The sequence below is a fragment of the Achromobacter sp. genome, from assembly GCF_057314935.1.
The window spans coordinates 8,786-63,879 of sequence record NZ_DBHKZA010000022.1; the positions used below are offsets into that span (position 1 = coordinate 8,786).

The window sequence follows — 55,094 nt, forward strand, 5'->3', positions numbered from 1 at the left end:
GGTCTGCCCCAATCGGGGCCGCGCGGAGCCGGCTTCGCCGGTCCGCAGCGGCGCCCCCCTGGGGGGGAAGCGCGCAGCGCTTCGGGGGGGGGATTAATACAAGCCTTGCTGGCGCATCGCGTCGGCCACCTTCACGAAACCAGCGATGTTAGCGCCGTCCAGGTAGTTGACGTATTCGCGCTCGCTATGGCCGTGACGCACGCAGTTCTCGTGGATATCGCGCATGATGGCGTGCAGGCGGGCGTCGACTTCTTCGCGCGTCCAGGCCAGGCGTGCGGAGTTCTGGGCCATTTCCAGGCCCGACACCGCCACGCCACCGGCGTTGCTGGCCTTGCCCGGGGCGTACAGCACGCGGGCGGCGATGAAGGCCTTGGCGGCTTCCAGCGTGGCCGGCATGTTGGCGCCTTCCGCCACGCACAGCACGCCGTTCTTGATCAGCGTTTGCGCATCGGCCAGTTCCAGCTCGTTCTGCGTCGCGCACGGCAGCGCCACGTCGACAGGCACGTGCCACGGGCGCTTGCCGGCTTCGTACTTCAGGCCGAATTGCTGGGCATACGTGTCCAGGCGGCCGCGCAGGTCGTTCTTGATGTGCATCAGGGCGACCAGCTTCTCGTGGGTGAAGCCGGCTTCGTCCACCACGGTGCCGTTGGAGTCCGACACGGTGACGACCTTGGCGCCCAGCGACATGGCCTTTTCGATGGCATATTGCGCCACGTTGCCCGACCCCGAGACCGACACGCGCAGGCCGTCGAAGGACTTGCCGACGCGCTTGAGCATCTCTTCAGCGAAATACACGGTGCCGTAGCCGGTGGCTTCGGGGCGGATCAGGCTGCCGCCGAAGGTCAGGCCCTTGCCCGTGAAGACGCTGGCGGTGGAGTTCGACAGCTTTTTCATCATGCCGGCCATGAAGCCCACTTCACGCGCACCCACGCCGATGTCGCCGGCCGGCACGTCGGTGTCCGGGCCCAGGTGGCGATACAGCTCGATCATCAACGCCTGGCAGAAGCGCATGACTTCGGCGTCGGACTTGCCCTTGGGGTCGAAATCCGAACCGCCCTTGCCGCCGCCCATGGGCAGCGTGGTCAGCGAGTTCTTCAGTGTCTGTTCGAACGCCAGGAACTTGAGGATGGACAGGTTCACCGAGGGGTGAAAACGCATGCCGCCCTTGTACGGGCCGATGGCCGAGCTGTGCTGGATGCGGAAAGCGCGGTTGACCTGGGCGCGGCCCTGGTCATCGGTCCAGCACACACGAAACTGGATCACCCGTTCGGGTTCCACCAGGCGCTCAAGCACGGCGTGCTCGGCGTAGTGGGGGTGCTTTTCGATGAAAGGCCACAGGCTCAGCATCACCTCCTGGACGGCTTGCATGAATTCAGGCTGCTGCGGGTCGCGCGCGGCGACGCCACGCAGGAAGTCGTCCAGACTCTGCACTTTCAACATGATCTCCTCGGGGGTGCTTCGAACAGGTGCGGGTGTGCGCCGTTTTGGGGCGCGAATTATGGGTTCTGGTGCATTGTTCGCACCAGCATGGTGCGGAATTGTAGGGGTAAATTGTTGCCCTGCGCAAAGCCAGAAATGCCGCCATCACCTTGATATTTAAGACCTTTTTGATCGACGTTATTAGGGACGTATTAAATCATGGGGAACAGGGTTTACCGGGATGAAGGCGTGACCCAGGGGCATTAGCCTTGTATTTACAGGGAAAATGAATATGTCCCCATTTAATGGGCTGATTTCCGAAGGCTGCAAATTGGCGCATCCCTCAGGAAATATAGGCCTCGCGGCGGTATCCGGCTGTCCGGAGCCCCGTTCTTTCTCGTTTATACGTCCCCAATTAATTATTTGAGAAAGATCACCTGAATCAGAGTGGAATCAGACCTGGACGGCCGCCAGCGCTGCGCCCAAAGCCATCAAGATGGCGCCCACCACCCGGTCAGCGGTGCGTTGGTGGTCCAGCAGCAGGCGGCGCAGGATCACCGACGACACCGACCACGCCACCACGCTGAACCACACCCAATGTGCGAGGGACATGAACAGTCCGTAGCCGAACTGCTGGGGCAGCGGCGTGCCCGGCGCCACCACCTGCGTGTAGGTGCTGATGACGAACAGGGTGGTCTTGGGATTCAGCGCATTGGTCAGGAAGCCGCTGTAGAGCGCCTGCCAGGCCGAAATCGGGGGGCGCGCGGACAGGTCCCGGCTGACGGGCGTGCGGTTGAAGAAGGTCTTCCAGCCCATGTAGACCAGGTAGCAGGCGCCAGCCAGTTTGATGCCTTGCAGCACCGGCTGCGCGTAGTGGGCCAGCAGGCTCACGCCGAACATCGTGTAGAACACGTGGACCTGTACGCCCAGGGCGATGCCTAGCGCACAGACGAGGCCTGTGCGCCGGCCGAACAGGTAGCTGTATCGCGTCACCATCGCAAAGTCCGGCCCGGGGCTGATGACGGCAAGGACGGTGATAAGGGCAACGGCGATCAGTTCGGTCATGGCAGTGGCGGCGGGAAAGGCGCGCGACAAAGGCTTCGGAAGGGGCGCCCATTGTGTGGCGCTGGCGCGGCAATGAAAAACGATTTTTAATGGCTGATATCCGTCAGAAAAAATCACCTATTGCGATGAAACTTCCCCCTCTAGGTTCCTTGCGTGTCTTCGATGCGGCGGCCCGTCATGAAGCCTTCGGCCGGGCTGCCGAAGAGCTGCACGTCACCCATGGGGCCGTCAGCCGCCAGATCAAGCAGCTGGAGCAGGCGTTGGGGCTGGTCTTGTTCGAGCGCCGGAATCGGGCTGTTTTCCTGACCGATGCCGGCCGCCAGCTGCTGGTGCTGACGCGCAGCCTGTTCGAGCAGTTGGCGGCGGGTTTGGCCCAGCTGCGCCAGCCCGCCGCCGACGCGCCGCTGGTGCTGTCGTGCGAACCGACGATCGCCATGATGTGGCTGATTCCGCGCCTGCCCGACTTCCAGCGGGCGCATCCCGGCATCCAGGTGCATCTGTATGCGGCAGGCGGCCCGGTGGACTTCGCGGCGCAGGGCGTGGACGTGGCGCTGCGGCGCAACGATTTCGAATGGGACGCGGCCCTGCATGCCGAGCGCGTGTGCGAAGAATGGACGGGCCCGGTCTGCCGGCCCGGCGTGGCGGGCCGTTCAGGCGAGCTGGCGTGGAACGGCGCGGCGGCCCTGGGTAGCGCGACCCGGCCGGGCGCATGGCGGCAATGGGCGCAGGCGTCGGGCCACAAGGCTCCAAGCAAGGCCGGGCCGGTGTACGAGCATTTCTATCTGAGCCTGCAAGCGGCCGCGGCAGGCTTGGGCCTGGCCATCGGCTCGGCGCTGATGGTGCGGGACGCATTGCGCGACCATCGGTTGGAGGCGCCTTGCGGATTCATCCGCGACGGTTCGGCGTACTTCCTGCTGTCGCCTCGTCCGTACGGGGACGATCCGCGGGCGGCGGCGTTCCTGGCATGGCTGCGCCTGGAGGCTGCGGCGTCGTTGCCGGACACTGACGGCAACGACGCCGGGCCGGGTCAGAGCGTGGCGTCGTAGTCGATCGTCAGCGGCGCGTGGTCCGAGAAGCGCTCGTCCTTGTAGATGGCCACGTTACGGGCGCGGGCGGCGATGCCGGGAGTGGCGATCTGGTAATCGATGCGCCACCCGACGTTCTTGGCCCAGGCTTGGCCGCGGTTGCTCCACCAGGTGTACTGGTCGGGGCGGTCGTCGATGGTGCGGAACACGTCCACGAAGCCTCGCTTGTCGAACACGTCGGTCAGCCAGGCGCGTTCCTCGGGCAGGAAACCGGAATTCTTCAGGTTGCCCTTCCAGTTCTTCAGGTCGATTTCCTTGTGCGCGATGTTCCAGTCGCCGCAGATGATGAATTCGCGGCCGGTGGTCTTGTGCTCGTGCATCAGGGCGTCGATCCAGGGGCCGAAGCGGTCCAGGAAACGGTACTTGGCTTGTTGCCGTTCGTCGCCGCTGGAACCCGAGGGCAGGTAGGCGCTGATCACCGACAGGTTCTTCCAGTCGGCGCGGATGATGCGGCCTTCGGGGTCGAACTCTTCGCAGTCCAGCCCGACGTTCACGCGTTCGGCGGCGTCGCGCAGGTAGATGCCCACGCCGCTGTAGCCTTTCTTGACCGCGTGGTGGAAGTGGCCGGTATAGCCGGGCGGGTGGCGCAGATCATCGGTCAGGTCCGCGTCGGCGATCTTGATTTCCTGAAGGCAAAGGACGTCTGCGGCATGCTTGTCCATCCAGGGTTGCAGGCCCTTGCGGAAGGCGGACCGGATGCCGTTGAGATTGATGGACGTGATGCGCAGCAAAGCGAGACTCCTGTAGAGCGGCCGCGGGGGGCCGGAACAATGTCAGGAATTTAACCGACTCGGCGGCGGGGCCGGGCAATAGCCCTGACACCGGATAAAATGCCGGGGTTTGCCATCTACCGGATCCCCCTCGTATGCCCGCCGCCACCACTTCCGCCACCTCCCTCGATTTCGTCCGCTTTGCCCTGAACGAAGGCGTGCTGCGCTTTGGCAGCTTCAAGGTCAAATCGGGTCGGATCAGCCCCTATTTCTTCAATGCCGGCCTGTTCAACAGCGGCGGCTCGGTCGGCAAGCTGGCGCAGTTCTACGCGCAGGCGCTGCTGGATTCGGGCGTGGCATTCGACATGCTGTTCGGCCCGGCATACAAGGGGATCCCGTTGGCGACCGCCACGGCCGTGGCGCTGGCCGGCCACCCGGCCATGCAAGGCCGCGGCGACGTGCCGTTCGCCTACAACCGCAAGGAAGCCAAGGACCACGGCGAAGGCGGCACCCTTGTCGGCGCGCCGCTGAAGGGCAAGGTCGTCATCATTGACGACGTGATCACCGCGGGCACGTCAGTGCGCGAATCCGTGGAAATCATCCGCAACGCCGGCGCCGAACCGGCCGCCGTGCTGATCGCGATGGACCGCATGGAACGCGCCGGCCCGGACGATGCGCTGTCGGCGCATTCGGCCGTGCAGGACGTGGCCAAGACCTACGGCATCCCGGTGGTGGCGATCGCGTCGCTGTCGGACATCATGGCGTTGCTGCAAGACGACGCATCGTTCGCCGAAAACCGCGACGCCGTGCAGGCGTACCGGACGAAGTACGGGGTGAAGTAAGGGGTCAGGGGTAGGCGCCTTGTGGCGTCCAGCCCTAACCGTATCGAAGCGTCGGTTCCGCCAGACCGTGATGCCGTCCTAATACCTTGACGCCACATGCGCCGGCGGCGTCTGCCAGCTTTCGATCAAACGTTGCCAGATATCCGCCGTTTCTCAGTGCCAGTTCCAGATAGCTGGCGTCATAGGCGGTCAAGGCGTGCCGGCGGGCCAACAGGTTGATGGGTGGGATCCGGAAGGCCGCGCTGCTCAGATCCGGATATATCGGTAGCCGGTCCAAGAGCTGATCGAACGACGCCAGTTGTTCGTCAGAGGCGATGCGGCTTCGCGCCGCGCGCAGCATGCCATTTGCGATCTCCAAGTACCAAATGGGCGGAACCGCGTTTCTTGAATCGTGGGCGACTTCGAGCAGGTGGTCGGCCAGCCTGCTTTCCCGGGCATCGGCTCGCCCAAGTAGCCAGGCGAGCGTGACGGAAGCGTCCAACACCACGGTGATCGCAGTCATTCTCGCCCCTCGTCAATCCAGGAGCGGACGACGTCGTGGGGTACCGCAGCCGATCGCGGGAACAGCTTCATTTCTTCGATGGCGTCATGGGCGTCCAGCGTTGTCTCGGGAAGCGTCGGGGTCAGTCTTGCGCAGCGCACGCCATCAACGGTAATTATGAAATGTTGCCCCTTGCTGACGGCTAGCAGATGCTCCATGAACTGCTCCCGCAGCAGTTCATCGCTGATCTCGATGTATTTCATAGCTAAATCCTCCGCTCCGAAAAGTCGACCTCCCATTCTTCGCAAAAGAAAAGGCCGCGGCAATGTGCCGCGGCCTTTTATCAGCCTGATTCCCGACGGAACTGTCAGCTGTCGAGCTTCTGCTTGAGCAGGTCGTTCACTTGCTGCGGGTTGGCCTTGCCGCGCGCGGCCTTCATGATCTGGCCCACCAGCGAATTGAACGCCTTTTGCTTGCCGGCCCGGTACTCTTCCACGATGGCCGGGTTGGCGGCCAGCACCTCGTCGATCATGGCGCCGATGGCGCCCGTGTCGCTGATCTGCTTCAAGCCGCGCGCGTCGATGATGGCGTCGGCGTCGCCGCCGTTCTCGCCGGCCCACATGGCGCCGAAGACTTCGCGGGCGATCTTGTTGGAGATCGTGCCGTCGATGATGCGGCCGATCAGGGCGGCCAGCGCCGGCGCCTGCACCGGCGAATCGGCGATGCTCTTTTCGTCCTTGTTCAGGGCGGCGGCGACTTCGCCCATGACCCAGTTGGCGGCCAGCTTGGCCTGGCCCGCCGGCAGCGCGCGCGCCACGGCTTCGAAATAGGCGGCCAGATCGCGGCTGACGGTCAGTTGGGCGGCGTCGTAGGCGGGCAGGCCGAATTCCGATTCGAAGCGGGCGCGCTGGGCGGCCGGCAGTTCAGGCATGGCGGCGCGCACCTCGTCGACCCAGGCGGGCGAAATCACCAGCGTGGGCAGGTCGGGGTCGGGGAAGTAGCGGTAGTCGTGCGCGTCTTCCTTGCTGCGCATGCTGCGCGTTTCGTCGCGGTCGGCATCGTACAGGCGCGTTTCCTGCACGACGGTGCCCCCGTCTTCGATCAGTTCGATCTGGCGGCGCGCTTCATAGACGATGGCGCGTTCCAGGAAGCGGAACGAGTTGACGTTCTTGATCTCGGTGCGGGTGCCGAATTCCTTCTGGCCCACTGGGCGCACCGATACGTTGGCGTCGCAGCGAAACGACCCTTCCTGCATGTTGCCGTCGCAGATGCCCAGCCAGACCACCAGGCTGTGCAAGGCACGGGCGTACGACACGGCCTCGGCGGCCGAGCGCATTTCAGGCTCGGTCACGATTTCCAGCAGCGGCGTGCCGGCGCGGTTCAGGTCGATGCCGCTGGCGGGCGAACCGTTGGCCAGCGTGAAGTCGTCGTGCAGCGATTTGCCGGCGTCTTCTTCCAGGTGGGCGCGCGTCAGGTTGACGGTTTTCTCTTCTTCGCCGACGAAGAACGACAGCGAACCGCCCACGACCACCGGCAGCTCGTATTGGCTGATCTGGTAGCCCTTGGGCAGGTCGGGGTAGAAGTAGTTCTTGCGCGCAAAGACCGAACGCGGCGCGATCGTGGCGCCCACGGCCAGGCCGAAACGGATGGCGCGTTCGGCCGCGCCGCGGTTCATGACCGGCAGGCTGCCCGGCAGGGCCAGGTCCACTTCGTTGGCATGCGTATTGGGCGCGGCGCCGAATTCAGTGCTGCTGCCCGAAAAAATCTTGGAGCCGGTGGAAAGCTGGGTATGCGTTTCCAGGCCGATGACGATTTCCCAGTTCATGTCAGGCGTCCTGCTTTACTGGCGATTGCTTATGCCAGTCGGTGACTTGTTGGTAGCGGTCGGCGATGGCCAACAGGCGGCCTTCGTCGAAGTAGTTGCCGATGATCTGCAGGCCGACCGGTCGGCCCGAGCCGAAGCCGCACGGGATCGACATCGCGGGCAGGCCCGCCAGGCTGACGCCCAGCGTGTAGACGTCGGCCAGCCAGTCGGCGGTCGGGTCGTCGCGGTTGTCGCCGATGTTCTTGGCGACGGTCGGAGTGACCGGGCCCATGATCACGTCGCACTGGCCGGCGTAGGCGCGCTGGAAGTCCTGCGCGATCAGGCGGCGCAGGCGTTGTGCTTGCAGGTAGTAGGCGTCGTAATAGCCGTGCGACAGCACGTAGGTGCCGATCAGGATGCGGCGCTTGACCTCGCTGCCGAAGCCTTCGGCGCGCGAGCGGCTGATCATCTCGGTGAGGTCGCCGTACTGCTCGGTGCGGTGGCCGTAGCGCACGCCGTCGTAGCGGGCCAGGTTGCTGGACGCTTCCGCGGGGGCGATGACGTAGTAGGCGGGAATGGCCAGTTCGGTGCGCGGCAGCGACACCGGCACGCGCACGGCGCCCAGCGCTTCGAATTGGGCCAGCGCGGCTTCCACCGCGGCGGCCACGTCGGCGGCGAGACCGGCGCCGAAATACTCTTGCGGCACGCCGATGCGCAGGCCCTTCAGGGGCTGGCTGCCGGCGGCGTCGAACGCGGCCTGGGCCGAATCGAAGTCGCGGCGCACGCGGCCCGGCTCGTTGACGGCGGCGTCGCACTTTTCCAGGCTGGTGGCGTCGCGCGGATCGAACCCGCTGACGACATCCAGCAGTTCAAGCAGGTCGCGGCTGCTGGCGGCCAGCGGGCCGGCCTGATCCAGGCTGGAGCCGAAGGCCACCATGCCATAGCGCGAGACGGTACCGTAGGTCGGTTTGATGCCGCTCACGCCGCACAGGGCGGCGGGCTGGCGCACCGAGCCGCCGGTGTCGGTGCCGGTGGCGGCGGCCACCAGGCGGGCGGCCACGGCGGCGGCCGAACCGCCCGAGGATCCACCGGGCACGGCGGCGTGGTCCCAGGGGTTCTTCACGGCGCCGTAGGCCGAGTTCTCGTTGCCGGAACCCATGGCGAATTCATCGCAGTTCAGCTTGCCGATGGACACGGCGCCGGCCGCGCCCAGGCGCTCGACGACGGTGGCGTCGAAGGGGCTGACGTAGCCCTCCAGCATCTTGCTGCCGGCGGTGGTGCGCCAGCCGCGGGTCACGAACGCGTCCTTGTGGGCGATGGGAACGCCGGCCAGCGGGCCAGCCGAGCCATCGGCCAGGGCGGCGTCGGCGGCGCGGGCCTGGGCCAGCGTCAATTCAGCGTCAATATGTAAAAAGCAATTCAGGTCGCGGGCCGCGTCGGCGGCCGCCAGGGCGCTTTGCGCCAGTTCGACGGCGCTGACCTGGCGTTGGGCGAGGGCCGCGCGCAAAGCGGCGATCCCCTCGAATTGGGTGTGCAAGGCGGGTTTCGTCATGGCTCAGTCCAGGACTTTAGGGACCAGGAACAAGCCTTCCTGGGCGTCGGGGGCGTTGGCCAGCAGCGCCTCGCGGCGGGCTTCCGAGCTGGCCTCGGTCACGGCGTCTTCACGCAGGCGCAGCACGATGTCCTCATGGGCGGACAGGGGGTGGGCCAGGGGTTCGACGCCTTGGGTGTCGACGGCCTGGAGCCGTTCGATCAGGTGGAGGATGCCGTTCAACTCGGCCTGCGCAACGGTGCGCTGGTCGGGGGTCAGTTCGATTCTGGCCAGCCGGGCAATGCGGGCCACATCTGTGTCATTAAGCGCCATAGGGATTGCAAAATCGATAAGCGAAGGCCGAAGGGCGGGACTGGGCAGTATGTACGCGCCAAACCCGTTACAAAGCTTGAATAGCCTGCATTTATGCGCTATTTCCGGTGAAATTATAAGTTATGATTCACGGTTTAATCGCCGTGATGACAGGCGGACCCGACGTTTTTCGGGCCAAACGCCCCATGGCATGAACCCAATTCCCCCCAGAATTTAGCTGAGCTCCCATGTTCGGATTCCTGCGCAGTTATTTTTCCAGCGATATGGCGATCGACCTCGGTACCGCCAATACGCTGATTTACGTCCGCGGCAAGGGCATCGTGCTCGATGAGCCCTCCGTGGTCGCAATCCGTCATGAAGGCGGGCCTCACGGCAAAAAGATCATCCAGGCCGTCGGCCACGAAGCCAAGCAGATGCTTGGCCGAGTTCCCGGCAATATTGAGGCCATTCGGCCCATGAAGGATGGCGTTATCGCCGACTTCACGGTCACCGAACAGATGCTCAAGCAGTTCATCCGCATGGTGCACCCCCGCAACATGCTGGCGCCCAGTCCGCGCATTATCGTCTGCGTGCCCTGCGGCTCCACCCAGGTTGAACGTCGCGCCATCCGCGAATCGGCGTTGGGCGCAGGCGCGTCCCACGTCTTCCTGATCGAAGAACCCATGGCCGCGGCCATCGGCGCCGGCCTGGCCGTCTCCGATGCCAGCGGCTCCATGGTCGTCGACATCGGCGGCGGCACCACCGAGGTGGCGGTCATCTCGCTGGGCGGCATGGTCTACAAGGGTTCCGTGCGCGTCGGCGGCGACAAGTTCGACGAAGCCATCGTCAACTATATCCGCCGCAACTACGGCATGCTGATCGGCGAACCCACGGCCGAACTGATCAAGAAGGAAATCGGGTCCGCATTCCCGGGTTCCGAAGTCCGCGAAATCGAAGTCAAGGGCCGCAATCTGGCCGAAGGCGTGCCGCGCAGCTTCACGGTCTCGTCCAACGAGATCCTGGAATCGCTGACCGACCCCCTGAACCAGATCGTGTCCGCGGTGAAAATCGCGCTTGAGCAGACCCCGCCCGAACTGGGCGCCGACATCACCGACAAGGGCATCGCCCTGACCGGTGGCGGCGCGCTGCTGCGCGATCTGGATCGCCTGCTCCAGGAAGAGACCGGCCTGCCCGTCGTGGTGGCCGACGATCCCCTGACCTGCGTCGTGCGCGGTTGCGGCGAAGCGCTGGAACACCTTGAGAAACTGGGCGCCATCTTCATCAACGACTAATACCGCCCGCCAGCCCGGAGCCTCGCTTTTTCACGGCTCCGGCCGCTGCGGGAGCTACGGACGCGGGTGCCCGGGCTGAGATTCATGCAACGACAAGGGACCCCCCCCCTATTCAGGCGCGGCCCACCTGCGGAGGTGCGGCTGGTCGTTCTGGTCGTCCTTGCTTTGGCCCTGATCATCATGGATTCGCAATGGCGCATGCTGGAACCGGCGCGCCGTGCGATGTCCGTGGCGCTTTACCCCTTCCAGCGTGCCGTCATGGCGCCGCGCGACCTCGTCCAGCAAGTCAATGAGTGGGTCAACGCGGCCAACCTCATCCGCAGCGAAAACGAAGCCTTGCAGCGCCAGCGCATCGAACTGGCCCAGGTGGCAAGCCACGCGGCGCAACTGGCCGCCGAAAACGCGCAACTGCGCCGCCTGCTGGGCGTGACCGACACCGTGGCGCAATCGGCCGTGGTGGTCGAAGTCATGTACGAACCCACCAACGCGTTCACTCAGCGGCTGGTGTTCAACAAAGGCAGCAAGGCCGGCCTGGCGCCGGGCATGCCCGTCATCGACGAAGGCGGCGTGGTCGGCCAGATCGTGCGCGTGACGCCGATGACGGCCGAAGCCGCCCTGGTGACGGACGAGCAGGTCTCCATCCCCGTCCAGCTGCTGCGCAACGGGCTGCGCCTGATCGCGTTCGGCGGCAATTCGCCGGGCAAGATGGAAGTCCGTTACCTTGCCGCCAATGCCGACATCAAGGAAGGCGATACTATCGTTACCAGCGGCGTCGGCGGTTTGTTCCCTGCCGGCCTGCCCGTGGCCAAAGTGACCTCGGTCGAACGCGATACCGCCTCCGGTTTCGCGCGCGCCGTGTGTGAACCGCTGGCCCACCCCGAACGCTATCGCCACTTCCTGGTCTTGCAGGTGGATGTGGCCCGCGCCGAGTCCAACCGTCAGGAGGTCGATTCCGGTGGATCGGACTAATCAATCCCAGCCCAGGCGTCGCCTGGGCACTCCCAGCAACGTGCATCCCGACCGCCTGTCGGGGCCGGCGCACGGCGTTTTCGTCTGGGCCACGGTCCTGCTGGTATGGCTGGTTTCTCTCCTGCCGTGGCGCTTGTGGCAGGGCGCGCCCGACGTGCTCTTGCTGATCATCGCCTTCTGGTGCGTGCACGAGCCGCGCCGCGTGGGGCTTTTCACCGCGTTCTTCTTCGGCTTGCTGATGGACGTGCACGACGCGGGCCCGCTGGGCGAGCACGCCTTGTCGTACACGCTGGTCGCCTACGGCGCCGTCGTGCTGCATCGGCGCCTGCAACGGTTCGATCTCTGGAGCCAGGCGATGCACATGCTGCCTGTCTTCTTCATCGCCCGGTTCCTGACCCAGATCATCCACGCCTGGCTGGCCGGCAAATGGCCGGGCTGGGACTGGTGCATCAGCGTGGCCATCACGGCTGCCCTGTGGCCGTTGGCGGGCTGGGTCCTGCACTTGCCGCAGCGCGGTGCCGACGACGCCGAATCTTCCTCCGCCTGATGGCGGCGTCGCTTCATGTTTGAATTCAAGAAAACCGGCCAGCAGCAGAAGCAGCGCTTCCGCCTGCGCGCTTGGGTGGGCGGCGTGTTCGCCCTGGCGTGCTTCGGCGTGCTGGTGGGCCGGTTCTGGTATCTGCAGGTCGACCGCTACGAAGGCCTGTCCGAACGCGCCGACCGCAACCGCATCGCGGTCGTTCCCATCCCGCCGCGCCGCGGCGAGATCCTGGACCGCAACGGCGAAATCCTGGCGCGCAACTACCGCACCTACACGCTGGAAGTGGTGCCTGCCCACGCAGGCAACATGAACGAGCTGTTCGAACGCCTGACCGAAGTCGTCTACATCAGCCCCACCGACCAGCGGCGCTTCAAGCGGCGCGCGGCGGAGTCCAGCCGCTACGCCAGCTTGCAGCTGCGCAACAACCTGAACGAGACCGAGGCGGCGTGGTTCGCCGCGCACTCCTTCCAGTTCCCGGGCGTCGAGCTGCGCGCCCGGTGGGTGCGCGAATACCCGCAGGGCCTGTCGGCCGCGCACGTGGTGGGCTACATCGGCCGCATCGCCGAAGGCGATAACGAAGAGCTGGAACGCGCCGGCCAGTTGGGCAATTACCGCGGCACCGACGTCATCGGCAAGAAGGGCATCGAGAAGACCTGGGAAGAGCAGCTGCACGGCCGCACCGGCCTGGAAGAAGTCGAAGTCACTGCCGGCGGGCGTCCGATGCGCACGCTGCGGCGGATCGACCCGGTGCCGGGATCGGACATCATGCTGTCCATCGACCTGGGCTTGCAGAAAGTGGCTGAAGAGGCCTTCGAGGGCCAGCGCGGCGCGCTCGTCGCGATCGACCCCGACACGGGCGAAGTCCTGGCCTTTGTGTCGCAGCCGTCCTTCGACCCCAACCTGTTCGTGGACGGCATCGATGTGGACAACTGGCGGATGCTGAACGAATCGCCGGACCATCCGCTGATCAACCGCCCGCTGTACGGCACCTACCCGATCGGTTCCACGTACAAGCCCTTCGTGGGCCTGGCCGCCCTGGAACTGGGCAAGCGCCGCGCGACCGACCGCATCTCCGACCCCGGCTACTACGAGTTCGGCGGACAGAAATTCCGCAACGCAGGCGGCGCCGCCTATGGCATGACCGACATGCACAAGGCGATCGTGGTGTCGTCGGACACGTATTTCTATTCGCTCGGCCCCGAGATCGGCGTGAACGCGCTGCACGATTTCACCAAGCAATTCGGTTTCGGCCAGATCACCGGCATTGACCTGGAAGGCGAAAAGCGCGGCGTGCTGCCGTCCACCGATTGGAAGCGCTCGGCCTACAAGGACAAGGACCGCCAGCGCTGGTACGCCGGCGAGACCATTTCCGTGGCCGTGGGCCAGGGCTACAACGCCTTCACCTTGCTGCAGCTGGCGCAGGGCACGTCGACGCTGGCCAATAACGGCCTGTATCGCCGTCCGCATCTGGTGCACGCGGTGCGCGACCCGCGCACGGGCGTGGCCAAGCCCACCGAGTCCGCGCCCGATTACCGGATTCCGTTGAAGCAAGCCAACGTGGATGTCATCAAGAACGCGATGGCGGACGTGGTGCGGGCCGGCACGGCGCGGCGCGCCTTCGCCAACGCCCCGTACCAGGCGGCAGGCAAGACCGGCACGGCGCAGGTGTTCAGCCTGCGCGGCGGCCACTACCGCGCCAGCGCCATCGACGAACGCCTGCGCGACCATGCGCTGTTCATGGGGTTCGCGCCGCTGGAGCATCCCCGCATTGCCGTGTCGCTGATCGTCGAGAACGCCGGCTGGGGCGCCAGCGTGGCCGCGCCGGTCGCGCGCAAGGTGTTCGACTACTGGTTGGCCAAAGACCGGCAGGACAAGATCGTGCGGCCGGAACGGTCCGATCCGCTGGCCTCCGTTGAATCCATTACTTCCGACGTGGTGCGCCAACAATGAAGCGCCTGGGCCTTATCCTGCTACGCGTGTTCACGGCGTTCGATTGGCCGCTGCTGGCGATCCTGATGATGTTCGCGGCGTTGGGCCTGACCGTCATGCATTCGGCGGTGGGCGGCACCGACTGGCGCTTCGCGGAGCAGTCGCGCAATTTCATCATCGCGTTTTTCGCGATGTGGACCATGGCGCTGATTCCGCCCAAGTGGCTGATGAAACTGGCCTTGCCGTTCTATGTGGTGGGCGTGGTGCTGCTGCTGGGCGTGGAGTTCTTCGGTGAAACCAGCAAGGGCGCGACCCGCTGGCTGAACCTGGGCGTGACGCGCATCCAGCCTTCCGAGATGATGAAGATCGCCGTGCCGATGATGCTGGCCTGGTATTTCCAGCGCCACGAAGGCGCGGTGCGCATCCGCGACTTCCTGGCGGCTGCCGCGATGCTGGCGGCGCCGTTCGGCCTGATCGTGCTGCAGCCGGACCTGGGCACGGCGCTGCTGGTGTTCGGCGCGGGCTTCTTCGTGATCTATTTCGCGGGCCTGTCGTTCAAGCTGCTGGTGCCGGTGATGCTGGCCGGCATCATCGCGATCGGCACGCTGGTGTATTACGAAGACCAGCTCTGCGAGCCGGATGTGGACTGGGTGGTGCTGCATGACTACCAGAAGCACCGGGTCTGCACGCTCTTGAACCCCAGTTCCGATCCGTTGGGCAAGGGCTTCCATACGATCCAGTCGATGATCGCGGTGGGCTCGGGCGGCGTCTACGGCAAAGGCTACATGAAGGGCACGCAGACGCACCTGGATTTCATCCCCGAACGCACGACCGACTTCATCTTCGCGGTGTACGCCGAGGAATTCGGCCTGTACGGCGGTATCGCGATCCTGGTGCTGTACGGCCTGATGATGGCGCGCGGCCTGACGATCGCATCGCGCGCATCGTCGCAGTTCGGCCGTTTGCTGGCGGGGGCGCTGACGATGATGCTATTCATTTATGTGTTCGTGAACGTGGGGATGGTGACGGGGATCTTGCCTGTCGTCGGCGTGCCGTTGCCGTTCATGAGTTACGGGGGGACGGCGTTGTTTACGATGGGGATCGCGTTCGGGATCATGATGAGTATTAGCCGACATCGGTCGGTTAAGGCTTGATTGCTGGTTTCGGGCGGGCTGGTGGTTCCTTGGTCGTGCTGCGGGTGATGTGGTCTCGGTGCTTCGGATAGTGCTTCCCCTCGCTCGGAATCGTGCTTCGCCTTACCGGGAATTTTGCTTCGTAGGTCGCCCGTCGGCGTGGGCGACATGGCCACTCGCGCCCACGATTGCGGTCCGGAGCCTTCGCTCCGGACTCCCCCTTTGTCATCTTCGTACAGGCCTGCGGCCTTCCCTTCAGATTCCCTCGGGCGCATCGAGGTTGCTCGCGCCCATGTCGCCCACACCGACGGGCTCACGCCGTCTTGGTCTGGTGCGCTGCTGGACCTGTGCTCAGCGTCGAGATGTGCGTGGCCCGCCGATTGCGGCCGCGCGGGCGGCCGTAATCGGCATACGCGCTGTGCGTCGTCGGGGTGGTGATCGCTTGCGCGCTTGCGTGAGGTAGTGTGCTGATGTGTCCGTAATCATGGGGGGGTAGAGATGGGCGGCGCGCGGCAGGCAGCCCGTTGCGCATGTAGACCGTCTCGCGCGCGCCGCCCATCCGGCACGGGTGTTCAAGTGACGATTAGCGGCGGCCCATTTTCTTACCCGCACGCACTCCACCCATCGAACGAAGGCCAGCTTCCTGGCCTACAAGCGTAGAGCGGCCATCTTCCGACGCAAAACACCGCGTAAGCCCCCAAAGGCCGCCCGCGCGGCCGGCCGGGGGCGGGCACCGCAAGATCCTTCTCACCCCAATACCCTGTGCAAGAACCTTAAGCACACTACTCGTCCCAGCGGACGTCAGATTTCGACTATGCGAGCACGGCGCGTCTGGGGCCTGCGATGCGCGGGGAGTCGATAAGCCCGAGGGAATCTGAAGGCAGCGGCCGTAGGCCGCAACGAAGATGACAAGGGGGCAGTCCGGAGCGAAGGCTCCGGACCGCAATCGTTGACCCGCGCATCGCAGGCCCCAGACGTGACGGGCGCCTTAAGAACCCGCACCCGTCACAAAACAAACACGATCAACCCGGCAACGCGTCCGGAACACCCAGATCGGCTGCCAGCTTCTTTAAGCCATCCCAGATCCGGCTATCGAACTCCACCGAATCGGCGTTCACGGCGCGGTTGCGGGCTTCGTATTCGCCTGGATACTGCACAGCCTCGACACCCGGTTGCGGCTTGCACGCGTGCAGGTAGTCGATGAAAGCGCCGACTTCCATCGTTCGCCAGTCCGTGTTGAAGTCCACTTGCGGATCCAGCAGCAGCGCGAACATGTTGTTCGTCGCCACACCGATGCGCGGGTGTTCCGGCTGGATCGTGCCGCCGCCGGACAGGACGCCTGCCAGCAGTTCGGCCACCAGGCCCAGCGCGTAGCCCTTGTGCCCGCCGAACGGAAGCAGGGCGCCGGGCGGGTCGGTGAACAACGCGCCCGGGTCCGTCGTCGGGTTGCCGTCGGCGTCGATCAGTGATCCCGGGGGCGCCTGTTCTCCCTTGGCCGCCAGCACGCGCGCCTTGTTCACGGCGATGGAACTGGTGGCCATGTCGACGATGAAGGGCGGACGGCCGCCCGGCAGCGGGCCGGCGAAGCACAGCGGGTTGGTGGTCAGGCACGCCTGCGCGCCGCCGAACGGCGCGACGGTCGGCGAACGGTTGATCACGTTGGTGAAGGCCAGCAGGATCAGGCCCTTGGCCGCCACCATTTCCCCGAAATGGCCCATGCGGCCCAGGTGATGGCTGTGGCGCAGGGTCACGATGCATTGGCCGTGTTCCTGCGTGCGCTCGATGGCTTTTTCGATGACGACTTTGCCGACGTACTGGCCCAGGCCGTGGTGGCCGTCATAGGCCAGCATGGCGCCGCGGTCGTTGACCAGTTCGGGCCGGCCGTCCGGCTTGGCCAGGCCTTCGGACAGCACGCGCCGGTAGTTCGTCAGGATCGACAGGCCGTGGCTGGTGTAGCCCACCCGGTCGGACTCGACCAGGTGTTCGGCCACGTCGCGGGCGATGTCTTCGGGCACGCCTTGCGCCATCAGCACGCGGCGGCCGTATTCATTGGCTTGGGCAATGGAGAGTTTCATGATGCGTTCTCCTTAGAGCCAGCCGAGCCAGCGCCAGTACGTCGCGCCCATCACCAGCATCAGCAGGTAGCCCACGATGGTGACGATGATGCCGACTTTGGCGAACTGCTTGGCATTGAAGGTTTCCGTGCCCAGGCACACCATGTTCTGCGGCGCGTTGATGGGCAGGATGAAGCCGTAGCTGACGACGAAGCCCAGCAGCATGGTCATGCCCAGGCGGCTGAAGTCGCCCGGCAGCGTGGCCAGCACCGAGATCAGGATGGGCAGCATGGCCGAGGTCAGCGCGGTGGCGCTGGCGAATCCCAAGTGGATGACGATCAGGAATGCGGCAAGGATGGCGAAGATGGCCAGCGGTCCCAGGTGATCCAGCCCGGTGTGCGCCACGACCTGGTTGCCCAGCCATTGGCCCGCTTGCGTCGTCAGCAGGGCGGTGCCCAGGCTGATGCCCACGCCGAACACGATCACGGTGCCCCATGGGATGCGCGATTGCACGTCTTTCCACGTCATCACGCCAAAGCGCGGCAGCATCAGCAGCACCAGGCCGAAGTAGGTGGTCGAGGTGGTGTCGAACTTGTGCAGCTTGCCTTCGGTCGACCAGAACAGCAGCAGCATGACCGACACGGCCATCAGGCGCTTTTGGGCGCCCGTCATCGGGCCCAGCTCAAGCAGCGACTTTTCAACCGCTTCCTTGCCTCCGGCGATGCTGTCGCTTTCCGGGGGCAGCATCTTCAGCACGACGATGATCAGCACGGCCGACATGATCAGCGACCAGGGGGCGCCGGCGATCAGCCAGTCCGACCATGCCACGCGTTCGCCCAGCATCTTTTCCATGAAGCCGACCGTCAGCAGGTTCTGGGCGGCGGCCGTCTGGATGCCGACGTTCCAGATGCTGGTGGCTTGCGCCACGATGATCATGATGCCGGCGGCGATGTTCGAGCGCTTGTCCACGCCGAAGGCCGCGATGACACCCATCATGATGGGCACCACGGCCGCGCTGCGGGCTGTCGCGCTAGGCACGACCAGGCTCAGCACGATCGTCACGGCGATACATCCGATCAGGATGCGGCGCGTGCTGGTGCCGACTTTGGACAGGGTGACCAGCGCGATGCGCCGGTCCAGCCCGGTGAAGGTCATGGCGGCGGCAATGAACAAGGCGCCGGTGACCAGCGCCAGCGCCGAATTCGCAAAGCCGGTGAGCGCCATGCTGATGGCGGCCGACGTGCCGTAGAGCACGTTCGGGTCTTTGATTGTCGGAGCCGTGCCCAACAGGAAGGCCATCAGCGTCGTGATCATGATCGCGCTGGCTTCGTAAGACACGGCTTCGGTAATCCAGACCACCACGGCAAACGCCAGGATCGCCAGCATGCGGTGTCCCGCGACCGGCAGGTCGGCGGGCAGGGGCATCATCAGCACCCCGATCATCACCAGGATGCCGGCGACGAGTCCGATCGGTATTTTTGCTTTCTTTGGGGCTTGCGAGGCAGGGACAGCGGCTGGCGCAGTCATATCCATCTCCGGTTGAGGTCAAACTTCCGACACATTCCCCGCGAGCACGGGTTTATTCAATTCGATGTGTCGGTGCTACAGGATGATCGTGACGGCATTGAGGAAAACCCGTATTGATGTGGGTCAAACCGAAGAAGATTTGCGCTTGTGGAAAACCCATCTGGGGCATTATGCTCGTCCGCCCTCGTTGGTCGCAAGTCTTGGAATGTTGCGTAGATGCACACTAATTGTGCCGGGACAGCCAGGGTGGCCGCGACAGTTCTACGTTAATTCGTTCGTGTTATGGCGCAAATGCGCGGCTCAACCCAGCGTGAGCCGCAACTGCTCATCCAGGTGCAGCGTGGGCGCCACGCGCCAGCCGCTCTGCGCATAGCGCAGCCATCGGCCCAGCACCAGGTGCGTCAGCAGGCTGGCATGCGCGGCCACATTGGCGTCCGGGGCCAGGCCGCCGTCCGTGATGGCGATGCGCAGCGACTGCTTCAGCGACGTTTCGATGCGGTCATTGATATGGTTGATGCGCTCTTGCAGCCGGTTGTCTTCCGTCACCAGCGCGTCGCCGGTCAGCACCCGCGTCATGCCCTTGTTGCGTTCCGAGAAGGTCAGCAGCATGGAGACGGTCTTGTGCGCTTGCGGCACGCCATAGGGTTCGGCGGCGGCAATCTGGTTCACCAGCGTGAAGATGCTGGTTTCGATGAATTCGATCAACCCTTCGAACATTTGCGCCTTGCTGGCGAAGTGCCGGTAGAGTGCGGCTTCGGACACTTCAAGGCGCGCGGCCAGGGCGGCCGTGGTGATGCGGGCCGCATGCGGCTGCTCCAGCATCTCGGCCAGTGTCTGCAGAATCTGGGTCTTGCGCTCGCCGGGTTTGCTCGCCATGGAAGGGACTGCTCTCGCGCAGGCTTGACGGTGAATGGGGGGAGGAGCGCGCCGCTATCCCCGCAGGGGACGTCGGCGTAACAACAAATCACTGACGGAGTTTACCCGCAAGTCGACGTAGGCCGGGCGGTGCGAACGGCCGCGTGAAAAGGGCGTACCGGGGTGATAGACGTGCACCGTGCGCACGCCCGCCTGGCGCGCGCCGCGCAGGTTGGCCAGCGTGTCTTCCACCAGGACCGCGCGGTGCGCCGGCACGCCTTCGCGGGCCAGCACGTAGCGCAGCAGGGCGGGTGACGGCTTGGGCCGGAATTCGCCGTGCAGGCGCATGTGCTCGATGGCCCACAGGCTGTCGAACTGGCGCAGGATGCCCAGGCGGGACAGCACCGCGCGGGCGTAATGCAGCGGCGCGTTGGTCAACAGCACCTTGCGGCCGGGCAGTTGACGCAGCTTGTAGGCCAGCGCCTTTTCGGCGCGAACCAGCGGGTTCACGTCGAAGTCGTGGCTGCGGTGCAGGAAGTCGTGCGGGTTCACGCCGTGATGCCGCACCATGCCGATCATCGTGGCGCCGTAGCGCTTCCAGTACAGCCGACGCACGTCGTTGGCCGTGTCGATGTCCACGTTCAAGGCCTCGGCCACGGCCATCGTCATGCCGTGGTCGATCTTGGGGAAGATGGCGTGCGAGGTGTCGTGGAGCGTATTGTCCAGATCGAACAGCCACAGGCGTTCGGAAACGCCTGTGGCCATGCGGCGCGAGCGGCGCATGCGCACCGCCGGCCGCAACAATTGACGCTGGGCGCGCATCAGGCGCACCGCCGGCAAGGGATGGCAAGGCCGACCCGATCCGGGCCGTCCCAATACGGGCCGACCCAATTCGGGCGGTGCGGCGCCGGCTCCGCCGGTCCGCAGCAGCGCCTCCTGGGGGGAAGCGCGGAGCGCTGCGGAAGGGACATCAGTGCGAGCTGATCATCGTGCCGACGCCCTGGTCGGTCAGAATTTCCAGCAGCAGGCAGTGCGGCACGCGGCCGTCGACGATGTGCACGGAGTTCACGCCATTCTTGGCGGCGTCCAGCGCCGACGAGATCTTGGGCAGCATGCCGCCCGAGATCGTGCCGTCCGCGAAGAGCTCGTCGATCGTCTGGGCGGACAGGCTGCGCAGCAGCTTGCCGGCCTTGTCCAGCACGCCCGGGGTGTTGGTCAGCATCAACAGCTTTTCAGCGCCCAGCACTTCGGCCATCTTGCCGGCGACGACGTCGGCGTTGATGTTGTAGGCCGTGCCGTCTTCGCCATAGCCGATGGGCGAAATCACGGGGATGAACTGGTCGTCCTGCAAGGCCTTCACGACGGCCGGCTCGACCAGCGTGATGTCGCCCACGAAGCCGATGTCGATCGGTTCGCTGGGATTGTCCTTGTTGGCCATCAGCTTCTTCTGAGCCTGGATCAGGCCGCCGTCCTTGCCGGTCAGGCCCACGGCCTTGCCGCCGACTTCGTTGATCATCATGACGATGTCTTGCTGCACCTGGCCGCCCAGCACCCATTCAACCACTTCCATGGTCTCGGCATCGGTCACGCGCATGCCCTGGATGAAGGTGCCTTGCTTGCCGATGCGGCGCAACGCGTCGTCGATCTGCGGACCGCCGCCGTGGACGACCACCGGGTTCAGACCCACCAGCTTGAGCAGCACGACGTCGTGCGCGAAGCTGCGCTGCAAGCGCTCTTCCGTCATGGCGTTGCCGCCGTACTTGACCACGATGGTCTTGCCGTGGAATCGTCGGATATACGGCAGTGCTTCAGACAGCACAGCGGCTTTGACAGCGGGGGACGAAACGGCAGCAGGGTCGGGGGTGTCGGTCATGGCAGCTAAGTCGGCAAAATAAGTAAGAGTGGTTAGAAAAAATGCCTGCACAAAATCGCGTTCGGGACGCGGTAGCGCAAGCATACGACGGATTGTAGTACCCCCGCGTTTCATATGCCTAAAACCTATGTCCATATGCCCGACAAATAACCGGCATTCAGGTAAATTGGGGGCGTTTTCGAGAACGCGGCGCCCCGCAAAAGGGGGCGAATCCGCATCCGGGTGGACATCGGCCCCCATTTTTATCCCTATAAGAGGCAACACATGCGTTTGAACTTCGTCCGCGCTGCCCTCGCGGCATCGGCTTTCCTGGTGGCGGCCAATGCCGCTCATGCTGAAAAAGTGGTGGTGGGCGCGACCCAGGTGCCGCATGCCGAGATCCTGGAAGTGGTGAAACCGCAGTTGGCCAAGCAGGGCGTCGAGCTCGACATCAAGGTGTTCAGCGATTATGTGCAGCCCAACCTGCAACTGGTCGACAAGCAGCTGGACGCCAACTTCTTCCAGCACAAGCCCTACCTGGATTCGTTCAACAAGGACCGCAAGGCCACGTTGGTGCCCGTGGCGCTGGTCCACGTCGAGCCCTTCGGCGGCTACTCCAAGAAGATCAAGAGCCTGGCCGAACTCAAGGACGGCGCCACCGTCGCCATCCCGAACGACCCGTCCAACGGCGGCCGCGCGTTGGCGCTGCTGCAAAAGCAGGGCGTGATCAAGCTGAAGGACCCGTCCAACATCCTGGCGACTGCCGCCGATGTGGTCGAGAACCCCAAGAAGCTGAAATTCCGCGAGCTCGAAGCCGCGATGCTGCCGCGTTCGCTGGATGACGTCGACCTGGCGCTCATCAACACCAACTACGCGCTGGAAGCCGGTCTCGTGCCGACCAAGGACGCGCTGTTCATCGAAGGCGCCGATTCGCCCTACGCCAACATCCTGGTGACCCGCACGGACAACAAGGATGCGCCCGGCATCAAGAAGCTGGTCGATGCCCTGCATACCCCCGAAGTGAAGAAATTCATCCAGGAAAAGTACAAGGGCGCCGTGGTCCCGGCTTTCTAAGCCCGTTCACCGCGCTCTACCGCAAGAACCGCCCGCCTGCCGGGCGGTTTTTCTTTGGACGGTGGCAGCCAGGCGGCAGGGCAATGCCTTCGGCCAGGCAAAAAAAACCGCCCAAAGGGCGGTCTTCTTAGGCGGCAGAGGCTGCGGGCCTTAGCCTGCCGCCAGCGCCTTTTCCACGGTGGCGTGGAATTCGGCCACATCGTATTCGCCCAGATAGCGCTTGATGATGTGTCCCTGTTTGTCGATCAGGAACGCCGTGGGCGTCAGGCGGATGTCGCCGAAGGCGCGCGCGATGTCGCCCTTGGTGTCCAGCGCCACGGGGAAGGGCAGCTTGCGCTGTTCGGCGAAGTTCAGCACGAAGTTGGGCGGATCGTAATCCATGGCGACCGCCACGGCCTCGTAGCCCTTGGCGGCATACTCTTTATAGGCGGCAATGGTTTCCGGCATCTGCTTCACGCAGGTCACACAGCTGGTTGCCCAGAATTTGACCAGGACGACCTTGCCGCGCAGGTCCTGCATCGAGAAGGTCTTGCCTTCCAGCGTGGTGAACGTGACGTCGGGCGCCGTCTGGGCGGGGCGCCAGACGAACCAGGCGCCGATGCCGACCGCGACCAGCACGGCCAGGGCTACGATGGCTTTTTTCATTTGATGGGCATCGCTTCAACGCCATTGCTCGTGCCGGCCGCGTTGTTATCGCTGGGTGCTGCGCCGGCGCCGCTTTGAATGGGCGCTTTGGTTTCGGTGGAGGCGTCTCGGGTGCTGCTGTTGGACAGCCGGATCGCTTCTTCGCGGCTGATGGTCTCGAACAGTTTAACCACCTTGGCCACGCCACCCACGTCCGCAGTGGCGTTGGCGGCATACTCACCCTCGGCCTGCGTGACCTTGCCCATCAGGTAGACGACGCTGTGGTCGGTCGTCAGCGCGATGGTGCCGGACGGCACGTACTTGGTGTTGATCAGCGCAGTCTTCACCTTGGAGGTCAGCCAGGTGTCGTTCGAGCGGGTGCCGAACGAGGCGATCGGGCCCACATTCAGCTGGTTGATCACTTGTTTGACGTTCTCGACGCCTTGCGCGATGGCGGTTGCCTGGGATTTGGCTTCCTCGGTGGGGACGTCGCCCGTCAGCAGCAGGTGGCCGCCATAGGCCATGGCGTTGACCCGCGCGGTATCACCCAATTTCTGCGAGATCTGGCTTTGCGCCTTGAAGGCCATGTTCTGGTCTTCAAGCTGGATGCCTGACGTGCGGCGGTCCGTGACCACGACCGCCGTGGTGGCGGCGGCGCCGCCCACGATCAGCGGGGCGCAGGCCGCGAGCGAGAGCACCGCGGTGGACAGCGCGGCCGCGAGCATCAGGGGGCGGACTGCGGTTCTGACGTCAGAAATCATTCGGTGTCTCCAAGCAGAAGAGCGTCGATACCGTCGCACAGTGCGTGCAGCAGCAGAATATGGACTTCCTGGATCCGCATCGTGCGATCGCTGGGAACACATAGATGGACGTCCATGGGCGTAATGAGTTCCCCCATGACGCCGCCGCCCTTGCCCGTCAGGGCCAGCACGTGCATTTCGCGCGCACTGGCGGCTTCCATGGCGCGGACCACGTTGGGGGAATTGCCGCTGGTGGAGATCGCCACCAGGACGTCGCCGGCCTGGCCAAAGGCGTTGACCTGGCGCTCGTAGATTTCGTCGAAGCCGTAGTCGTTGCCGACGGCGGTGAGGATCGCGGTGTCCGTATTGAGCGCGATGCCCGCCAGCGGCAGGCGTTCGCGTTCAAAGCGGCCTACCAGTTCGGCGATGAAATGCTGTGCGTCCGCAGCGGATCCGCCGTTGCCGCAAGCCAGAATCTTGCCGTTGTTCGCCAGGGCGCCGAATAGCACGTCCACCGCCACTGCCAGCGGTTCGGCCAGGACGTTCATACTTTGTTCGCACGCAGCCATGGCGTCGCGAAAGTGCGACGTCATACGAGAGGTCATATCCATGGGAGCGATTATCTCACGGGGCGGTCGCGCTGTTCTGTCGATGCGTAACGACGTTGCGGCAGGGCGTTACGGAGGCGCCGGGCCGGTGACGGAAGGCGCCACGCGGCAATCGGGATCAGGGCAGCAGGAACGCGCCGCGCAGCCATTGCGGCTGGCCGGCGTCGAACACCACGGCGTCAAAGCGCGCCGGTGGCGGCCTCCCGTGCCAGTGGCGCCGGGCCAGTTCCGGCAGCCATTGCGCCGCGGCGCGGGCCAGCCGGGCCTGCTTGTCGCGGCCGATGCTGGCCGCGGCGCCGCCAAAGCGCGTGGGTCCCCGGGCCCGGACTTCGACGAAGACCAGCGTGTCGCCGTCACGCATGACCAGGTCGATCTCGCCCGCCCGCGTCGTCAGGTTGCGCGCCAGCAGCACCAGGCCCTCGGCCTGCAACAGGCGCAGCGCGGCGTCTTCGTGCTGGTCGCCGCGGCGTTGCATGGGCGAGCGGCGAGGGGGCGCGTCGTCGGCAGCAGCGCGCTGCCGGGCGCGGCGGCGGCGCTTGTCCGCGCGTCGGCGGGCCGCCAGCGCCAGTTCACAGGCCAGGCGCAGGGTGTCGTCCGTCATGGGGGGGGCTTCCGAAATAGGCGAGCATTGGCGGCTACACTGACATGGTTTTCCGAGTCAGTAGGCTGCAATGAATCAAAATGTCTCACCCCCGCCTGCCGGCGATGCCTGGAGCCGCGTTGCCGAACGCGTGGCCGGGCAGCATTGGCCCGCGTCGACCTTGTACGTGGTAGCCACGCCGATCGGCAATCTGGGCGACTTGGGGCTGCGGGCCTGGCATGCCCTGCAACGCGCCGATGTGATCGCGGCCGAAGACACGCGCGCCAGCCGTACCTTGCTGGACGCCTGGGGCGTCAGCACGCCGCTGATGGCGGCCCACCGCCACAACGAGGCCGCCGCCGCTCAGGCCATCTGTGAACGCCTGGCCCAGGGCCAGCGCGTGGCGCTGGTGTCGGATGCGGGCGCGCCCGCCGTCAGCGATCCGGGCGCCCGCGTGGTGCGCGCCGTGCGCGAGGCCGGTTTCACCGTCGTGCCGGTGCCGGGCCCCAGTGCAGTGATCGCGGCCTTGATGGGTAGCGGCGTCACTACCGACGAAAATCCGGCCTACGCATTTGCGGGCTTTCCGCCGCCCAAGGCCGTGGCCCGCCAGCGCTGGCTGCGCTCATGGTGCGCCCTGCCTGCGCCTGTCGTCATGTTCGAATCGCCGCACCGGCTGGCCGCCACCCTGGCCGACCTGCTGGAAGTCTGCGGCCCCGACCGCCAACTGACCGTGGCGCGCGAGCTCACCAAACGGTTTGAAGAGATCGCCACCCTTACGCTGGGCGACGCCGCGGCCTGGCTGGCGGCCGACTCGCACCGCGAACAAGGCGAATTCGTGCTGATCGCGCACGCCCAGGCCGGTCAAGACATCGACGAGGAAGCCGACCCGCGCACCGACGTGCTGCTGGACGCGTTGCTGGAATCGATGTCCGTGCGCGACGCCGCCCGCGTGGCCGCCAAGGTCACGGGCGTGGCCCGCGACGTGTTGTACAACCGGGCGCTGGCCCGCAAGAAGTCGTCGGAGTAAGGCATGGTGTATTCAACGGTCGTGGCGAACAAGCCCGCCGATCCCCTCGAACCGATCGCTTACCGTGACATGGCCACGCCGCTGGGCGAGCTGCGCCTGGTGGCCAGCCCCAAGGGCCTGCGCGGCGCGTGGTTCACCGATCAGGAATTGCTGCCCTCGGCTGAAGGCTGGACGCATACGGAAACCGATCCCATCCTGGAGCAGGCCCGGCGCGAGCTGGAAGAATGGTTCGCCGGCAAGCGCCAAGGGTTCGACGTGGCGCTCGACCCGATCGGCACGACGTTCCAGCACAAGGTCTGGCACGCGCTGTGCGCACTGGATTTCGGCAAGCTCGCCAGCTATGGCGATCTGGCGCGCACCGTGGGGCGGCCCAAGGGCGCCCAGGCGGTCGGCGGCGCGGTCGGCCGCAATCCGATCATCATCATCATCCCCTGCCACCGCGTGATCGGGGCCGACACGTCGCTGACCGGATTCGGCGGCGGGTTGCCGCGCAAGCAGGCGCTGCTGGCGCACGAAGGCAACCGGTACGTCAGCCGCAACGCGCGTGCGCGCCGCGTCTGCGACGGGCAGGCCGAATTGCCCTGGTAGGCCTATAGGCCGACGCCGGCGGACCCCTCGCTTATTGCGTGGCGATGCTCGGCAGGATGCCGATACGGTCCGAGACCAGCTGCACGGCGTTCATGGCGCTCTGCCGATCGGGGTAGGGTCCAATCCTGACGCGGTACAGGTTGTTGGATTGCTCCACCTGGGCGGGCGGCGCGCCCGCCGCGCCCAATTGCGAATTGATGCGGGCGACGAGCGACTGCGCGTTGGCCGGTTGGCTGAACGCGCCCACTTGCAGATAGACCGTGCCGGCGCCGCCCGACGGGGCCTGGCGCACGGGCGCGGAGCCCGGCGCGGGGCCCGGCAGCGGCTCGGCCGTCAGCGCGACGGGCGTGGCGGCCACCGGCGCCATCACCGGCATCGAGCCCGTGGCCGACGCGGGTTCCGGCGCGGCCGGCGCGCCTTGCGAGGCCAGGCGCCGGATCTCTTCCTGGGGAATGCTCTCTACCACCACCTGACCGCTGCCCGGCCCGATGATGCCCAGCTTGTACGCGGCGACATACGACAGATCCATGATCCGGTCGCTATGGAACGGCCCGCGGTCGTTCACGCGCACGACGATCGTCTTGCCGTTGACCAGGCTCGTGACGCGCGCATAGCTGGGGATCGGCAGCGTCGTGTGGGCGGCCGTCATGGCGTACATGTCGTAGGACTCGCCGATGGACGTGGAATTGCCGTGGAACTTCTTGCCGTACCAGGACGCGATGCCGCGCTGCTTGTACGGCTGGCCGCTGGTGTCGGGCACATAGCGCTGGCCGAACACCACGTATGGCCGGTTGGCGCCGCTGGCGTAGGGTTCGATGCGCGGCACCGCGTCGGGCACCTGGTCCAGGTTGGACGGGGGATTGGCGTCCGGGCCGTCGTCCTTGTAATACCCGCCGCCCTTTTTGCGCCCACCGGTGGAAGAGCATCCGGCCACGGCAATGGCCAGCAACAGCATCAGGATCAGGTGGAGCGGGCGGGACAGGGTCATGCGGATTCGACGGGCAATTGGTTGCGGTGGCGCACCAGCAGGGGATCGTGGTCGGCAAAGCGCAGCGCCAGCTGTTCGACCACATAGACCGAGCGGTGCTGGCCACCAGTGCAGCCGATCGCCACGGTGAGGTAGTTGCGGGTGTCTTGGGTGTATTGCGGCAGCCAGCGGTTCAGGAAGCCGGCGATGTCGTCGATCATCTGCCCGACCTGCTCGTACCCGGCCAGCCAGGTGGCCACGGGCTCGTCGCGGCCGGTCAGCGGACGCAGGTTGCGGTCGTAGTGCGGGTTGGGCAGGCAGCGCACGTCAAACACCAGATCGGCGTCGCCGGGCACACCGCGCTTGTAGGCGAAGGATTCGAACGTCAGCACCAGCGGCGCGCGGTCGGCCTGGATCAGGTCGCGGACCCAGGCGCGCAATTGGCCGGGCGTCAGGTCCGAGGTGTCGATCACATGCTCTTGCTCGCGCAGCGGCGCCAGCAGTTCGCGCTCCAGCGCGATGCAATCGGTCAGCGACGGCGGGGTGCCGCCGCGCTGCAGGCGGTCGGTCAGCGGATGGCGGCGGCGGGATTCGGAGTAGCGCTGCACCAGCGTGGCAGTGTTGGCGTCCAGGAAGACCACGCGCAGGCTGGTGCCCATGGCGCGCAGGGCCGTGACCACGTCGGGCAGTTCCGCCAATTCACCCGGAGACCGGACGTCGATGGCGACGGCGACGCGCTCCAGGCCGTCGTCGCGCGCGTTGGCGATGAACTCGGTCAGGAAGCGGACCGGCAGGTTGTCGACGCAGGTGTAGCTCGCATCCTCGAGCATGCGCAGCGCAACGGATTTGCCTGAGCCTGAGATGCCGGTGACAAGGACGACTTTCAACATGGACATGATTGTGGCACGCTTTTTCCAGGACGATGCCGGCGGGATGGCATCTGATATGGCCGTAAACTGGGAATCTGCGCCTGTACCGTTTCGACTGCCCTGGCGTAAGCTTGGGGCCGGATACTTTGATCGATTCACTTACGCGCCCCGCCGTCATGCGCTTCGGGGGATTGGAATTCGACCTAGATGTTAGCCCTCATTTCCTTTCGTAGTGTTTCACTGCCGCGGTTTGGGGCGATTTTCCGCGTGATGGCCACGGCCGTTGTTGCCTTTATGACAACGTCCGCGCTGGCGCAGCCGGCGTCCCAAGACACGTTGCGCCCCGACACCATGGCAGCCCGGGTGGCGGCCTGTACGGCCTGTCATGGGGCGCAGGGCCGGGCCGGCACTGACGGCTACTACCCGCGCCTAGCCGGCAAGCCGCAGGAATACCTGTATCACCAACTCCTGAATTTCCGCGACGACCGGCGCCAGTACCGCCCCATGGCGCATCTGCTGGCGGGCCTGCCTGACGACTACCTGCGCGAGATGGCCGCGTATTTCTCCGAACAGCACGTGCCGTATCCGGCGCCCACGCGCGCGCCGGTCTCCAGCGCCACGATGGAAGCCGGTCGCACGCTGGCCTTGCACGGCGACGCGGCCCGCGGCCTGCCTGCCTGTGCGTCCTGTCATGGCGCAGCCCTCAGCGGCCTGATGCCGGCCATCCCGGGCTTGCTCGGCTTGCCCCGCGACTACATCGGCTCGCAGATCGGCAGCTGGAAGAACGGCCTGCGCCGCGCTGCCGCGCCCGACTGCATGGCGGACATCGCCGACAAACTCACCCCCACCGACATCGGCGCCCTGGCGGCGTGGCTGTCGTCGCAACCGGTCGTCGAGCCCTATGCGCCCGAGGCCGCCGGATCGCTACGCCTGCCCGCCGAATGCGGCAGCCAGGCGCAACGCTGATAGGGGGCCCCAATGAAACTGCTGAAGAAAATCCTGGGTGTGGTGTTGCTGGCGGCGGCCGTCACCGCGGGCGGCCTGTATTGGCTGGGCACGCGCGATGACACCAGCACCGGGCCAGCCGCGGTCTCGGCCGACGCCTCCACGCTGATCGAGCGCGGGCGCTACCTGGCGCTGGCGGGCAACTGCATGGCCTGCCACACCAGCCGGGGCGGCAAGGCGCTGGCCGGCGGCACGCCCATCCCGACGCCGTTCGGCACGGTGTACGGGCCGAATATCACGCCCGACGACAAGACGGGCATCGGCACCTGGACCGCCGACGACTTCTGGCAGGCGCTGCATAACGGCAAGTCCAAAGACGGCACGTTGCTGTATCCGGCCTTCCCGTACACCGAATACACGCGCGTCACGCGCGCCGATGCCGACGCGCTCTATGCCTACCTGCGCAGCGTGGCGCCCGTCAGCCAGCCCAACCGCCCGCCCGAACTTGACTTCCCCTACGACCAGCGCGCCTTGCTGGCCGCGTGGCGCGCGCTGTATTTCAAGCCGGGCGTGCAAGAGCCCGATGCGGGCCAGTCGGTGCAATGGAACCGCGGGCGCTACCTGGTGGAAGGCCTGGGGCATTGCGCCGCCTGCCACACCCCGCGCAACAGCCTGGGCGCGACGCGCTCGTCGGAGTCGCTGACGGGTGGCGTCATTCCGGTACTGGACTGGTATGCGCCGCCGCTTACCAACGACATGCAGACGGGCATGGGCCGCTGGACGGCGGCCGATATCGCGGCCTTGCTCAAGACCGGCATTTCGGCGCACTCCAGCGCCAGCGGCCCGATGGCCGAAGTGGTGCTGGGCAGCACGCAGCACCTGACCGACGACGACGCGCTGGCGATCGGCGTCTACATCAAGTCGTTGCCGGCCACGCTGGCCTCCACGCAGCGGCAGAAGGTGGCGGCGGCGCCAGCCGCGATGGAGCTGGGCAGCAAGATCTACGAACAGCAATGCGCGCAATGCCATCAGGCCAAGGGCGAGGGCAGCGGCACCGCCTGGCCGGCGCTGGCGGGCAACCCCACGGTCACGGCGCCGTCGCCGGTCAACGTGATACGCATGGTGCTCGACGGCGGCTATGCGCCAGCAACCGCCGCCAATCCGCGGCCGCACGGCATGCCGCCGTTCGGGCAGGTCCTGAACGACAACGATATCGCCATGCTGGTGTCCTACTTGCGCAATAGCTGGGGCAACGAGGCCGGTGGCGTCACCGCGTTGGAGGTCAAGCGGGCGCGGGCGGCATCGACGTTGAACTGACGCCGGGCTAGCCCGACCGGGCGGCGCGCGCGCAGGCTTGCCGCGCCAGTTCGCCCAGCACCTGGATAGCGGTGTCGTGGGCGGCGTCCCAGGGATGGCCGTAGTTCAGGCGCAAGGCGCTGGCGAACTGGCCGCTTGCGGAAAATATCGGGCCCGGCGCCACGCTGATGCCGCGCGCCAGCGCGTCGCGGTGCAGGGCCAGCGCGTCCACCGCGGCGGGCAGTTCCAACCACAGGAAGAATCCCCCTTGCGGACGCGTGACGCGCGTGCCGGCCGGAAACTCGCGCGCAATCGCGTCGGCCATGCGTTCCTGCTGCGTTTGCAGCGTTTCGCGCAGGCGACGCAGGTGGCGGTCGTAGCCGCCTTGTTCCAGGTACTCGGCGATCGCGCCTTGCGCGGGGCCGGACGCGGACAGGGTGGATGTCAGCTTCAGGCGCTGGACGCGTTGCGCGTAGCGGCCGGCACTTGCCCAGCCGATGCGGTAGCCGGGCGCCAGGCACTTCGAGAACGACGAGCAGTGCAGCACCAGCCCCTGCTTGTCGTAGGCCTTGGCGGGCACGGGTCGCGCGGCGCCGAAATACAGTTCGCCGTAGACGTCGTCTTCGATCAGCGGGATGTCGTGGCGCGCCAGCAATTCGACCAGTTGCCGTTTCTTGTCGTCGGGCATCAGGCTGCCCAGCGGGTTCTGGAATTGCGTCATCAGCCAGCACGCTTTGGGCGCATGCCGCTGGATGGCGGCGTCCATCGCGTCCAGGTCGATGCCGGTGCGGGGGTGGGTCGGCACTTCCAGCGCCTTGAGCCCCAGCCGTTCCAGCGCCTGCAAGGCGCCGTAGAACGTGGGCGCCTCGACGATCACGGTGTCGCCCGGCTGCGTGACCGCCTGCAGGCACAGGTTCAAGGCCTCCAGCGCGCCGTTGGTCACGACGATGTCGCTGGCGGGCACATTGATGCCCCCGATCAGGTAGCGCAACGCGATCTGGCGCCGCAGGCCGGGATTGCCGGGGCTCAGGTCTTCGACGGTATCCAGCGGGTTGTGGCGTTTCAGGTGCACGGCCATCGCTTGCGCCAGCCGCGGCAGCGGAAACAGCAGGGGCGAGGGGAAGGCGGAGCCCAGTGGCGTCACGTCGCGGTTGCGCACGGAACCCAGGATGTCGAAGATGCGTTCACTGATCGCAAGCTCAGTGGAGTCGCCGCCAGGGCACGACGCGCCCGGCTCAGGGGGCAGGGATTCCGCGGGGGCGTGGACGTAGTAGCCCGATCGCGGCTGGGCGCGGATCAGGCCGCGCGCCTCCAGCAGGTAGTACGCCTGGAATACGGTGGAGGGGCTGACGCCGCGCGCGGCGCAGGCGTCGCGCACCGACGGCAGCTTGTCGCCGACGCGCATCACGCCGTCGCGGATCGATTTGGCGATCTCGGCGGCCAGGGTTTCGTACAGGCTCACGGTGCCGCGTGGCGACGCGCGTTCATTTGCTGCTTTGCAGGATCGCCATGGCCTGGCGTTCCATGAACTCGCCCAGCGTATCGATGCCGCGCAGCTTGAGTATCGTGTTGCGCACGGCGGCTTCGACCAGCACCGCCAAATTGCGGCCGGCGGCCACTTGCAGCATCACCTTGCGCACGGGCAGGCCGAGCATGTCTTGCGTGATGTCCTGCAGGGGAAGGCGTTCGAACTTGTCTTGCGCGGTGGCGCGCACCAGATGCACGATCAGCTTCAGCCGCATCTTCCGGCGCACCGAGGTCTCGCCGAAGATGGTGCGGATGTCCAGCAGGCCCAGGCCGCGCACTTCCAGCAGGTTCTGCAGCAGCTGCGGGCAGTGGCCTTCAATCATGTTGGGCGCGGTGCGCGAGAACTCCACGGCATCGTCGGCCACCAAGCCGTGCCCGCGCGAAATCAGTTCCAGCGCCAATTCGCTTTTGCCCAGGCCGGATTCGCCGGTGATCAGCACGCCCAGGCCCAGCACGTCCAGGAAGACGCCGTGCACGGTGGTCGTGGGCGCAAGCTTCTTGCCCAGGTAGATGCGCAGCAGGTCGATCAGTTGGGCCGCTGCCACCGGAGTGGACAGGAGCGGCACCTGGTGCTGGTCGCATTGGTCGACGAGGTCTTGCGGCGGCGTCAGGCCGTCGGCCAGCAGGATGGCGGGCACGCCGCCGATCAGCAGCTCGTCCATGTGGTGCATGCGGCGGCGCAGGTCGAACCGCGTGTAGTACGCCAGTTCTTCCTGCCCGAACACCTGGATGCGCGACGGGTGGATCAGGTTCAAGTGGCCGACGAGGTCGGCCGCCGCCATGCCGTCATCGGGAATCGCGCGGTCAGCGGCGCCTTGGCCCGAGATCCAGTTGAAGGGGATTTTGTCGGCGTTGTCGTCGACGAGTTCCTGCACCGTGAGCATGGCAGCGTTTCCGCGGAGGGGTCAGAGTTGGCCGGTCGTGAGCATCTTGTGGACGATGGCCGGGTCGGCCTCCGTGGCCAGGGCCTCGCGCAATGCCTTGTTGGACATGAGTTGAGCGAGTTCAGCCAGGATGTCCAGGTGCTGCTGGGTGGCCGTTTCCGGCACCAGCAGGCAGAGCAGCATCGACACCGGTTGCCCGTCGGGCGCGTCGAAGGTGATGGGCTGCGCCAGGCGGATGAATGCCGCCAGCGCCTGCTCCAAGCCCTTCACGCGGCCGTGGGGAACGGCTACGCCCTGCCCAAGGGCAGTGGAGCCAAGACGTTCCCGGGCAAACAGGCTGTCGAACACGAGCGCGCGTGCCAAGCCATGGTTGTTTTCAAAAAGAAGGCCAGCTTGTTCGAACGCCCGTTTCTTGCTCGTTGCGAGCATATCGAGCACGACGTTGCCGGCGGGTAGGATGCGCGACAAATGATTCATCGGATCATTATATGGTTATATGACGCAGTGCAATAAATTGGCCTCGCGCCCCGCCCATCAGGAGGGCGGAGGACGGCACGGCAAGAGCGACAGCATAGACTGATCACGCCGGATTGTGGGCATTCCAGCGCAAAAGCGGCCCTCAAATGCCCGTTTTGGCGCGAAAAGCCAGAAAACGACAACGCGCAGGCGATTCGCCGGAAGCTCCGCGAATTCAGGGACAAAACTTGGTGGGGGAGTGACGTAGGAGGGGGGTAGCGCGGGGGAGTTTGCCGATGCCCCGGCTGGACGGACGTCTAGCGGGACACCGGGACTTAGGCAGGATTTTTACAATCGCTGTTTAGCTTGATCGCCCAGGGCGAGTGGTCATGAAGCGCATTACTGCTGGGGTGGCGAGAGGCTCGCCGCTTGCCGCTTCACGGACTCCGCTGAGTGACTTCGTACCTTGTCCTTGTGCTTGATGACCTGACGGTCGACTTTGTCAGCAAGAAGGTCTATGGCTGCATAGAGGTTTTCATCGGTTGCTTCACAATGAATGTCCTTACCGCTTAGACGCATGGTGATTTCGGCTCTATGCCGCAGGGGCTCTACTGAGAGCATGACCTGGGTATCGATGACGTGATCGAAATGCCGCAGCACTCGCGCCAATTTGTTCATGACATATTCCCGGATTGCCGGGGTGACGTCGAGGTGACGACCGCAGATGCTCAGGTTCATAGTGTGCTCTCCTTCTAAAAGAGAAAAATGGGTGCGCAAAATGCGCGGTGAGGTCGTTAGGCGTTCTCCTTGATTGGGTGGCTTCGTTAAGTACTAGTGTATAGACTCGGGCCGATAAAACAAGCTGACCTAGCGCAAGAACATGGCATTTTTATGGCGGAGTGCCTGGGGCGTATCGCCCCTTGCCCGAGAGGGGGCTAGGGGTCTTCCCCAGGTGCCTGTTACATGCGGAAGTGCTCGCCCAAATAGACGCGGCGCACGGCCGGATCGCCCACGATTTCATCGGGGTGGCCGTCGGTCAGCACTTTGCCCTCGCTGATGATGTAGGCGCGGTCGCAGATGCCCAGCGTTTCGCGCACGTTGTGGTCGGTGATCAGCACGCCGATGCCGCGGCCCTTCAGGAACCGGACGATGCGCTGGATTTCGATGACGGCGATGGGGTCCACGCCGGCAAACGGCTCGTCCAGCAGGATGAAGCGCGGGCCGGTGGCCAGCGCGCGCGCGATTTCCACGCGGCGGCGTTCGCCGCCCGACAGCGAGATCGCGGCATTGCTGCGGATGTGGCCGATCTGGAGTTCTTCCAGCAACGACTCCATCTGCTCGTTGATCTTGGGTGTGGACAGCGGGCGGCCATCCTCGCCGACCTGCAATTCCAGCACGGCGCGGATGTTCTGTTCCACCGTCAGGCGGCGGAACACGGAGGCGTCCTGGGGCAGGTACGACAGGCCCATGCGCGCGCGCTTGTGGATCGGCATCGCCGTAATGACCGAGCCGTCGATTTCGATGCGGCCGGCGTCCGCGGGCACCAGGCCCACGATCATGTAGAAGCTGGTCGTCTTGCCCGCGCCGTTGGGGCCCAGCAGGCCGACGACTTCGCCGCTGACCACGGACAGGGAGACGTCCTGCACCACGGTCCGGCCGTTATAGGTCTTGCGCAAACCGGTTGCGCGCAGGCTGCCCTGCTTGACCCCCGAGGGGGAGGAGGTCACGGGGGTCGGCACAGAAGGTTGGTTCATCGTGGCTGCGAGTGGTGTTGCATGGGGGGCGGCTCAGCGCCCTTTCTTGGCGGCTTGCTGCTTGCGGCATTCGGCGACTGCCGCGTCCGACTTGGCGCGCGGTTCGGCAACCGAGCGGACCCGGCCGCCGGCTGCGGCCGAATTGGGGCCGCCCTGGGCTTCGTACGTGCCGGTTTTCTCGTTGTAGCGTACCCGTTCGCCGCGAATCGTGTCGAACGGTTTTCCACAGACGTAGCGGATGACGACGGCCTGGCCGATCAGGTCGAAGGTGCTCTTGGTGCCGTCGTATTCGGCGCGCAGGCCTTTGCCTTCGATCAGTTCGAACGTCTCGGGGCGCTCTTGGCGGATGGTCACGACCTTGCCCTTGTTGGCGGTGGCCGTGCCGTATTGGCCGCCCTGGGCGTCCTCGTGCATTTCCAGCGTGTCGGAGGTCAGGGTCATCAGGCCGCGCGTCATGTTGACGTTGCCCGTGAAGACGCTTTGCTTCTTCACGTCGTCGTAGTGCAGGGTGTCCGACAGGATCAGCGTGCTGGGCTCTTCGGCGGGGGTCGCCGCCTTGCTGGCGCCGGCCGCTGGCTTGGCGGCCGCGTCCTGCGCGTGCACCGGCGCAAGCACCGACGCCGTCAGCAGGACGGCGCCAATCAGGCGGGTCGTCGGGGCAAGGAGAATCCGGAGGTCGGTCATGGTTTCTTCTGGTCAGAGTTGTTGGCGGGTATCTCGGTCCGGCGCTGTTGCTTGCCTTCGGAACCGGCAATTTCAACGTCCGTCGACGCGGATACCTGCAATTGGCGTGTTTTGTTGTTGTAGTGCATGCCCTTGCCGTTCATGCGCGAGCGGCCCTTGATCACTTCGGCGGGCAGGTCGGTAAAGACCACGTCATCATCGGGCAGGATAATCAACTGCTGGCTGCGCACGTCCAGCATGTCGTTGTTGGCGTCGGGCTGGCGATGCACGTGGGCGTCGCCGTTCATGACGATGCGCTTGCCGCCTTGCTCCATCACCGCGGTCTTGGAGACGCCCACGGTGATCGGGTTGGCTTCGCGCTGGCCCACCGCGCGGGGCGCGGTGATGTGGTACGAGTCATCGTCGGGGAAGTGCTCGGCGTATTCGCCTTCCAGCCGGTTGATGGGACGCCCCGACGGATCGGTGCGCAGCATCACGAAATTGCGCGACCACGCGTCCATCTCGTGCGTGAGACGCCGCGGCGGGTCCACCTGGATCGCGCGCTGCGCGTAATCGGCCGCCCACCACGAACTGGTGACCAGCACCAGCAGGAGGAACAGCGCGATCAGTGAGGGGAAACGTTCTTTCATCAGGTTCGCCGCAAAGGCGTATGCGTGTTCAAGAGGGTCATTGGATGGCGCCCGGGCCAAGCAGGCCCGGCGCTGCCAGGAACGCGCCCAGGCGCCCCTGAGAAGCCAGCAGCAGGTCGCAGCATTCGCGCACCGCGCCGCTGCCGCCGGATTGCGTCGAGACCCAATGCGCCGCCTGGCTGACATAGCCGGGGGCGTTGGGCACGCTGGCGGCGAAGCCGGCGCGCTGCATGGCCGGCAGGTCGATGATGTCATCGCCCATATAGCCGGTCTGGTTCAGTTGGACACCCAGGCGCTGTGCAAGTTCTGTCAGCGCGGCACCTTTGTCGCGCACGCCTTGCGTGACTTCCGCAATGCCCAGTTCGGCGGCGCGGCGCGCCACGATGGGGCCCGAGCGGCCGGTCATCAGCGCCACCGTCAGCCCGCCTTCCATCAGCAGGCGCAAGCCATGGCCGTCCAGGGCGTTGAAGCGCTTCTGCAGTTCGCCGCTTTCGCCATAGTAAAGGCTGCCGTCGGTCAGCACGCCGTCGACGTCGAACACCATCAGGCGGACGGCCGCGGCGCGGTCGCGCACGGTGGCGGGAATACGGGCAAGGACCAGCGCTTCGGCCGGGTGAGTCACGGAAGCAGGAAGATTCATAGTCATACCACTTTAGCGGCCATCAGATCGTGCATGTGCAAGGCGCCGAGCAGCGCGCCGTCATTGTCCAGCACCAGCATATGGTTGAGCCGTTGTTCGTCCATCTGCTGGGCGGCCTCGACGGCGAGCGCGTCGGGGTTGATGCTGCGTGGCGAGCGGGTCATGCCCGCCTCCACGGTCAGACTGCGGATATCGCCGTGCCGGGCGATCAGGCGGCGCAAGTCGCCGTCGGTGAAGATGCCCAGAGGACGGTGCTGCGCGTCGGTCACGACGGTCATGCCCATGCCCTTGGCGGACATGACTTCCAGCGCCTGGGATACCGGGGTGCCGGCCAGCACGATCGGCAGGGCATCGCCGTGCCGCATCACGTCACGCACGTGGGTGAGCAGGCGGCGGCCCAGGGCGCCGCCCGGATGCGACCTTGCGAAATCCTGCGGGCCGAAGCCGCGGGCTTCCAGGCAGGCGACCGCCAGGGCGTCGCCCAGGGCCAGCGCTGCCGTGGTGCTGGCGGTAGGCGCCAGGTTCAGCGGGCAGGCCTCCTGGGCCACGCTGCCGTCCAGGTGCACGTCGGCCAGCCGGGCCAGTTCAGATTGGGGGTTGCCGGTGATCGCCACCAGCTTGGCGCCCATGCGGCGCGCCACGGGCAGGATGGTCAGGAGTTCCTGCCCGGCGCCCGAATACGAGACGGCGATGACGACGTCATCCCGCGTGATCATCCCCAGGTCGCCATGGACGGCCTCGGCGGCATGCACGAAGAAGGCGGGCGTGCCGGTCGAGGCGAACGTCGCCGCGATCTTGCGGGCGATATGGCCGGTCTTGCCGATGCCGGTGACGACCACGCGGCCGCGGCACGCCAGCAGCAGGGCGACGACCTGCGTAAAGGTGTCGTCCAGCCGCGCGGACAGGTCCAGCAGACCCTGACTTTCGATTTGCAGCGTTCTGCGCGCAGATGCCAGCGCGGTATCGGACGATGTGGTGGGATGATCAGTCATGCGGGGATTTTAATATCAGTATGCGGGTTTGCCCCCGGCAGGGGCGTATGGCATCCTGGCGGCTGTTTTCAACGGCTTTCAATCCTTCTATCCAGGCCCGCTCCATGTCCAGCATTTCCAGCCCCGTCCTTGGCACGCCCCTGTCCCCCCTGGCCACCCGAGTCATGCTGCTCGGATCCGGCGAATTGGGCAAAGAGGTCATCATTGCCCTGCAGAGGCTGGGCGTGGAAGTCATTGCGGTGGACCGGTACGCCGACGCGCCCGGCCATCAGGTGGCGCATCGGGCGCACGTGGTCTCGATGACCGACGCGGACGCCCTGAAGAAGATCATCGAACAGGAACGGCCGCACGTTATTGTCCCCGAAATCGAGGCCATTGCCACCAGTTTGCTGGTGGAGCTGGAAGCGGCCGGCGTGGCGCGCGTCACCCCGACCGCGCGCGCCGCCCAGCTGACCATGAACCGCGAGGGCATCCGCCGCCTGGCGGCCGAAACCCTGGGCCTGCCGACCTCGCCCTACAAGTTTGTCGATACCGAAGCGGAACTGCGCGCCGCCATCGACGGCGGCATCGGCTACCCGTGCGTCATCAAGCCGGTCATGTCTTCGTCGGGCAAGGGCCAATCCGTGATCAAAAGCGCCGATGACGTGGCGCAATCCTGGCGCTACGCCCAGGAAGGCGGCCGGGTTGGAGGGGGCCGCGCCATCGTCGAAGGCTTCATCCGCTTCGACTACGAAATCACGCTTCTGACCGTGCGCGCCCGTGGCGCCGACGGCAAGATCGAGACCCGCTACTGCGAGCCCATCGGCCACAAGCAGGTCGACGGCGACTACGTCGAAAGCTGGCAGCCGCACCCCATGTCGCCCGCCGCGCTGGCCCGCGCCCGGGAAATCGCCCTGGCGGTCACGTCCGACCTGGGCGGCTTGGGCATCTTCGGGGTCGAGCTCTTCGTGGCCGGCGACCAGGTCTGGTTCTCGGAGGTCAGCCCGCGTCCGCACGACACCGGCATGGTCACCATGATCACCCAGGCCCAGAACGAATTCGAACTGCACGCCCGCGCGCTGCTGGGCCTGCCGGTGGACACCACCCTGCGCCAGCCGGGCGCCAGCAGCGTCATCTACGGCGGGGTGGATGCCGCCGCCGTCACGTTCCACAACGTGGCCGAAGCGCTGGCCGAGTCCGGCACCGACATCCGCCTGTTCGGCAAGCCGGAATCCTTCGTCAAGCGCCGCATGGGCGTGGGCCTGGCCGTTGCCGAGGACGTGGCGACCGCTCGCGCCAAGGCCAAGCGCGTATCCGCCGCCGTGTCGGTCAAGGCCGGCTGACGCCGGGGGCAAAGTCCGTCCCTTTTAACTCCTGCGGGGCGCCGTCCCTATTGCAGCCACCCGCTTCGCGGCCGGTGGCTGTTTGTATTGGGCTGCCTGCAGCGCTCACATCCGGCCCGCCAGTGCCCCCGCGCCCAACCACACGGATTTGCGCCATTACCCCTTCCAGGAGTGTGGTTTGCGCTTTCTCACAGTTTGTTCGATAATTTCAGGAATTACTGAAAGCGGTGTAACTGTGTATATCAGCGAAGCCGCCGTCCTGACCTGCTGGCGCCGATACTCATGGTTCTCACCCCTCAAAACGAACGTTTCGTGCTGCACTTTGGCGAAATGGGCAGCCGTTGGGGCGTGAACCGCACCGTCGGCCAGATCTACGCCTTGCTGTTCCTGCACCCCGAACCGTTGAACGCGGACGACATCGCCGAAACCCTCGGTTTTTCGCGGTCGAACGTCAGCCTCGGGTTGAAAGAACTGCAGTCCTGGCGGCTGGTCAAGCTGATCCATCAAGTGGGCGACCGCCGCGACTACTTCGAGACGCCCAAGGACGTCTGGGAGATCTTCCGCATCCTGATGGAAGAAAAGCGCAAACGCGAAATCAATCCCACCCTCACCCTGCTGCGTGACACCCTGCTCGAGACGCCCTCGGGCCCCAACGACGCCTACGCGCAGCAGCGCATGACCGAAATGCTGGAGCTCATCGAACTGTCTTCCGGATGGTTCGATGAGGTTCAACGCCTGCCCCCGGAGACCGTGCAAAAGCTCATGCGACTGGGGTCGCAAGTGCAGAAAGTGCTGGGCTTCGCCGGCAAATTGCGGGGCAAGGGCTAAATCCCCCCATGCGCCCCGATTTTTCAGGAAACCTCTATGAAGTTGTATCCAACGCCCGTAACATGGCGCGAGAGACGGCCTGGGAACCATGCCGGTTGCCGCGGCACCTCAACTGCTTGGGAGCGCCCCAATGATTGATCTCGACGTCGTAAATCTGTCGCGATTCCAGTTTGCCGCGACCGCGCTTTACCACTTCCTGTTCGTCCCTCTCACGCTGGGCCTGTCGTTCATGCTGGCCATCATGGAAAGCGTGTACGTCATGACCGGCCGCCCCATCTGGAAGCGGATGACCATGTTCTGGGGCACGCTTTTCGGCATCAACTTCGCGCTTGGCGTCGCCACCGGCGTGGTGATGGAATTCCAGTTCGGCATGAACTGGTCTTACTACAGCCACTATGTGGGCGACATCTTCGGCGCGCCGCTGGCGCTTGAAGGGTTGATGGCCTTCTTCCTGGAAGCCACCTTCGTCGGCCTGTTCTTCTTCGGCTGGAACCGCATGTCCAAGGTCAGCCACCTGGTGGTGACCTGGCTGGTGGCGTTCGGCACGAACTTCTCGGCGCTGTGGATCCTGATCGCCAACGGCTGGATGCAGAACCCGGTGGGCGCGATCTTCAACCCCGACACCATGCGCATGGAGATGACCGACTTCGCGGCGGTGATCTTCAACCCGGTGGCGCAAGCCAAGTTCGTGCACACGGTCAGCGCCGGCTACGTCGCCGGCGCCATGTTCGTGATGTCGATCAGCGCCTGGTATCTGCTGAAGGGTCGCCATACCGACCTGGCCAAGCGTTCGATGGCGGTGGCAGCCAGCTTCGGCCTGGCCGGCGCGCTGTCGGTCGTGGTGCTGGGCGACGAAAGCGGCTACCTCACGACTGAACACCAGAAGATGAAGATCGCGGCGATGGAGTCCATGTGGCACACCGAACCCGCGCCCGCGTCCTTCAACCTGATCGCGATCCCCAACCAGGCCGAGCGCAAGAACGACTTCGCCATCGAGATCCCCTACGTCATGGGCATCATCGGCACGCGGTCCCTGACCACGCCGCTGCTGGGCATCGACGACCTGATCCTGCGCGCCGAAAACCGCATCCGCGACGGCATGGTCGCGTACGAGGCCTTGCAGAAGATCCGCGCCAATCCGAAGGACACGGATGCGCGCATGACCTTCGACAAGACCTGGCCGGACCTGGGCTACGCCTTACTCGTCAAGCGCTACCAGGAGGACATGAGCAAGGTCACCGAAGCCGATATCAAGAAGGCCGCGATCGACACTGTGCCCAACGTGGCGCCGCTGTTCTGGGCGTTCCGCATCATGGTGGCGGTGGGCATGTACCTGATCCTGTTCTTTGGCGTCGCCTTCTGGCTGGCGTCCCGCGGCCGGCTGGACAGCCGCCGCGGCCTGCTCAAGGTGGCGCTGTGGAGCCTGCCGCTGCCCTGGGTCGCCATCGAAAGCGGCTGGTTCGTGGCCGAATACGGCCGCCAGCCCTGGGTGATCGAAGGCGTGCTGCCCACGTATTACGCCGCATCCGGGCTGACGATTGCAGACCTGGCGATCAGCCTGGCTATCTTCCTGGTGCTGTACACGGTTCTCTTGATCATCGGCGTGAAGGTGATGCTGCACGCCATCAAGGCGGGTCCGAAATCCGATGGGCCGGTGGCGGGCAACGCCGCCGCCGATCCTGTGCGCGCCGCCGTGCGCGCCTGAGGGGGAGAAGCAGATGGATACCCTTATTCCTTTTGACTATGGCACCTTGCGCGTGATCTGGTGGGCGCTGCTGGGCGCCTTGCTGATCGGCTTCGCCGTCATGGACGGCTTCGACCTGGGCGTGGCCGCCTTGCTGCCCGTGGTGGCCAAGACCGACGCCGAGCGCCGCGTGGTGATCAACGTGGTGGGCCCGGTGTGGGAAGGCAACCAGGTCTGGCTGATCACGGCGGGCGGCGCGATCTTCGCCGCCTGGCCGCTGCTGTACGCCGCGTCCTTCTCCGGGTTCTACCTGGCGATGATGCTGGCGCTGATCGCGCTGATCCTGCGGCCCGTGGGCTTCAAGTACCGCAGCAAGATGGAAGGCACCCGCTGGCGCAACAGCTGGGACGGCGTGCTGTGCTTTTCGGGCGTCGTGGCCTCGCTGGTGTTCGGCGTGGCGGTCGGCAACATCATTCTCGGCGTGCCCTTCACGTTCCAGGGCTCGGCGCTGCGCATGGTGTACGAGGGGCATTTCTACCAGCTCTTCACGCCGTTCGCCCTGTTGTGCGGGGTGCTGAGCGTGGTGATGCTGGCCATGCACGGCGCGGTGCTGCTGGCCTGGCGCACGGAAGACCCCATTTCGTCCCGGGCCCGCAATTGGGGGCGTCTGCTGGCGTTGCTGACGGTGGCGCTGTTTGTCGCAGGCGGCTTCTGGGTGGCGGGCGGCTTGAGCGGCCACGTCATCACCAGCGCGGTCGACATGAAGGGCCCGTCCGACCCCATGCTCAAGACGGTGGCCGTGCAGGCCGGCGCCTGGATGGCCAACTACGCAAAATGGCCGCTGATGTGGATCGCGCCTGCGCTGGGCGTGGCCGGCGCGGTGCTGGTGCTGCTGCTGTTGAGCGTTCGTGCGCACGTCCTGTCGTTCCTGGCGTCCGCGCTGTCGATCACCGGGGTCATCCTGACGGTGGGCTTTTCGCTGTTCCCGTTCCTGATGCCCTCGTCGACCAATCCCCAAGCCGGCCTGACCGTCTGGGACGCGTCGTCCAGCCACCTGACGCTGTGGATCATGGTGATCGCGGTGGTCATCTTCCTGCCGATCGTGACGCTCTACACCGCCTGGGTGTATCGCGTGATGCGCGGCAAGGTCACCCATGATTCCGTGGGCGACACGCCCAACTCTTACTGATAAAGGAGCCTCCACCATGTGGTATTTCTCGTGGATACTCGGCTTGGGCCTGGCGTGTGCGTTCGCTATCCTCAATGCAATGTGGTTCGAGCTGCGTGAAGGGCATTCGCATGACCCGCGCGCCAGCCGCAGCGACGAGTGAGCGGCGGCGCTAGCACCCTCGAGCACGACCCCTCGGCCAGCCTGCAGAAACCGCCGCGCGAACAGTCGCGGTGGCTGATGGCACTTGCCAAGGCGGCGAGGCTGCCGCTGATGTTGGCGGGCGCCGCGCCGCTGGTCAGCGGCGCGTTGCTGGTCGTGCAGGCCTGGTTGCTGGCCAGCGTGCTCGATGCGGCCATCGTCCATCAGGCGCCGCGCCAGGAATTGCTGGCCAGTATTCTGGGCATCGCCGGTCTGATGCTGCTGCGCGCATGCATCACCTGGGCGGGTGAGCGGGCCGGCGCGGACGCAGCCGAACGCATCAAGCGCCATGTGCGCCAGGCGCTGTTTTCACGGCTGGTCGCAAAGGGCCCTTACTGGAGCCGGGGCAAGGCGTCCGGCGAATTGGCCAGCGCGGTCGTGGACCAGGTCGAGGCGCTGGACGGCTTCTTCGCCAAGTACCTGCCTGCGATGGCCGCCGCTGCCATGCTGCCCGTGGCCTTCTCCGTGTTGCTGCTGCCGGTGGACGTGATCGCAGGGCTGGTGCTGCTGATCACCGCGCCGCTGATTCCGCTGTTCATGGCGCTGGTGGGGTGGGGCGCGCAGGGCGCCAGCCGCCGCCATCTGCGTGCGTTCGCCCGCTTGTCCGGCTTCTTCGCCGACCGCTTGCGCGGGCTGTCCACCCTGAAGCTGTATGGCCGCGCCGAAGCCGAGGCGGCTTCCGTGGTGGCCGCCAGTGACGCGCTGCGCCAGCGCACGATGTCGGTGTTGCGCATCGCTTTCCTGTCGTCTGCCGTGCTGGAGTTTTTCGCCGCGCTGGGCGTGGCGGGCGTGGCCGTATACATCGGGCTGACCTATCTGGGGTTCCTGGATGTGCGGTGGTCGCCCCTGACCTTGCAGGCGGGCCTGTTCTGCCTGCTGATGGCGCCCGAAGTCTATGCGCCGCTGCGCCAGTTCGCCGCGCACTATCACGACCGCGCCACCGCGCTGGCTGCTGTGACGCAGATCGCCGTGCTGTTCGATGGCCTGCCGCAAGACGACGCTGCCGAACCGCCGCCGGCCGGACGCGGAGCCGCCGCGCCGGGGGCGTCGGGCGCAGGCGCGCCAGTCCAGGTGACGGGCTTGCGCGTGACGGCGCCGGGCCGGGGGCAGCTGGTATTGGCCGACGCGGCGTTGCGGCTGGCGCCGGGCGAGCAGGTGGCGTTGATGGGGCCCAGCGGCATCGGCAAGTCCACGCTGATCGAGGCCATTGCGCGGTTGCGGCCATTCGACGGCGATCTCCGCATCGACGGCGTGCCGCTGGAAGACTGGGACGAGACTGCCTTGCGCCAGCGCGTGGCGCTGATCGGGCAGAAGCCGCAATTGCTGGCCGGGTCGATCGCCGACAACATCCGGCTGGGCCGGCCGGCCGCGTCCGACGCTGACTTGCGGGAAGCCGCGCGGCGCGCCTGTGTGCTGGAGTTTTCGGACGCGCTGCCGCAAGGCCTGGACACGCTGCTGGGCAGCCGGGGCCATGGCCTGTCTGGCGGACAGGCGCAACGCGTGGCGTTGGCGCGCCTGTTCCTGCGCGATCCCGGGCTGATCCTGCTGGACGAGCCCACGGCGCATCTGGACGAGGCGACCCAGGCCCGGGTGCTGGATGAAATCCTGAAATTCTCCGCGGGCCGCACCTTGCTGCTTGCGACGCATGCGCCAGCGGTGGCGGCCCGGTTCGGCCGCGTGCTGCGGGTGGCAAGCGGGAAAGTGGAAGACGCATGAAGAATCTGTTGTTGCTGCTGCCGCTGTACGCGCGCCGAAAAGGCGGGCTTTTGCTCGCATTGCTCTGTGCGCTGGCCACGGTAGCCGCCGGCGTCGGGCTGCTGGGCGTGTCCGGCTGGTTCCTGACGGGTGCGGCCCTGGCGGGGGCGGGCGGGGTCTTCAATCTGTTCGCGCCGTCCGCGTTGGTGCGCGGCTTGTCGTTCTTGCGGATCGTGTCGCGCTATGCCGACCGCGTCGTGGGTCATTCGGCCACGCTGCGCCTGCTGGCGGATCTGCGCGCCACGGTGTTCGGGGCGCTGATACGGCTGACGCCGCGCCAGTTGGCGAAGTACCGCAGCGGCGATCTGGTCGCGCGCATGACGGGCGACGTCGACGCGCTGGATACGGTCTTCCTGTTCGTGCTGGCGCCGTTGGCCACTGCGATCCTGGGCGGCGTCGTGCTGACGGCGGTGCTGGGCATGTGGGTGCCCGCCGCCGCCTTGGCGTTCGCGCTGGCCTTGCTGACGGCCTGTGTGGTGGTCCCGGCATGGCTGCTGCGGGCGGCGCGCAAGCCGGGCGCGGCGGCGCAGGAAAGCGCGGCCGGGCTGCGCGCGGCGACGTTGGACGCGGTGGACGGCCACGCGGACATGGTCGCGTTGCATGCGCAGGCGCCCACCGCCGCGCATTTTGAACGGCTCTGCGAAGCCAGCGCGCTGGCGCGCCGCAGCCAGGCCCGGGTGGCGGCCCGCGGCCAGTGGTTCCTGCAGGTCGCGGCGGGCCTTTCGGTATTGGCATTGCTGTGGTTCGGATTGGGGACGCATGAAGGGGGGCAGATCGAAGGGCCGGTGCTGGTGGGCCTGCTGCTGGCCGTCATCGGCATTTTCGAAGTGGCGGGGCCCATCATGCGCGGGGCGTCCCGCATGGGTTCTGCCATGTCGGCCGCGGCGCGGATCCGGGAGGTGACGCAATCCCAGCCCGACATGCAGGACGCGTCCGCGCCCCGCGCCTTGCCGGCCGCCGGCGCGCTGGAGCTGGACGGCGTGGTGTTCGGCTATCCGGCCCGGGCGGAGGGCGCCGGCCCCGTCGTCCTGGACGGCATCGACCTGCGGGTGGCGCCCGGCGAACGCGTCGCCATCGTGGGGGCTAGCGGCCAGGGCAAGTCCACGCTGCTGCATCTGATCCTGCGCCTGGAAGACCCGCAATCGGGACACGTGCGCTTTGGCGGTCGCGACGCCCGCGATTGCGCGCAGGCCGACTGGCATCGGCGCATCGCCTTGCTGTCCCAGGATGCGCCCGTCTTCCTGGGCACCTTGCGTACGAATCTGCTGATCGGCGATCCGCAGGCCGATGATGCGGCCCTGTGGAGCGCGCTGGACGCGGCCAGGCTGGGCGATTTCGTGCGCGGCCTGCCCGATGGGCTGGATACCTGGGCGGGAGAGACGGGTTCGCAACTGTCGGCGGGCCAGGCGCGCCGCCTGTGCCTGGCCCGGGCGCTGCTGTCGCCGGCGGCCGTCATCGTGCTGGACGAGCCCACCGCCGGCCTGGACGCGGCGGCGCAGGCCGACTTCTTCAATGACCTGGCGCGCGCGGTTCGGGGACGCACCGTGGTGCTGGCCACGCATGCGGCATTGCCTCCCGGCGCCGTCGACCGCTGCTATGAATTGCGCGGCGCGCAATTACATGACTTGTCACCGGCGGCAATCCTGGCTTAAGCGCGGTGGCAAGGTTATAGTTCGCCTTGCTTCAATTCTTCAGGGCCGCCTTCCATGCAGACCGACAACGCCGAGTACATCCGGCGCACCATCCGCAGCGTTCCGGACTGGCCCCAACCCGGTGTCGTGTTCCGCGACATCACGCCGGTTCTGCAAGACCCGCGCGCGTTCCGGGTGTTGATCGATCTGTTCGTCTACCGCTATATGCGCCAGCGCCTTGACCTGGTGGCGGGCGTGGACGCGCGCGGCTTCATCGTAGGCAGCGTGCTGGCCTATGAACTGAATCTGGGTTTCGTGCCGGTGCGCAAGAAGGGCAAGCTGCCCTACCGCACCGTGGCCGAGGAATACTCGCTGGAATACGGCAATGCCGCCGTCGAGATGCACACGGATTCCGTGCGCACCGGCCAGCGCGTATTGCTGGTCGACGACCTGATCGCCACGGGCGGCACCATGCTGGCCGCCATCAAGCTGCTGCAGCGCCTGGGCGCGAACGTGGTCGAAGCGGCCGCCATCATCGATTTGCCCGACCTGGGCGGCTCGGCCAAGGTGGCCGCCACCGGCACGCCGCTCTATACCGTCTGTCAGTACGGCGACGCGACGCCGTAAGCGACCTATCCTACGAATCCGATAGCCGGGGCTGGATAAAGTCCAGGAACGCCTTGGTCTTGGCGGGCAGCATGCGCGAGGGCAGCAACGCGAATAGCGGCAGGGGCGTCAGGCTCCAGTCGGGTAGCACGCGCACCAGCCCTGCCTGCTTGATGGCGCGTTCCATCGCATCGAACACCAGCAGCGGCGTAATGCCCAGACCTTGGCCGGCCAGGCGCCCGAGCATGCCCACGTTGTTCGCCGACAGGCGGCCGGACACTTGCACGCGTTCCACCTTGTCGCCCGAATGGAGCATCCAGAAGGATGACTCTTCGCGCATGGTCGGCCGCAGGCACTCGTGGTGCGTCAGGTCGGCGGGCACGCGCGGTTCGCCGTGGCGGGCCAGGTAGTCGGGCGAGGCGTACAGCTGGTGCGCCATCAGCACGATCTTGCGCGAGATCAGGCTGGAATCGGGTTGCTGGCCGAACCGCAGGATCAGGTCGAACGGATTGCTGATGGGGTCGATCGGACGCATGCTCAGATCGAAATCGCATTCGATGTCGGGATGCTGCTCGCGGAATTCGCTGATGACGGCCGGCAGGAACAGCTGGGCGAGGCTGGTGGGCAGCGAGATGCGCAGGCGGCCTTTGGGTTGCACCGCCATGTCCAGCAACTGGTCGTGCGCGATGCGCGCTTCTTCCACGATGTGCCGGCAGCGTTCGAAGTAGATGGCGCCGGCTTCGGTCAGGTCGATCTTGCGCGTGCTGCGGTTCAACAGGCGCATGCCGACGCTGCGTTCCAGTTCGCTGACGCGGCGCGAGAGCGTCGAGGTTGGAATATTCAAGGCTTCCGCCGCATGGCTGAAGTTCTTGCGCTTGGCGACTTCGACAAACAGCGCGATGTCGTTAAGCTGGATATCCATATTGCCCTCTACACTCAAAATTCCATTTCTGGCAGATTTGTATGATAAATGGAATTATTGTCCCGCCAGCAGAAATGTCTATTTATCCACACGGAACATCCCGTGCCCCGGGTGGTGGACAGGCATCCCGTCAGCCAGCTTGCTTGCAGCTGAATGCCTGCAAGGCTTGCGACGTCTGGCTCTGCGACGGGACTGCGCAATAATCGCGCAGATTGCGCCAGATACATCGTGCAATTGTCCCACCGGTGAAAATATGTTCACCAAAATAAGGGTTTTTACTAGGCGCCAATCGCCAGATACTTCGTCCCAGCAATCAAACAGTCACATCGCAGCTGCCAGCCTGGCAGAAGACGCTGTGCAAGGTTTAGGATGGAGTCATCACAATGAAAGCCCTAGCAACCGCACTTATGGTTACCGCAACCCTGGTTGGCATGTCCGCCGCCCACGCCGATGGCAAGACGCGTGAACAGGTTCAACAAGAACTGCAAGCCGCCAAGGCCGCAGGCCAGGTCACGTTCGGTGAACTGGACTACCCGCCCGCCAACGCGACGCAAACCAGCATGACGCGCGACCAGGTTCAGCAAGAGCTGCAAAGCGCCAAGGCCGCCGGCCAGGTCACGACCGCCGAACTGGATTACCCGCCGCGTGCCGCCGTGTCGCAATCCGGCGGCAAGACCCGCGAGCAAGTCCGCCAGGAACTGGCCGAAGCCAAGGCCCGCGGCGAATACACCTTCGGTGAACTGGACTACCCGCCCAAGGGCAAGTAAGTCACGCCCCGAAGGTCACGAGAAACCCCTTGAGACGCCGAGGGGTTTTTTATTGCCCGCCAGGCAGGGTGGCGGCGGCACAGTGTGGCGTTTTAGCCGCAAAACTGTGCGCTTGCGTCAACAAGTGTTGTCGCTGAATCCTGGATGCCGAGCGCATCGGAATCGCCGATGCGCCGATTTGCGAGTAAAGATTCATATTTGTTTTCAAGGCGTTAACGCAGGTTTCCATGCCTGGCGAGGTGTCGGCTGCGGGTGATTATCCCAACCATGGAAAGTAGTTCGTCGAAATCCGTGTTACTTCGGGTTGCCGCAGGCCGGACACTAGATTCAGTGCAGACGCCGCCTGCTTGTTCGCAGCGGCACGCGAAGGCCCCGTCGTTCGGACGGCGCGTTTGCGGATGCCTTTCATCTCGCCATTTTGGGGACTTATATGAAGAAGACGCTATTGGCCGTCGCGTTGCTGGCCGGCTTTGCCGGCGCCGCGCAAGCCGCCGACTCCGTGACGCTGTACGGCTTGATCGACGCCGGTGTCGGCTACGAGCAGGTGAAGTTCAATGGGGTGTCGCAAAGCCGCTTCGGCGGTGTGCAGGGCGTGAGCAGCGGCTCGCGCTTCGGCCTGCGCGGCACGGAAGATCTGGGCGACGGCCTGCGCGCCGTGTTCACGCTGGAAGGCGGTTTCGGTCCCATGAACGGCAAATCGCTGCAGAACGGCCGCCTGTTCGGCCGTCAAGCCACCGTGGGCCTGGACAGCGATTCCTGGGGCCGCCTGGAATTCGGCCGTCAGACGAACCTGGCGTCGAAGTACTTCGGCTCGATCGACCCGTTCTCGATCAGCTACAACACCGCCAACATGGGCACCACGTTCGGCAGCGCCAACACGATGCGCCTGGACAACATGGTGCTGTATCAAACCCCCAGCCTGAGCGGCTTCAAGGCGGGCGTGGGCTACTCGTTCAGCGCTGACGACAGCGTCAGCGACACGACCCAGACCGGCTTCGCCACGGGCGACAACAACCGGGTGCTGACCGCCGGCGTGCAATACGTCAACGGCCCGCTGAACCTGGCCGTCGCCTATGACCGCTTCGACCCGACGAACAAGCGCGTGGGCGGCAAAGACGCCGCGCGCATCCAGGAATACATCATCGGCGGTTCGTACGACTTTGAAGTCGTGAAGCTGGCTGCCGCGTTCGGCCAGACGCGCGACGGCTGGTTCGTTGGCCAGAACATGGGCACCACGCCCGATGGCATGAACAACCTGGGCTCGTTCAAGCTGGCTGACGGCTTCCGCGCCAACTCGTACCTGATCGGCGCCACGGTGCCGCTGGGCCGCCACGCCATCTTCGGTTCGTGGCAGCGTGCGACGCCGGGCAACGACAAGCTGACGGGCGACGACGCCACGTTCAACGTGTACAGCCTGGGCTACACCTACGACTTCACCAAGCGCACCAACCTGTACGCGTACGCCTCCTACGGCGACAACTACGCGTTCCAGCATGATGCGCGCGACACCGCCGTCGCGATGGGTATTCGCCACCGGTTCTAAGCGGCAACGCGCCCGGCCGGACCTTGCTGAATGCGCGGCTTATCTCCGTAAGCCGCCGAGTGACAGCGAACCCCCCCTACTTGGGTCCGGCCGGATGCGTTTGACGGCCAGAAGGGAAGGGCCTCCGCAAGGAGGCCCTCTCGCATTGGGGCGGCGGCGCGCCTGGCGCCTGCTACAGGAATAGCTTGTAGGCCGGGTTGTCGGTCTCGTTCCAATGCGGGTAGCCGAGTTCTGCCACGAACGCGCGGAATTGCTTCTTGTCCGCCGCGGGCACCTGGATGCCGATCAGGATGCGGCCATAGTCGGCGCCCTGGTTGCGGTAATGGAACAGGCTGATGTTCCAGTCCGGATTCATCGCGTTCAGGAAGCGCATGAGCGCGCCCGGGCGTTCCGGGAATTCAAAGCGGTACAGCAGTTCGTCGCGCGCAAGCGAAGAACGCCCGCCCACCATGTGGCGCAGGTGGGTTTTGGCCATTTCGTCGTGCGTCAGGTCCAGCGTGTCGAACCCGTGGCGTCGGAAGTTCGCGGCGATCTTGTCCGGCTCGGTGGCGGACGATACCTGGATGCCGACGAAGACGTGGGCGCGGTCCGCATCCGAAATGCGGTAGTTGAACTCCGTCACGCTGCGTTCGCCGACCAGTTCACAGAAGCGGCGGAAGCTGCCGCGTTGTTCGGGCATGGTCACGGCGAAGACGGCTTCGCGCATTTCGCCCACTTCGGCGCGTTCGGCCACGAAGCGCAGGCGGTCGAAGTTCATGTTCGCGCCGCAGGCGATGGCCACCAGCGTCTTGCCCTTCAGATGGTGTTCCGCCGCGTACTGCTTGGCCCCGGCCACCGCCATCGCACCTGCCGGTTCCAGCACGCTGCGGGTGTCCTGGAAGACGTCCTTGATCGCGGCGCAGATCGAATCCGTGTCCACCACGACGAAGTCGTCGACGTACTTGCGGGTCAGCTTGAAGGTTTCGGCGCCCACCATCTTGACGGCGGTGCCGTCCGAGAAAAGGCCGACGTCGTTCAGTTGCACGCGGCGGCCGGCGCGCACGCTGCGCAGCATGGCGTCGGAGTCCTCGGTCTGCACGCCGATGATCTTGATTTCGGGCCGCAGCTGCTTGATGTAGGCGGCCACGCCGGAGATCAGCCCGCCGCCGCCGATGGCGACGAAGATGGCATCGATCGGGCCCGGATGCTGGCGCAGGATCTCCATCCCCACCGTGCCTTGGCCGGCAATCACGTCGGGGTCGTCGAAGGGGTGGACGAAGGTCAGTTTTTCTTTCTTTTCCAGGATCTGCGCGTGCGCATAGGCGTCGGTGAAGCTCTCGCCCGCCAGCACGACCTCGCCACCCAGCCGCCGCACCGCGTCGATCTTCACCTGCGGGCTGGTCGTGGGCATGACGATGACGGCGCGGCAACCCAGCCGGCTGGCGGCCAGCGCCACACCCTGCGCGTGGTTGCCGGCCGATGCCGCGATGACGCCGCGGTTGCGCACGGCGGGCGCCAGGTTGGCCATCTTGTTGTACGCCCCGCGCAGCTTGAAGCTGAAAACGGCCTGGGTGTCCTCGCGCTTGAGCAGGACGGTGTTCGAGATCCGCTGGGACAGCTGGGGCGCTATTTCCAGCGGCGACTCGACCGCGACGTCATAAACCTTGGAAGTCAGGATGCGTTTCAGATAATCAGTGGACATGGACCGCGCGTAGGGACAAGAGTGGGGACGTGGGCACGATTATTGCAGGGAAAGCCGTATGGCCTGAAAGGTTTATGCCCGCGCTTGACGCAGCGTGGACGAGAAGGCTCAATCGCATCCCGGCTTGCGTGCGCTTGCGCGGCTACACTCGCTCATCATGGAAGAAAGCCTCTTATCTGCTGTTCACTGGCTCCTGGGGATGCTGGCGCTGCCCTCGGTGGGCTTGTCGGCCATCTTCACGGTGTCGCTCGTTTCCGCCACGTTGCTGCCGCTGGGCTCCGAACCCGCGGTGTTCGGCTTCCTCAAGTTGTCGCCCGACATGTTCTGGCCGGCCATCCTGGTCGCCACCGCCGGCAATACCGTGGGCGGCGCCATCAGCTACTGGATGGGCCTGGGTGCCGAAAAGGCGGTCGAACGCTGGAAAGAGAAACATCCCCACCCGCACCCCGACGCCACCGAAGGCGGCCGCATGCGTGGGCGCTGGAACGAGCGCGCGCACGACTGGATCCACCGGATGGGGCCGCCGGCGCTGCTGCTGTCCTGGCTGCCCGCGGTGGGCGACCCGCTGTGCGCGGTGGCCGGCTGGCTGCGTTTGCCCTTCTGGCCCTGCGTGCTCTATATGGCCATCGGCAAATTCCTGCGTTATCTGGTGATGACCGCCGGCTTGCTGTGGTTCTTTCCCGGACAGATCTGACACTGACACCGCTCTTAAATGGGGACGGATAACCGTCGTTTCCCGCTGCTTTTGGCCGGCTTTCTGGGGGTATTCGGGGTCAAGTCCGCCCGATGGCATAAAATAATTTTTTATGGGCCCCTCTTGCCGCCATGAACGCCCCACTCGCTAGCCACATCTTGAACGGGGCGATGCCGCCCGCAGCACCCGCGCGATTGCGCGAAATTCCCTACAACTACACGTCGTTTTCCGACCGCGAGATTGTCGGCCGGCTGCTGGGCGAAGACGCCTGGAGCCTGCTCAGCGACCTGCGCGGAGAACGCCGTACCGGCCGCTCGGCGCGGATGCTGTACGAAGTGCTGGGCGACATCTGGGTCGTGCGCCGCAACCCGTACCTGCAGGACGACCTGCTGGACAACCCCAAGCGCCGTAAGCAGCTCATCGACGCGCTGCACCACCGCCTGGGCGAGATCGACCGCCGCCGCGAGCCGGGCACGCCGACCGAAGAAGGCCACGATCCGCATCGCGACGAAAAGGTCGTCGGCCTGTTGGGCCGCGCCCGTTCCGCCATTGCCGCCTTCGAGGGCGAGTTCGACCAGACCACCATGCTGCGCAAGCAGGCGCAGAAGGTGCTGGGCCGCATCACGGCGCGCGACAACATCAAGTTCGACGGCCTGTCGCGCGTATCGCACGTGACGGATGCCACCGACTGGCGCGTGGAATACCCCTTCGTGGTGCTGACGCCGGACTCCGAAGACGAGATCGCCGCGCTGGTCACCGCCTGTATCGAACTGGGCCTGACCATCGTCCCGCGCGGGGGCGGCACCGGCTATACGGGCGGCGCCATCCCGCTGACGTGGAAGTCGGCCGTCATCAATACCGAGAAATTCGACAAGCTGGGCAAGGTCGAGTCCTGTATTTTGCCCGGGCTCACCGAGCCCGTGGCTGTCATCCATGCCGGCGCCGGCGTGGTGACCAAGCGGGTGTCGGAAGCGGCCGAGGCCGCAGGCTTCGTCTTCGCCGTGGACCCGACCTCGGCCGAAGCGTCGTGCGTGGGCGGCAACATCGCCATGAATGCGGGCGGCAAGAAGGCCGTGCTGTGGGGCACCGCGCTGGACAACCTGGCCTGGTGGCGCATGGTCGACCCGGACGGCAACTGGCTGGAAGTCAGCCGTCTGGATCACAACATGGGCAAGATCCATGATGTGGAGCTGGCCCGCTTCGAGCTCAAGTGGTTCGACGGCAAGGGCAAACCCGGCGAGCGCCTGCTCAAGACCGAAACGCTGGAAATCAAAGGCCGCGTGTTCCGCAAGGAAGGGCTGGGCAAGGACGTCACGGACAAGTTCCTGGCCGGTCTGCCGGGTATCCAGAAGGAAGGCTGCGACGGCCTGATCACGTCCGCGCGCTGGGTGCTGCACCGCATGCCGCGCCACACGCGCACGGTCTGCATGGAGTTCTTCGGGCAGGCGCGCGACGCCATCCCGTCGATCGTCGAGGTCAAGGGCTACCTGGACGGCGAAGGCCGCGCGCGCGGCGCCATCCTGGCCGGGCTGGAGCATCTGGACGAACGCTACCTGCGCGCGGTGGGCTATGCCACCAAGAGCAAGCGCGGCGTGCTGCCCAAGATGGTCCTGATCGGCGACATCGTGGGTGACGACGACGATGCGGTGGCGGCTGCCGCCAGCGAAGTGGTGCGCCTGGCCAACACGCGCCACGGCGAAGGCTTTGTGGCCGTCAGCCCCGAGGCGCGCAAGAAGTTCTGGCTGGACCGCTCGCGCACCGCCGCGATCGCGCGCCACACCAACGCCTTCAAGATCAACGAAGACGTCGTGATCCCGCTGCCCCGCATGGGCGAATATACGGACCACATCGAACGCATCAATATCGAGCTCTCCACCAGCAACAAGCTCAAGCTGCTGGGCGCGCTGGACGCGTACCTGTGCACGCCGCTGCCGGTGGGCAAGGCGGACGACGCGGATATCGACGGCACCCGCGCCGAAGTGCTGGCCGAGCGCACGCGCCAGGCGC

Annotated in this window: 54 protein-coding genes (1 of these 54 cut by a window edge); 24 read left to right on the plus strand and 30 right to left on the minus strand. The window is 65.7% G+C overall.

Annotated features, from left to right (window positions below; genetic code table 11):
- Positions 1-93 precede the first annotated feature (93 nt).
- Complete coding sequence (gene gdhA / locus ACO6D5_RS10550) at positions 94-1,440, minus strand: NADP-specific glutamate dehydrogenase (RefSeq protein ID WP_485825346.1); 1,347 nt, start codon at positions 1,438-1,440, stop codon at positions 94-96.
- Between the two features lie 432 nt (positions 1,441-1,872).
- Positions 1,873-2,484, minus strand: a complete 612-nt coding sequence (locus ACO6D5_RS10555) for a LysE family translocator (RefSeq protein ID WP_485825347.1) — start codon at positions 2,482-2,484, stop codon at positions 1,873-1,875.
- A gap of 125 nt (positions 2,485-2,609) precedes the next feature.
- Between ACO6D5_RS10555 and ACO6D5_RS10560 the strand changes: the two genes are divergently transcribed.
- On the plus strand, positions 2,610-3,530 hold the full coding sequence (locus ACO6D5_RS10560; protein ID WP_485825348.1) for a LysR substrate-binding domain-containing protein: 921 nt from the start codon (positions 2,610-2,612) through the stop codon (positions 3,528-3,530).
- Here ACO6D5_RS10560 and ACO6D5_RS10565 read toward each other — a convergent pair.
- Positions 3,512-4,300: an exodeoxyribonuclease III gene (locus ACO6D5_RS10565; protein ID WP_006224753.1), complete on the minus strand. Its 789-nt coding sequence runs from the start codon at positions 4,298-4,300 to the stop codon at positions 3,512-3,514. The two genes, ACO6D5_RS10560 and ACO6D5_RS10565, sit on opposite strands and share 19 nt — an antisense overlap.
- Before the next feature lie 134 nt (positions 4,301-4,434).
- On the opposite strand from ACO6D5_RS10565, the gene pyrE reads away from it, so the two are divergent.
- Positions 4,435-5,121: an orotate phosphoribosyltransferase gene (gene pyrE, locus ACO6D5_RS10570; RefSeq protein WP_315845259.1), complete on the plus strand. Its 687-nt coding sequence runs from the start codon at positions 4,435-4,437 to the stop codon at positions 5,119-5,121.
- A gap of 34 nt (positions 5,122-5,155) precedes the next feature.
- Here the strand turns inward: pyrE and ACO6D5_RS10575 are convergent, their stop codons facing one another.
- The 5 genes from ACO6D5_RS10575 to gatC form a co-directional block, all read right to left on the minus strand.
- Positions 5,156-5,623: a type II toxin-antitoxin system VapC family toxin gene (locus ACO6D5_RS10575; RefSeq protein WP_485825349.1), complete on the minus strand. Its 468-nt coding sequence runs from the start codon at positions 5,621-5,623 to the stop codon at positions 5,156-5,158.
- The gene (locus ACO6D5_RS10580) at positions 5,620-5,865 is read right to left on the minus strand and encodes a hypothetical protein (protein ID WP_315845261.1); all 246 of its coding nucleotides are present in this window, start codon (positions 5,863-5,865) and stop codon (positions 5,620-5,622) included. The genes ACO6D5_RS10575 and ACO6D5_RS10580 overlap by 4 nt, the downstream gene beginning before the upstream one ends.
- Positions 5,866-5,969: 104 nt before the next feature.
- On the minus strand, positions 5,970-7,427 hold the full coding sequence (gene gatB / locus ACO6D5_RS10585) for an Asp-tRNA(Asn)/Glu-tRNA(Gln) amidotransferase subunit GatB (RefSeq protein ID WP_315845262.1): 1,458 nt from the start codon (positions 7,425-7,427) through the stop codon (positions 5,970-5,972).
- Position 7,428: 1 nt separating this feature from the next.
- Entirely contained in the window at positions 7,429-8,958 is a 1,530-nt protein-coding gene (gatA, locus tag ACO6D5_RS10590) for an Asp-tRNA(Asn)/Glu-tRNA(Gln) amidotransferase subunit GatA (protein WP_315845263.1), read from the minus strand.
- 3 nt (positions 8,959-8,961) lie between these two features.
- Positions 8,962-9,270 (minus strand): Asp-tRNA(Asn)/Glu-tRNA(Gln) amidotransferase subunit GatC, encoded by a 309-nt coding sequence (gatC, locus tag ACO6D5_RS10595; RefSeq protein ID WP_485825350.1) that lies wholly within the window; start codon positions 9,268-9,270, stop codon positions 8,962-8,964.
- A gap of 227 nt (positions 9,271-9,497) precedes the next feature.
- Between gatC and ACO6D5_RS10600 the strand changes: the two genes are divergently transcribed.
- From ACO6D5_RS10600 to rodA, 5 genes are all read left to right on the plus strand, one after another.
- On the plus strand, positions 9,498-10,541 hold the full coding sequence (locus tag ACO6D5_RS10600) for a rod shape-determining protein (RefSeq protein ID WP_006216320.1): 1,044 nt from the start codon (positions 9,498-9,500) through the stop codon (positions 10,539-10,541).
- Positions 10,542-10,625: 84 nt separating this feature from the next.
- Positions 10,626-11,510 carry a rod shape-determining protein MreC gene (gene mreC, locus ACO6D5_RS10605; protein ID WP_035213078.1) on the plus strand — a complete coding sequence of 295 codons (885 nt, stop codon included), beginning with the start codon at positions 10,626-10,628 and terminating at the stop codon, positions 11,508-11,510.
- Positions 11,497-12,057, plus strand: coding sequence for a rod shape-determining protein MreD (gene mreD / locus ACO6D5_RS10610; protein ID WP_035213076.1), 561 nt, complete (start codon positions 11,497-11,499; stop codon positions 12,055-12,057). Before mreC ends, mreD begins: the two co-directional genes overlap by 14 nt.
- 15 nt (positions 12,058-12,072) lie before the next feature.
- Positions 12,073-14,001 carry a penicillin-binding protein 2 gene (gene mrdA, locus ACO6D5_RS10615; RefSeq protein ID WP_485825351.1) on the plus strand — a complete coding sequence of 643 codons (1,929 nt, stop codon included), beginning with the start codon at positions 12,073-12,075 and terminating at the stop codon, positions 13,999-14,001.
- Positions 13,998-15,134 (plus strand): rod shape-determining protein RodA, encoded by a 1,137-nt coding sequence (gene rodA / locus ACO6D5_RS10620; protein ID WP_315845266.1) that lies wholly within the window; start codon positions 13,998-14,000, stop codon positions 15,132-15,134. Before mrdA ends, rodA begins: the two co-directional genes overlap by 4 nt.
- 1,001 nt (positions 15,135-16,135) lie before the next feature.
- On the opposite strand, the gene ACO6D5_RS10625 is transcribed toward rodA, so the two are convergent.
- The 5 genes from ACO6D5_RS10625 to argB all read right to left on the minus strand — a co-directional run bounded on the left by ACO6D5_RS10625 (position 16,136) and on the right by argB (position 21,422).
- Positions 16,136-17,188, minus strand: a complete 1,053-nt coding sequence (locus tag ACO6D5_RS10625) for an Ldh family oxidoreductase (protein ID WP_315847300.1) — start codon at positions 17,186-17,188, stop codon at positions 16,136-16,138.
- A gap of 12 nt (positions 17,189-17,200) precedes the next feature.
- Positions 17,201-18,694, minus strand: a complete 1,494-nt coding sequence (locus ACO6D5_RS10630) for a DASS family sodium-coupled anion symporter (RefSeq protein WP_035213074.1) — start codon at positions 18,692-18,694, stop codon at positions 17,201-17,203.
- Positions 18,695-18,994: 300 nt separating this feature from the next.
- Positions 18,995-19,570 carry a nucleoid occlusion factor SlmA gene (gene slmA / locus ACO6D5_RS10635; protein WP_315847299.1) on the minus strand — a complete coding sequence of 192 codons (576 nt, stop codon included), beginning with the start codon at positions 19,568-19,570 and terminating at the stop codon, positions 18,995-18,997.
- A 54-nt stretch (positions 19,571-19,624) separates the two neighbouring features.
- Positions 19,625-20,371 (minus strand): pyrimidine 5'-nucleotidase, encoded by a 747-nt coding sequence (locus ACO6D5_RS10640; RefSeq protein WP_485825352.1) that lies wholly within the window; start codon positions 20,369-20,371, stop codon positions 19,625-19,627.
- Positions 20,372-20,519: 148 nt separating this feature from the next.
- A complete protein-coding gene (gene argB / locus ACO6D5_RS10645) occupies positions 20,520-21,422 on the minus strand; it encodes an acetylglutamate kinase (RefSeq protein ID WP_315847297.1) in 903 nt (300 codons plus the stop codon).
- Between the two features lie 264 nt (positions 21,423-21,686).
- On the opposite strand from argB, the gene ACO6D5_RS10650 reads away from it, so the two are divergent.
- Positions 21,687-22,475: a MetQ/NlpA family ABC transporter substrate-binding protein gene (locus ACO6D5_RS10650; protein ID WP_315847296.1), complete on the plus strand. Its 789-nt coding sequence runs from the start codon at positions 21,687-21,689 to the stop codon at positions 22,473-22,475.
- Positions 22,476-22,625: 150 nt separating this feature from the next.
- Here ACO6D5_RS10650 and ACO6D5_RS10655 read toward each other — a convergent pair whose 3' ends face one another.
- The 4 genes from ACO6D5_RS10655 to ACO6D5_RS10670 form a co-directional block, all read right to left on the minus strand.
- On the minus strand, positions 22,626-23,120 hold the full coding sequence (locus tag ACO6D5_RS10655; protein ID WP_006224738.1) for a peroxiredoxin family protein: 495 nt from the start codon (positions 23,118-23,120) through the stop codon (positions 22,626-22,628).
- Complete coding sequence (locus ACO6D5_RS10660; RefSeq protein ID WP_315847295.1) at positions 23,117-23,860, minus strand: BON domain-containing protein; 744 nt, start codon at positions 23,858-23,860, stop codon at positions 23,117-23,119. Before ACO6D5_RS10660 ends, ACO6D5_RS10655 begins: the two co-directional genes overlap by 4 nt.
- Positions 23,857-24,450 (minus strand): phosphoheptose isomerase, encoded by a 594-nt coding sequence (locus ACO6D5_RS10665; RefSeq protein ID WP_006224736.1) that lies wholly within the window; start codon positions 24,448-24,450, stop codon positions 23,857-23,859. Before ACO6D5_RS10665 ends, ACO6D5_RS10660 begins: the two co-directional genes overlap by 4 nt.
- Before the next feature lie 115 nt (positions 24,451-24,565).
- Entirely contained in the window at positions 24,566-25,048 is a 483-nt protein-coding gene (locus tag ACO6D5_RS10670) for a YraN family protein (protein WP_315847294.1), read from the minus strand.
- Between the two features lie 70 nt (positions 25,049-25,118).
- Between ACO6D5_RS10670 and rsmI the strand changes: the two genes are divergently transcribed.
- Both rsmI and ACO6D5_RS10680 read left to right on the plus strand, forming a co-directional pair.
- Positions 25,119-26,054 carry a 16S rRNA (cytidine(1402)-2'-O)-methyltransferase gene (gene rsmI / locus ACO6D5_RS10675; RefSeq protein ID WP_315847293.1) on the plus strand — a complete coding sequence of 312 codons (936 nt, stop codon included), beginning with the start codon at positions 25,119-25,121 and terminating at the stop codon, positions 26,052-26,054.
- Positions 26,055-26,057: 3 nt separating this feature from the next.
- Entirely contained in the window at positions 26,058-26,642 is a 585-nt protein-coding gene (locus ACO6D5_RS10680) for a methylated-DNA--[protein]-cysteine S-methyltransferase (protein WP_315847292.1), read from the plus strand.
- A gap of 31 nt (positions 26,643-26,673) precedes the next feature.
- Here the strand turns inward: ACO6D5_RS10680 and ACO6D5_RS10685 are convergent, their stop codons facing one another.
- Together ACO6D5_RS10685 and rapZ are read right to left on the minus strand one after the other, a co-directional pair.
- Positions 26,674-27,630: a septal ring lytic transglycosylase RlpA family protein gene (locus ACO6D5_RS10685; protein ID WP_315140267.1), complete on the minus strand. Its 957-nt coding sequence runs from the start codon at positions 27,628-27,630 to the stop codon at positions 26,674-26,676.
- Positions 27,627-28,499: an RNase adapter RapZ gene (rapZ, locus tag ACO6D5_RS10690; RefSeq protein ID WP_315846132.1), complete on the minus strand. Its 873-nt coding sequence runs from the start codon at positions 28,497-28,499 to the stop codon at positions 27,627-27,629. Before rapZ ends, ACO6D5_RS10685 begins: the two co-directional genes overlap by 4 nt.
- Before the next feature lie 186 nt (positions 28,500-28,685).
- Here rapZ and ACO6D5_RS10695 point away from each other — a divergent pair, with 186 nt between their 5' ends.
- Positions 28,686-29,444, plus strand: a complete 759-nt coding sequence (locus ACO6D5_RS10695) for a c-type cytochrome (RefSeq protein ID WP_485825353.1) — start codon at positions 28,686-28,688, stop codon at positions 29,442-29,444.
- Positions 29,445-29,456: 12 nt separating this feature from the next.
- Positions 29,457-30,740, plus strand: a complete 1,284-nt coding sequence (locus ACO6D5_RS10700) for a cytochrome c (RefSeq protein ID WP_485825354.1) — start codon at positions 29,457-29,459, stop codon at positions 30,738-30,740.
- Between the two features lie 7 nt (positions 30,741-30,747).
- On the opposite strand, the gene ACO6D5_RS10705 is transcribed toward ACO6D5_RS10700, so the two are convergent.
- The 9 genes from ACO6D5_RS10705 to ACO6D5_RS10745 all read right to left on the minus strand — a co-directional run bounded on the left by ACO6D5_RS10705 (position 30,748) and on the right by ACO6D5_RS10745 (position 38,285).
- A complete protein-coding gene (locus ACO6D5_RS10705; RefSeq protein WP_485825355.1) occupies positions 30,748-32,181 on the minus strand; it encodes an aminotransferase-like domain-containing protein in 1,434 nt (477 codons plus the stop codon).
- A 22-nt stretch (positions 32,182-32,203) separates the two neighbouring features.
- Positions 32,204-33,130 (minus strand): HPr(Ser) kinase/phosphatase, encoded by a 927-nt coding sequence (gene hprK, locus ACO6D5_RS10710; RefSeq protein WP_006216298.1) that lies wholly within the window; start codon positions 33,128-33,130, stop codon positions 32,204-32,206.
- Between the two features lie 21 nt (positions 33,131-33,151).
- The gene (locus tag ACO6D5_RS10715; protein WP_006224727.1) at positions 33,152-33,607 is read right to left on the minus strand and encodes a PTS sugar transporter subunit IIA; all 456 of its coding nucleotides are present in this window, start codon (positions 33,605-33,607) and stop codon (positions 33,152-33,154) included.
- 378 nt (positions 33,608-33,985) lie between these two features.
- Positions 33,986-34,324, minus strand: coding sequence for a ribosome hibernation-promoting factor, HPF/YfiA family (hpf, locus tag ACO6D5_RS10720; protein ID WP_006216296.1), 339 nt, complete (start codon positions 34,322-34,324; stop codon positions 33,986-33,988).
- A gap of 221 nt (positions 34,325-34,545) precedes the next feature.
- Positions 34,546-35,340 carry an LPS export ABC transporter ATP-binding protein gene (gene lptB, locus ACO6D5_RS10725; RefSeq protein WP_485825356.1) on the minus strand — a complete coding sequence of 265 codons (795 nt, stop codon included), beginning with the start codon at positions 35,338-35,340 and terminating at the stop codon, positions 34,546-34,548.
- A gap of 33 nt (positions 35,341-35,373) precedes the next feature.
- Positions 35,374-36,024, minus strand: a complete 651-nt coding sequence (lptA, locus tag ACO6D5_RS10730; protein WP_006224725.1) for a lipopolysaccharide transport periplasmic protein LptA — start codon at positions 36,022-36,024, stop codon at positions 35,374-35,376.
- A complete protein-coding gene (gene lptC, locus ACO6D5_RS10735; RefSeq protein WP_485825357.1) occupies positions 36,021-36,653 on the minus strand; it encodes an LPS export ABC transporter periplasmic protein LptC in 633 nt (210 codons plus the stop codon). The genes lptA and lptC overlap by 4 nt, the downstream gene beginning before the upstream one ends.
- A 37-nt stretch (positions 36,654-36,690) precedes the next feature.
- On the minus strand, positions 36,691-37,299 hold the full coding sequence (locus tag ACO6D5_RS10740) for a KdsC family phosphatase (RefSeq protein ID WP_081534199.1): 609 nt from the start codon (positions 37,297-37,299) through the stop codon (positions 36,691-36,693).
- Positions 37,296-38,285 (minus strand): KpsF/GutQ family sugar-phosphate isomerase, encoded by a 990-nt coding sequence (locus ACO6D5_RS10745; RefSeq protein WP_485825358.1) that lies wholly within the window; start codon positions 38,283-38,285, stop codon positions 37,296-37,298. The genes ACO6D5_RS10740 and ACO6D5_RS10745 overlap by 4 nt, the downstream gene beginning before the upstream one ends.
- 104 nt (positions 38,286-38,389) lie before the next feature.
- Here ACO6D5_RS10745 and purT point away from each other — a divergent pair, with 104 nt between their 5' ends.
- The 8 genes from purT (at position 38,390) to ACO6D5_RS10785 (ending at position 47,501) form a co-directional block, all read left to right on the plus strand.
- Positions 38,390-39,607, plus strand: a complete 1,218-nt coding sequence (purT, locus tag ACO6D5_RS10750; RefSeq protein ID WP_485825359.1) for a formate-dependent phosphoribosylglycinamide formyltransferase — start codon at positions 38,390-38,392, stop codon at positions 39,605-39,607.
- A gap of 282 nt (positions 39,608-39,889) precedes the next feature.
- A complete protein-coding gene (locus ACO6D5_RS10755) occupies positions 39,890-40,435 on the plus strand; it encodes a GbsR/MarR family transcriptional regulator (protein ID WP_006224720.1) in 546 nt (181 codons plus the stop codon).
- Positions 40,436-40,565: 130 nt separating this feature from the next.
- Positions 40,566-42,140, plus strand: a complete 1,575-nt coding sequence (locus ACO6D5_RS10760; protein ID WP_485825360.1) for a cytochrome ubiquinol oxidase subunit I — start codon at positions 40,566-40,568, stop codon at positions 42,138-42,140.
- 13 nt (positions 42,141-42,153) lie between these two features.
- Complete coding sequence (gene cydB / locus ACO6D5_RS10765) at positions 42,154-43,308, plus strand: cytochrome d ubiquinol oxidase subunit II (RefSeq protein ID WP_006224718.1); 1,155 nt, start codon at positions 42,154-42,156, stop codon at positions 43,306-43,308.
- 16 nt (positions 43,309-43,324) lie between these two features.
- Positions 43,325-43,450 (plus strand): cytochrome bd-I oxidase subunit CydX, encoded by a 126-nt coding sequence (gene cydX / locus ACO6D5_RS10770; protein WP_006224717.1) that lies wholly within the window; start codon positions 43,325-43,327, stop codon positions 43,448-43,450.
- The gene (gene cydD / locus ACO6D5_RS10775) at positions 43,447-45,204 is read left to right on the plus strand and encodes a thiol reductant ABC exporter subunit CydD (protein ID WP_485825361.1); all 1,758 of its coding nucleotides are present in this window, start codon (positions 43,447-43,449) and stop codon (positions 45,202-45,204) included. The genes cydX and cydD overlap by 4 nt, the downstream gene beginning before the upstream one ends.
- On the plus strand, positions 45,201-46,895 hold the full coding sequence (gene cydC, locus ACO6D5_RS10780) for a thiol reductant ABC exporter subunit CydC (RefSeq protein ID WP_485825362.1): 1,695 nt from the start codon (positions 45,201-45,203) through the stop codon (positions 46,893-46,895). The genes cydD and cydC overlap by 4 nt, the downstream gene beginning before the upstream one ends.
- 54 nt (positions 46,896-46,949) lie before the next feature.
- Positions 46,950-47,501, plus strand: a complete 552-nt coding sequence (locus tag ACO6D5_RS10785; protein WP_088588704.1) for an adenine phosphoribosyltransferase — start codon at positions 46,950-46,952, stop codon at positions 47,499-47,501.
- A 10-nt stretch (positions 47,502-47,511) separates the two neighbouring features.
- Here the strand turns inward: ACO6D5_RS10785 and ACO6D5_RS10790 are convergent, their stop codons facing one another.
- On the minus strand, positions 47,512-48,402 hold the full coding sequence (locus tag ACO6D5_RS10790; RefSeq protein WP_006224713.1) for a LysR family transcriptional regulator: 891 nt from the start codon (positions 48,400-48,402) through the stop codon (positions 47,512-47,514).
- A 383-nt stretch (positions 48,403-48,785) separates the two neighbouring features.
- On the opposite strand from ACO6D5_RS10790, the gene ACO6D5_RS10795 reads away from it, so the two are divergent.
- Together ACO6D5_RS10795 and ACO6D5_RS10800 are read left to right on the plus strand one after the other, a co-directional pair.
- Positions 48,786-49,169 (plus strand): DUF4148 domain-containing protein, encoded by a 384-nt coding sequence (locus ACO6D5_RS10795; RefSeq protein ID WP_315846113.1) that lies wholly within the window; start codon positions 48,786-48,788, stop codon positions 49,167-49,169.
- Between the two features lie 430 nt (positions 49,170-49,599).
- The gene (locus ACO6D5_RS10800; RefSeq protein WP_315140232.1) at positions 49,600-50,712 is read left to right on the plus strand and encodes a porin; all 1,113 of its coding nucleotides are present in this window, start codon (positions 49,600-49,602) and stop codon (positions 50,710-50,712) included.
- 172 nt (positions 50,713-50,884) lie between these two features.
- On the opposite strand, the gene ilvA is transcribed toward ACO6D5_RS10800, so the two are convergent.
- Positions 50,885-52,393, minus strand: coding sequence for a threonine ammonia-lyase, biosynthetic (gene ilvA / locus ACO6D5_RS10805; protein WP_315846114.1), 1,509 nt, complete (start codon positions 52,391-52,393; stop codon positions 50,885-50,887).
- A 157-nt stretch (positions 52,394-52,550) separates the two neighbouring features.
- Here ilvA and ACO6D5_RS10810 point away from each other — a divergent pair, with 157 nt between their 5' ends.
- Both ACO6D5_RS10810 and ACO6D5_RS10815 read left to right on the plus strand, forming a co-directional pair.
- Complete coding sequence (locus tag ACO6D5_RS10810) at positions 52,551-53,087, plus strand: VTT domain-containing protein (protein WP_315846115.1); 537 nt, start codon at positions 52,551-52,553, stop codon at positions 53,085-53,087.
- Between the two features lie 131 nt (positions 53,088-53,218).
- Positions 53,219-55,094, plus strand: the 5' end (the start) of a protein-coding gene (locus tag ACO6D5_RS10815; RefSeq protein WP_485825363.1) for a DUF3683 domain-containing protein. The gene runs 2,084 nt beyond the window's last position; only the first 1,876 of its 3,960 coding nucleotides appear in the window; it begins with the start codon at positions 53,219-53,221; its stop codon lies off the right edge, out of view.

Excerpts from the sequence above, each read along its gene's own strand:
- gatA (WP_315845263.1), bottom strand. The coding sequence starts at position 8,958 with ATGACGAAACCCGCCTTGCACACCCAATTCGAGGGGATCGCCGCTTTG.
- mrdA (WP_485825351.1), top strand. The coding sequence starts at position 12,073 with ATGTTTGAATTCAAGAAAACCGGCCAGCAGCAGAAGCAGCGCTTCCGC.
- cydB (WP_006224718.1), top strand. The coding sequence starts at position 42,154 with ATGGATACCCTTATTCCTTTTGACTATGGCACCTTGCGCGTGATCTGG.
- gatB (WP_315845262.1), bottom strand. The coding sequence starts at position 7,427 with ATGAACTGGGAAATCGTCATCGGCCTGGAAACGCATACCCAGCTTTCC.
- ACO6D5_RS10695 (WP_485825353.1), top strand. The coding sequence starts at position 28,686 with ATGTTAGCCCTCATTTCCTTTCGTAGTGTTTCACTGCCGCGGTTTGGG.
- hprK (WP_006216298.1), bottom strand. The coding sequence starts at position 33,130 with ATGCTCACGGTGCAGGAACTCGTCGACGACAACGCCGACAAAATCCCC.
- hpf (WP_006216296.1), bottom strand. The coding sequence starts at position 34,324 with ATGAACCTGAGCATCTGCGGTCGTCACCTCGACGTCACCCCGGCAATC.
- lptC (WP_485825357.1), bottom strand. The coding sequence starts at position 36,653 with ATGAAAGAACGTTTCCCCTCACTGATCGCGCTGTTCCTCCTGCTGGTG.
- cydX (WP_006224717.1), top strand. The coding sequence starts at position 43,325 with ATGTGGTATTTCTCGTGGATACTCGGCTTGGGCCTGGCGTGTGCGTTC.
- ACO6D5_RS10740 (WP_081534199.1), bottom strand. The coding sequence starts at position 37,299 with ATGACTATGAATCTTCCTGCTTCCGTGACTCACCCGGCCGAAGCGCTG.
- slmA (WP_315847299.1), bottom strand. The coding sequence starts at position 19,570 with ATGGCGAGCAAACCCGGCGAGCGCAAGACCCAGATTCTGCAGACACTG.
- ACO6D5_RS10755 (WP_006224720.1), top strand. The coding sequence starts at position 39,890 with ATGGTTCTCACCCCTCAAAACGAACGTTTCGTGCTGCACTTTGGCGAA.
- ACO6D5_RS10790 (WP_006224713.1), bottom strand. The coding sequence starts at position 48,402 with ATGGATATCCAGCTTAACGACATCGCGCTGTTTGTCGAAGTCGCCAAG.
- ACO6D5_RS10795 (WP_315846113.1), top strand. The coding sequence starts at position 48,786 with ATGAAAGCCCTAGCAACCGCACTTATGGTTACCGCAACCCTGGTTGGC.
- ACO6D5_RS10580 (WP_315845261.1), bottom strand. The coding sequence starts at position 5,865 with ATGAAATACATCGAGATCAGCGATGAACTGCTGCGGGAGCAGTTCATG.
- lptB (WP_485825356.1), bottom strand. The coding sequence starts at position 35,340 with ATGAACCAACCTTCTGTGCCGACCCCCGTGACCTCCTCCCCCTCGGGG.
- mreC (WP_035213078.1), top strand. The coding sequence starts at position 10,626 with ATGCAACGACAAGGGACCCCCCCCCTATTCAGGCGCGGCCCACCTGCG.
- cydC (WP_485825362.1), top strand. The coding sequence starts at position 45,201 with ATGAAGAATCTGTTGTTGCTGCTGCCGCTGTACGCGCGCCGAAAAGGC.
- ACO6D5_RS10660 (WP_315847295.1), bottom strand. The coding sequence starts at position 23,860 with ATGATTTCTGACGTCAGAACCGCAGTCCGCCCCCTGATGCTCGCGGCC.
- ACO6D5_RS10665 (WP_006224736.1), bottom strand. The coding sequence starts at position 24,450 with ATGGATATGACCTCTCGTATGACGTCGCACTTTCGCGACGCCATGGCT.
- ACO6D5_RS10650 (WP_315847296.1), top strand. The coding sequence starts at position 21,687 with ATGCGTTTGAACTTCGTCCGCGCTGCCCTCGCGGCATCGGCTTTCCTG.
- ACO6D5_RS10640 (WP_485825352.1), bottom strand. The coding sequence starts at position 20,371 with ATGCGCGCCCAGCGTCAATTGTTGCGGCCGGCGGTGCGCATGCGCCGC.
- rapZ (WP_315846132.1), bottom strand. The coding sequence starts at position 28,499 with ATGTTGAAAGTCGTCCTTGTCACCGGCATCTCAGGCTCAGGCAAATCC.
- gatC (WP_485825350.1), bottom strand. The coding sequence starts at position 9,270 with ATGGCGCTTAATGACACAGATGTGGCCCGCATTGCCCGGCTGGCCAGA.
- argB (WP_315847297.1), bottom strand. The coding sequence starts at position 21,422 with ATGACCGACACCCCCGACCCTGCTGCCGTTTCGTCCCCCGCTGTCAAA.
- ACO6D5_RS10785 (WP_088588704.1), top strand. The coding sequence starts at position 46,950 with ATGCAGACCGACAACGCCGAGTACATCCGGCGCACCATCCGCAGCGTT.
- rodA (WP_315845266.1), top strand. The coding sequence starts at position 13,998 with ATGAAGCGCCTGGGCCTTATCCTGCTACGCGTGTTCACGGCGTTCGAT.
- ACO6D5_RS10600 (WP_006216320.1), top strand. The coding sequence starts at position 9,498 with ATGTTCGGATTCCTGCGCAGTTATTTTTCCAGCGATATGGCGATCGAC.
- rsmI (WP_315847293.1), top strand. The coding sequence starts at position 25,119 with ATGAATCAAAATGTCTCACCCCCGCCTGCCGGCGATGCCTGGAGCCGC.
- gdhA (WP_485825346.1), bottom strand. The coding sequence starts at position 1,440 with ATGTTGAAAGTGCAGAGTCTGGACGACTTCCTGCGTGGCGTCGCCGCG.
- ACO6D5_RS10630 (WP_035213074.1), bottom strand. The coding sequence starts at position 18,694 with ATGACTGCGCCAGCCGCTGTCCCTGCCTCGCAAGCCCCAAAGAAAGCA.
- ACO6D5_RS10575 (WP_485825349.1), bottom strand. The coding sequence starts at position 5,623 with ATGACTGCGATCACCGTGGTGTTGGACGCTTCCGTCACGCTCGCCTGG.
- ACO6D5_RS10745 (WP_485825358.1), bottom strand. The coding sequence starts at position 38,285 with ATGACTGATCATCCCACCACATCGTCCGATACCGCGCTGGCATCTGCG.
- ACO6D5_RS10685 (WP_315140267.1), bottom strand. The coding sequence starts at position 27,630 with ATGACCCTGTCCCGCCCGCTCCACCTGATCCTGATGCTGTTGCTGGCC.
- ACO6D5_RS10800 (WP_315140232.1), top strand. The coding sequence starts at position 49,600 with ATGAAGAAGACGCTATTGGCCGTCGCGTTGCTGGCCGGCTTTGCCGGC.
- ACO6D5_RS10670 (WP_315847294.1), bottom strand. The coding sequence starts at position 25,048 with ATGACGGACGACACCCTGCGCCTGGCCTGTGAACTGGCGCTGGCGGCC.
- ACO6D5_RS10715 (WP_006224727.1), bottom strand. The coding sequence starts at position 33,607 with ATGAATCATTTGTCGCGCATCCTACCCGCCGGCAACGTCGTGCTCGAT.
- ACO6D5_RS10680 (WP_315847292.1), top strand. The coding sequence starts at position 26,058 with ATGGTGTATTCAACGGTCGTGGCGAACAAGCCCGCCGATCCCCTCGAA.
- ACO6D5_RS10700 (WP_485825354.1), top strand. The coding sequence starts at position 29,457 with ATGAAACTGCTGAAGAAAATCCTGGGTGTGGTGTTGCTGGCGGCGGCC.
- ACO6D5_RS10655 (WP_006224738.1), bottom strand. The coding sequence starts at position 23,120 with ATGAAAAAAGCCATCGTAGCCCTGGCCGTGCTGGTCGCGGTCGGCATC.
- ilvA (WP_315846114.1), bottom strand. The coding sequence starts at position 52,393 with ATGTCCACTGATTATCTGAAACGCATCCTGACTTCCAAGGTTTATGAC.
- ACO6D5_RS10560 (WP_485825348.1), top strand. The coding sequence starts at position 2,610 with ATGAAACTTCCCCCTCTAGGTTCCTTGCGTGTCTTCGATGCGGCGGCC.
- ACO6D5_RS10760 (WP_485825360.1), top strand. The coding sequence starts at position 40,566 with ATGATTGATCTCGACGTCGTAAATCTGTCGCGATTCCAGTTTGCCGCG.
- ACO6D5_RS10555 (WP_485825347.1), bottom strand. The coding sequence starts at position 2,484 with ATGACCGAACTGATCGCCGTTGCCCTTATCACCGTCCTTGCCGTCATC.
- ACO6D5_RS10810 (WP_315846115.1), top strand. The coding sequence starts at position 52,551 with ATGGAAGAAAGCCTCTTATCTGCTGTTCACTGGCTCCTGGGGATGCTG.
- ACO6D5_RS10625 (WP_315847300.1), bottom strand. The coding sequence starts at position 17,188 with ATGAAACTCTCCATTGCCCAAGCCAATGAATACGGCCGCCGCGTGCTG.
- purT (WP_485825359.1), top strand. The coding sequence starts at position 38,390 with ATGTCCAGCATTTCCAGCCCCGTCCTTGGCACGCCCCTGTCCCCCCTG.
- lptA (WP_006224725.1), bottom strand. The coding sequence starts at position 36,024 with ATGACCGACCTCCGGATTCTCCTTGCCCCGACGACCCGCCTGATTGGC.
- pyrE (WP_315845259.1), top strand. The coding sequence starts at position 4,435 with ATGCCCGCCGCCACCACTTCCGCCACCTCCCTCGATTTCGTCCGCTTT.